Consider the following 57,671-nt stretch of genomic DNA (forward strand, 5'->3'; position numbering starts at 1 on the left):
ATATGTTTATGAACTTTTTCTTAATTCTTAAGATGTTTATTTCCTAAGCGGGTGCAAATATAAAACAAGTTTTTAAACCTTGCAAACTTTTTTTTAAAAAAAATTAAAATTTATTTTTTCACCGTTTTGCTTAATCAATATTTTATCTAGAACTTTCTCGAAATCTTATCACTGATTGCTCAGTTGTTATTGTTTCGGGGTGCAAATATAAGACCCTTTTTCATCCCCACAACCCTTTTTTGAAACTTTTTTTACTTTTTTTTTACTCTTGCTTTTTAACACCTTGTTTTCAGCGTTTTACAACTTAACTTTTTTTATCTTTTTTTCAAATCTGTTTTTTCAACCTATATAATACACTTAATGCTCCTTTTAAATCTTATACTTTTATGTAGAGTATATATATATTGTTACGCACTATATGTTATATAACTCAAATTAACACTCCTCTTATATTATACTTTTAATTTATAATTAGGAATTACTCTTGTTAATATTAAGGAAGACTCTAAAATATCTTGCTTATATTTATTCGATATGAAATAATACCACATAATAAACTAATGATATTGTTACATACATTTATATTGCTTCTCTATTATTATACTATTATATTTGTATCCTAATTTAAATAATTCATGATAAATATTACTTTACCTGATGGTAGTGTTAAAGCCTTTAATATAGGATCTACCCCAATGGATGTTGCTAAAAGCATTAGTGAAGGTTTAGCTAGAAACGTAATTTCAGCAAACTTTAATGGTACAACTATAGAAACTTCTACAGAATTAGCCACCGATGGTTCTCTTGTGCTTTACACCTGGAATGATGATGAGGGTAAAAAAGCATTCTGGCATAGTTCTGCGCATGTACTTGCTCAAGCTTTAGAAGAATTATATCCTGGATGCAAGTTAACTATAGGTCCTGCTATAGATAATGGATTTTATTATGATGTCGATTTTGGAGAGAACGTGGTTAGTGATAAAGATTTTAAAAGTATAGAAAATAAAATGCTTGAAATTGCTAAAGGTAAACATAATTTTAATATGCGTACTGTTAGTAAATCTGATGCACTATCTTTATATAAAGACAATATATATAAGACAGAATTAATAAAAAATTTAGAGGATGGCGAAATAACATTTTGTGATCACTCTACTTTTACAGATTTATGTCGAGGAGGACACATTCCTAATACTGGTATTATAAAAGCTGTCAAAATATTGTCTGTTGCAGGAGCTTATTGGCGTGGTGATGAAAACAACCCTCAATTAACACGTGTATATGGTATTTCATTTCCTAAACAAAAGGATTTAAAAGAATATTTGGAACTTTTAGAAGAAGCTAAAAAGCGTGACCATAGAAAACTTGGTAAAGAATTAGGATTATTTGCTTTTTCACAAAAGGTAGGACAAGGTTTACCTTTATGGCTCCCTAAAGGTGCTGCTTTAAGAGAACGATTAGAAAACTTCTTAAAAGCTGCTCAAAAAAAAGCTGGCTATGAGATGGTTGTCACACCTCATATTGGCCAAAAAGAACTTTATGTTACTTCTGGTCATTACGCCAAATACGGTGAAGATAGTTTTCAACCAATAACAACACCTAAAGAAGATGAGGAATTCTTATTAAAACCAATGAATTGCCCTCATCACTGCGAAATATACAACAACACACAATGGTCCTATAAAGATTTACCAAAACGTTATGCCGAGTTTGGCACTGTATATAGATATGAACAAAGCGGAGAATTACATGGATTAACACGTGTAAGAGGCTTTACTCAAGATGATGCGCATATTTTCTGTACGCCAGACCAATTGGATCAAGAGTTTAAAAATGTAATAGACTTAGTGTTATATGTATTTGGATCTTTAGGATTTGAAAACTTTACAGCGCAAGTATCTTTACGTGATCCAGAAAAACCAGAAAAATACATAGGAAGTGACGAAAATTGGGAGAAAGCAGAAAAAGCAATCCTAAATGCAACAAAAGAGAAAAATTTAAATTATATTATAGAAACAGGTGAAGCTGCCTTTTACGGACCTAAACTAGATTTTATGGTAAAAGACGCTTTAGGCAGACAATGGCAATTAGGGACTATACAAGTAGACTATAATTTACCAGAACGATTTGACCTTACATATAAAGGAAGTGATAACGAATCGCACAGACCTGTAATGATTCACCGTGCACCATTTGGAAGTCTAGAAAGATTTATAGCAATATTACTAGAACATACAGGAGGAAATTTCCCACTTTGGTTAATGCCAACACAAGTTTCTGTGTTAACTCTTAGTGAAAAATATGAAAATTACGGTCAAAATGTTTTAACTTTGCTAGAAAATCACGAAATTCGCGCCCTTATAGATAATAGAAGCGAGACTATTGGTAAAAAGATTAGAGAGGCAGAAATGAATAAAACGCCTTATATGATTATCATAGGAGAGCAAGAAGAAAAAGAAAATAAAATTTCTGTAAGACAACACGGAGGTGAAGATTTAGGCACGATTAGTGTAGATGAATTTGCAGAAATTATTAAAAAAGAAATTAATAAAACAAAAAAACAATTTTAAATTTAAGTTTAACTAAAAACGAAAAGCCATAGCAATACGTAGAAAAAGATCAAGAGGACCAGCAAGAGTTATTAAAGAAGACCAACACAGAATTAACTCTAAAATTAGAGCAGAAAAAGTACGTGTAGTCGGAGATAATGTAGAAGTAGGTATTTACCCAATTAAAAAAGCTTTAGCAATAGCCGAAGAGCAAGAACTTGATTTGGTAGAAATCTCACCTAAAGCAGATCCACCAGTTTGTAAAGTAATGGATTATAAGAAATTTCTTTACGAACAGAAAAAACGTGAAAAAGCTTTAAAAGCTAAAGCATCTAAAGTTGTTATTAAAGAAATAAGATTTGGTCCTCAAACAGACGATCATGATTATGAATTTAAGAAAAAACACGCAGAAAAGTTTTTAAAAGACGGAGCAAAACTAAAAGCATTTGTATTCTTTAAAGGACGTTCTATAGTGTTTAAAGAGCAAGGACAAATATTATTATTACGTTTAGCTCAAGATTTAGAAGAATTTGGGAAAGTAGAACAAATGCCTAAACTTGAAGGAAAACGTATGACAATGTTTATTGCTCCAAAAAAATAATTAAACTCTTAATAAGAGTCAAAATAATATAAGCGAAATAATAAAAACTAGGAAACAAAATGCCTAAAATGAAAACAAAATCTAGTGCTAAGAAGCGTTTTAAGCTTACTGGTACTGGTAAAATTAAAAGAAAGCACGCGTTTAAAAGTCACATCTTAACAAAGAAGTCTAAAAAACGTAAGTTAGCTTTAACTCACGATGCATTAGTACATGATGCAGATGAGAACAATGTTAAAATCATGTTACGTTTAAAGTAACAAGACTTTAACCGGTTAAAATTATTTATAAACCCTGGAGTTAGGCTCAATCAAAGTGTTAAACAATTAACCGCCTACTACAAAAAAAACAATTAAATTATGCCTAGATCAGTAAATTCTGTAGCTAAAAGAGCCAGAAGAAAAAAGGTGCTTAAACAAGCAAAAGGTTACTTTGGACGTCGTAAAAACGTTTGGACAGTAGCAAAAAATGCGGTTGACAAAGCTATGCAATATGCATACAGAGACCGTAGAAACAAAAAAAGAACATTCCGTGCATTATGGATTACGCGTATTAATGCAGGTGCAAGATTACACGGTATGTCTTATTCTCAGTTTATGGGTAAATTAAAAGCTAATAATATCGAATTAAACCGTAAGGTTTTAGCAGATTTAGCTATGAACAACCCAGAAGCTTTTGAAGCAATTGTGAATAAAGTAAAATAAGGCTTTTTGCCAATTGTATAACAATACTTCGCTTATATAAATTAAATCCGATTCTTTTTTGAATCGGATTTTTTTATTCACCTAACTTTAAAAATTGAATTTATGAAATTATCTCAAGTCAAACTTGTAGTCTCTGATATGGATGGTACATTACTAAATAATCAAGGAGAAGTAAGTCAAAACTTTTTTAACTTATTTGAAGCTTTAAAAAAAGAAAACATACACTTTGTTGCTGCAAGTGGTAGACAGTATTTTAGTATTACAGATAAGCTTAATGATATAACAAACGACATTACCATTATTGCAGAAAATGGAGCTATAACCAAACAACAAGGTAAAGATTTGCTTTTAATCAAAATTCCTAAAGAAGAAATAAAAGATTTAATTTTACTACTAAGATCTTTTGATGATATTGAAATTGTTCTTTGCGGAAAAAAGTCTGCTTATATCGAAACAAAAAATGAAAGTTTTATAAACTTCTTCAAGGAGTTTTACACCAAATACAAACAAATAGAAGATTTAACCGCTATTGATAATGATGACTTTTTAAAAATAGCCGTTTACTGTAAACATGGATCTGAAGAACAATTATACCCGCATGTAAAACATCTAGAAACAAATTATAAAGTAAAAGTTTCTGGTCAAGTTTGGCTAGATATTTCTCATCAAAATGCTAATAAAGGTTTTGCTTTATCACAACTTCAAAATAATCTAGGTATAACTACAGAAGAAACAATGGTTTTTGGAGATTATAATAATGATTTAGAAATGATAGAACGTTCCTACTTTAGCTATGCTATGGAAAACGCACATCCAAATGTAAAAAAAGCAGCTAGATTTATAACAAAAAGCAATAATGAAGCTGGTGTAGAGATGGTATTAGCGTCATTATTAGAAAAGATTAAACTTTCAAAACAAGGTTAACAGCGTATATTTTAACTAGTTCCTCTTTTCCTTTTAAAGGAATTTCACCTATTGATTTTATATCGTACTTCTGAAGGTTATACATGGTTTTGTATAAACTTTCAGAAATTAATAATGATTGTTCATACTTATTACACTCGCCTTGTATTCTTGCTGTAGTATTAATAACATCTCCATGATAAGCAATTTCCTTTTTAACAGTACCAACTTCTGTTACTATTAATTTACCACCGTGTAAACCTGCTTTAAATGTTGGTATTATTCCAAATTGTTTTAAATACCATTTCTCCTTTTTTTTAAGTACTTCTTTATATTTATAAAACAGTTTTATACAATTATTATGATTTATACCTCTTTTGTAAGTCCAACTTAACACAGCTTCATCCCCAACATATTGGTAGATTTCTGCATCGTACCGTCCAATAACTCGGTTTAAATCATAAAAACAGCTTTGTATTAATTTACTGTATTTATAATGTCCTAATTGTTCTGCTAACTTGGTCGAATCTTTTAAATCTAAAAACATAAAAACGCGTCGTTCTTCTCTTGGCTTTCTATATTTTCCTATTAAAAAATTAAAAAAGACACCTTGACCAAATTTTTCATTGGCTATTTTAATAAATGTAAAAACTTGAGAACAGATAATAAAATACCCAACCAACAACCAAAACACTTGGTTTTGTTGCCACCAACCTAAATCGTTAGATAAATTTAAATCTAGTTCTACTTCTGCTCTAGCATATATAATTGATAAGAACAAAATCATACCAACCAAATACACTAAAAATTTTAAGAAAATTATAATTGAAAGCGATAGGTTTTTAGCTACAAATTTATCAAAAACAAACTCTACAATAGCATACAAAAGACCTATTAGACCTCCTAAGTACAACCCAAACTTTAAGAGTTTTGCAAAAGAAAAATCAGTTATTGCAATACCTTCTTCTGCTCCTATTGCAAAATATCTTATAGTGATAAATAAACAAAATGCTCCAGACCAGAATAAAGTGGTAGAAAATAGTAGTTTTATAAACTGAACAAAATAATATCTCAATTGTTTTTTATTTAGAAATCTCGTCTATTGCAGCCTTAAATTCTGCCCAATTTATTTGCTTGTCTCCATCTTTATCGTAACCTTCAATAAGCTTACTTGCAACAATACCTCTTATAAAACCACTAATTTCAGCTTGTTTTAAAAGTTCTTTAATTTCTGAAATAGATAATGTTTTATTGCCATCTTTATCAAAAAAAGCAAATGCTTCTTCTGGAGTTTTAAAATGGTTAGTGATTAGTATTTCTATTTTTTTTAAAATGGTTTCCTTGGTTGACATATTACTTTCCTTTTTAATAAAGATACAAAATGAAAGTTTGCAAGATTGTAAAGAAACGTTAATTACCAAATACTGTTACTACAACTGTTCTACTACCTCCGTAATCACGATGTTCACACAAATAAATACCTTGCCAAATCCCTAAATTGAGTTTTCCGTTTGTTATAGGAATAGTTACAGAAGCTCCAAATAATGACGCTTTAATATGTGCTGGCATATCATCTGAACCTTCATAAGTGTGTTTGTAATAAGGTTCATTTTCTGGAACAAAGGTATTAATGTAACTTTCAAAATCTACTCTAACCGTTGGATCTGCATTTTCATTTATGGTCAAACTTGCAGAAGTATGTTTAATAAATACCTGTAGTTGACCAATATTTATACTTTGAATTTCAGTTGAAATTTGATCTAAAATTTCTGAAGTAATTAAATGAAATCCTCTGCTTTCTGGAGCTAAACTTATTTCTTTTTGAAAAAATTTCATCTAAATATTAAGTTTTCTGCTTTTTCTTTTTTGCTGCAGGAAATAACACATTGTTTAAAATTAATCTGTAGCCAGGAGATGTAGGATGCAAATCTAATTCGGTTTTTGGATCACCAACTTTATGTGTATAATCTTCTGGGTCATGACCTCCATAAAAGGTAAAAAAACCTTTACCTTTTATACCGTGAATATATTTTGCTTCTCCATTGGTCTTATTCTCGCCCATAACTAATACATTAGATTTTATTTCTTCTCTGTCAAAAGAAGTAGTTTGTCCCATAAAACCTTTAACCAACGCAGTGTGATTTTGACATAACATGGTTGGAATTGGATCCCATTTTGCTGAAAAATCCATTAAAGAAAAGTAGTCTGTTTCTTTGGGTATTTTACGCTTTGTAGTCATATCTATACTAGAAAATTCGTAAACCAATGGGCTACGCTCTAAAGTAAAATCTTTAAAAGCAAAGGTTTTATTGAAATCAATTTTTGCTTGATAATTTGCATCGCTTGCATCGCCGTCAAACATTGGTTCGCAAATATCTACGCCGTCTGCAGATAATGCAATATCAAAACTATCTGTTGCGCTACACATAGCAAACATAAATCCGCCACCAACTACGTAATCTCTTATTTTTAAAGCTACATCTCGTTTTTCTTCAGAAACTTTTTTGTAACCTAATTTTGTAGCTAAGGCTTCTGCTGATTTTTTTTCTTCAATATACCAAGCAGCTTGCCTATATCTAGCATAAAATTTACCATATTGACCTGTAAAATCTTCATGATGAAGATGTAACCAGTCATAAAGTAATAATTCGTCTTTTAAAACTTCTTCGTCGTAAACAGTTTCGTAAGGTATTTCCGCATAAGTTAATACCATTGTTACAGCATCGTCCCAAGGTAATTTTCCTTTAGGTGTATAAACAGCAATTTTAGGAGCTTTTTCTAAAACTACTGCTTCCATATTTTTACTTGGACTGCTTATTTCTTTTAAAATACTTTCGGCTTTAACATCAGAAATGACTTCAAAACTTACGCCTCTTATTTGACATTCGCGTTGAATTCTTTCTGAATCTGGTAATAAAAAAGAACCACCACGATAATTAAGTAACCACTTAACTTTTAGTTGTTGGCTTAAAGTCCAATACGTAATCCCGTAAGCTTTTAAGTGATTTTTTTGCGTATCTGCATCCATAGGAATTAGAACATATGACGCAAAACTTTGAAATGTGATTGATAAAAAAAGTATTAAAAAAAGTGTTTTCTTCATAGATGAAAGATAAACAAAAAAAGTGCTTTTTTTAATTTTTTAATATCATTTTAAGTAAGGTTTAAGAACCTGAAAGTAAATCTGAAATTATTTTTGTTCGAGGAAACTGTTCTAAAATTATTTTAATAAAAACAGTAATAGGAATTGCCATGATTAAACCTGGTACGCCCCATATAAATCCCCAAAACATAAGCATTACTAAAACTGCAATAATATTTATAGAAAATGATTTTCCCATAAAAATTGGTTCTAAAATAGCGCCAAATAATATTTGAACAGATGTAATACAAATGATAAAGAAGAGTAAAACACTAGATATTTCTAATTCTACAAAAGCAAATATAGATAATAAAATTACGGTAATAAAAGAGCCTACCATTTGTACAAAATTGATAATAAATGCAAATAAGCCCCAAAATATAGGAAAACTAACATCAAAAAAGTAACATGCTAAACCAGTACCAATACCAGTAAGAAAACTAACTAAAAACTTAACTTTTATAAATTTTATTAAGTCTTTTTCAATCTTTCTAAATGTTTTTATAGAGGTGTGCTTTTGTTTTAAAAGTGTTCTATTAATTAATCGCTCTACATTAATAGATTCTGCTAACCACAATACAACAAAAAATGTTGTAGTAAGTAAAGCTGTTAAAAATTTAGAAATAAAGCTAACTGTTGGAGATAAGTTATTTAAAATAACATCTTTATTTATATACTTATTTATAGTTTTTACTCCTTCTACTTGTTGAATTCCAAAAAAAGATTCGAGGCTACCAACTAAACTATTTATTTTTAATTGGGCTTTATCAAAAAAGTGAGAATCTGAAGTTAATATTTCTTTACTTGATAATTTAATTAACTCTATACCTATCCAAACTCCTGCAACTATAAGTAATAAAACTAATACTATACTTAAATATTTAGGGACTTTGCGTCTTCTTAAATTTCTTAATATAGGTAAGAATAATAATGCGATAAACATTGAAAACACTAATGGAATAAAGATAAATGACAAAATCTTTAAAAGATAGAATAGTATTGGAATTACAATTATTAAAAGCAAATAATTGGTAGTTTTTATTTTATCCATCGTTGGTCGTTATTGCTAAAAATGTATTAATTAAAATGGCACATCATTATCTTCATCTGGTGCTCCAAAAGCATCATTAGCAGATGGGAAATTAGATTGTGGGAAAGGATCATCATTCGTTTCATTCATTTTACTATGATATTCTTGTCCAAAAGGTGTATCAAAGTCGTCTAAATTGTCAAACTTACCAAGATGACCAATAAATTTAAGCCTTATGTTTTCTAGTCCACCATTACGGTGTTTTGCAACAATAAATTCTGCTTGACCTTCTGTTGGTGATCGTTCTTCATCATCCCATTCGTCAATCTTATAATATTCTGGACGATAAATAAAACTTACAATATCTGCATCTTGCTCGATTGCTCCAGATTCACGTAAATCTGATAATAATGGACGTTTACTTCCTCCACGTGTTTCTACCGCACGGGATAACTGTGATAAAGCAATTACTGGTACACTTAACTCTTTAGCTAAAGCTTTTAAGTTACGTGAAATGGTTGAAATTTCTTGCTCACGGTTACCACCTGTACCAGACGCTGTCATTAACTGCAAATAATCAATAATAATCATTTTTATTCCATGTTGCGACGCTAGACGTCTAGCTTTTGCACGTAGGTCAAAAATTGAAAGCGAAGGTGTATCGTCAATAAAAAGTGGTGCTTTTTCTAAAGATTTTACTTTTACGTTAAGTTGTTCCCACTCGTGTTTTTCTAGTTTTCCTGTTCTTAATTTTTCTGAAGATAATCCTGTTTCACTAGAAATTAGACGAGTAATTAACTGTACAGATGCCATCTCTAATGAGAAAAACGCCACCGGTATGTTAGAGTTTACGGCAATATTACGTGCCATAGTTAGCGTTAATGCAGTTTTACCCATACCTGGTCTTGCTGCTACGATAATTAAATCACTTTCTTGCCAACCAGAAGTTAACTTATCTAGTTTATCGAAACCAGAAGGAATACCACTCATTCCTTCTTTTTTAGAGATTTCTTCAATTTTCTTTTTTGCTTGTATTACAAGATCTTGAGCAGTTTCACTAGATTTTTTAATGTTACCTTGTGTAACTTCGTATAATTTAGATTCTGCACTATCTAAGAGATCAAAAACATCTTTAGTTTCGTCATAGGCATCTTCAATAATTTCACTTGAAATTTTAATCAAGCTTCGCTGAATATATTTTTGCAAAATAATACGTGCATGAAACTCGATATGCGCAGAAGAAGATACTTTTTGCGTTAAAGATATTAAGTAAAAGTCACCACCAACCATATCTAACTTACCGTTAGTCTTTAATTGTGTTGAAACTGTTAATAAGTCTATAGGTTGGCTTTCTTGAAACAGCATAAAGATAGCTTCAAAAATGTGTTGATGTGCTTCTTTATAGAATGCTTCTGCGCTTAAAATATCAATAACTTCATCTACACCTTTTTTATCAATCATCATAGCACCTAAAACCACTTCTTCTAAGTCAATAGCTTGTGGTGGCACCTTACCTCTTTCTAGATTTATCAAGGTGCTTTTATCTACTTGGTAACCTTTTAATTGATTTGGTTGTTTCATTTATTGATATAAAATAATAGATTAAAATATAACGATTTACAGTTAATTTTTTGAGTGTAAATCTCAAGAAATTTCATTTTTTTTCGAGTTAACGAAAGTAAATAAATTGTTAAGAAAACCTTAATTAGAAATTGAGCTAATCTCAACAGGTCATTAACAATACGGTTGTTAATAACTCATTTTTTTTGTTAATAAGCATAAAAAAAATCTGAAACTCAAGTTTCAGATTTTTTGAGCAAATGATTTTATAAGGGTTAACCTTTAAATACACCCATTTCAGAATATTTTTCAATTCTTTTATTTACTAAATCTTTTGGTGATAAGTTTTTAAACTCTTCATAAGCATCTTCAATTGCTTTGCTTACTGTTTTAAAAGTTGTCTCTCTATCTGTATGAGCACCACCTAATGGTTCTTTAATAATATCGTCAACTATCTTAACTTTTTTCATGTCTTTTGCTGTTAACTTTAAAGCTTCAGCTGCTTGCTCTTTAAATTCCCAGCTTCTCCATAAGATTGAAGAACAAGATTCTGGAGATATTACAGAATACCATGTATTTTCTAGCATCATAATCTTATCTCCTACACCAATACCCAATGCACCACCAGAAGCACCTTCACCAATAACGATTGTTATAATTGGTACTTTTAATCTAGTCATTTCTAAAATATTTCTTGCAATAGCTTCTCCTTGTCCACGCTCTTCTGCTTCTAATCCTGGATATGCACCTGGTGTATCTAAAAGTGTTACTACTGGTATTCCAAATTTTTCTGCAGATTTCATTAAGCGTAATGCTTTACGATAACCTTCTGGATTAGCCATACCAAAGTTACGGTATTGTCTTGTTTTGGTATTATATCCTTTTTGCTGACCAATAAACAAATATGTTTGGTCTCCTATTTTACCTAATCCACCAATCATAGCCTTATCATCTTTAAAACTTCTATCTCCATGAAGTTCTAAAAAACTATCGCCACAAATAGCATTTATATAGTCTAATGTATAAGGTCTATTTGGATGACGTGATAGTTGCACACGCTGCCAAGGTGTAAGGTTTTTATAAATTTCTTTTTTTGTTGCTAGTAGCTTTTTTTCTATTTGTTTACATGTTTGAGTCACATCTACATCACTCTCTTCTCCAATGACTTGACACTTGTCTAATTGCTCTTCTAGCTCTTTAATTGGTAATTCAAATTCTAAATATTCCATAGGGAATGTGTCTTTTAGTTTATTTGTTAGCGCACAAAATTACATTTTTTTAGTTGAAATAAAGCCAATATTTTTAAAAATTGGCTTCTTTTGTACGTTAAAATATAGAGTTATAATGGTTTATGTTTTCTTTTTCTCTTTAAATATTTTAGGTTTTTTATAATTCCATTAAATAATACAACTGAAAGGATTACAAAAGCACCTATGTAAAACGAAGATGACATAATTTCGGTCTCAGGAAATAAAATTAATGCTAAAATTATCCCGTAAATTGGCTCTAAATTATAGGTTAAAACTACTGTGTAAGGACTAATATAACGCATCACATAAACAGAAGCTATAAACGCATAAGCAGTACAGATAGAAGCCAATAAAAGTAAATATCCGATATCTGAAGCGTTTATACTAAAAAATGAAGCGGTAAAACCTTCTCCAAACAAAGCTATATATATTGTAATAAAAATAACACCGCTTAAAAACTCGTAAAAAGATATTTTGGTTGCTGAGTGCTGTTCTAAAAACTTTCCATTTAAAACTGCAAATAAGGAAGATAAGAATGCTGAGACAATTCCTAAAATCATTCCTTTTAAGTGTTGAATTTCACTTTGAACAATTAAATACACACCTAAAATAACAATAAGACCAAAAAATATCTCGTAAGGAATAATCTTTCTTTTATAAAAAATAGGCTCTAAAAATGAGGCAAAAAAAGCTCCTGTTGAAAACATAGCTAATGCAATTGAAATGTTAGCTACTTTTATTGCTCCATAAAAAGTAATCCAGTGTAATGCAATTATAACTCCTGCTAAACAAAGCTTAATTAATTCTTTTTTGGTTATTTGTAGATTTACCTTAAATAATTTTACATATGCTATCATTAGAATTGTTGCAAACAACATTCTATACCAAACTAAACTTACAGCATTAATAGAAATTAGCTTACCTAATATTGCTGTAAAACCTGCTATAAAAACCAAGAAATGCAGGTGAAGATAGTTTTTTAATTTATCGTTTAGCATTTTGTAACAAGAAGAAAGCTAGAATACCGAATATAATATTTGGTAACCAAACTGCTAGTAATGGACTAAAGTCTGATTGAGATGCTAGTGTACCAAAAATTTTGTCAAAAAAGACAAATACCATTGCTATTGTTATACCTATTGCTAGGTTTACTCCCATTCCGCCACGACGTTTTCTTGATGACACCGCAACTGCAATTATAGTTAAGATAAATACTGATACAGGTAAGCTCCATTTTTGATATTTTGCTAAACGATATCTACCTAAAAATTTAGAACCTCGTTTTTCTTCACGTTCTATAAATCTTAAAAGTTGAGGATATGCTAAAGTTTCAGCAATAAAATCTTCTGGAGTTAAATCTTCTAAATCAAAAGGAAAAATAGTGTCTTTTCTTCTTTCTAGAATAATCTTATCATTTGTTTCTCCTATAATACGTTTTTCGTAATTTCTTAGAAGGTAAATAGAATCATCTTCTACATATCTAATGCTAGCTGCTGTTAACTTGTAAGTCATTTTATTATCTTCAAAATGTTCTAGAGTAAAATTTACTCCCATATTTTTTGAAGCATCAAAACTACTTACATAAATAATGTCGTTTTCGTTTATTTGCTTTAAAACATTTCTGTTGTTATTATTTTTTTTACCAGAAAGGTATTTATATTTAAAGTCATAAAAACCTTTACTTGCATTTGGAGCTAAATACATTCCCATTAGTATAGAAAACAACGCTACAATAACTCCACCTATTAAATATGGTCTTAAAAAACGAGTAAAAGAAACTCCTGAACTTAAAAAAGCAACAATTTCTGTATTGTTGGCTAATTTTGAAGTAAACCATATAACAGATAAAAATAAAAATAAAGGAAATAAAAGGTTAGCAAAATAGATTGTAAAATATAATAGATACATCATGACTTCTCCAAAAGGAGCTTCGTTTTCTATTATTTTCCCTATTTTTTCTGCTAAGTGAACTGTTATCCCAATAGGAACAAACAGAATTAACATCATTACAAATGTTAATAGATAGCGTTTTAATATGTACCAATCTAATATTTTCATGTATTACAAACGCTTGTCCATTTGTTTTACCATTTTATCTTTCCAGGTTCTAAAGTCGCCTGCTATAATGTGCTTTCTAGCTTCTCTAACTAACCATAGATAAAACCCTAGGTTATGTATAGTTGCTATTTGCTTCCCTAATAACTCATTTACATTAAAAAGGTGTCTTAAATAGGCTTTACTATATTCTGTATCTACAAAAGTAATACCCATTTCGTCTATTGGAGAAAAGTCGTCACGCCATTTTAAATTTTTGATGTTAATTGTGCCGTGAGCTGTAAACAGCATACCATTTCTTGCGTTTCTTGTTGGCATAACACAATCAAACATATCTACACCTAATGCAATATTTTCTAATATATTAATTGGTGTACCAACACCCATAAGGTAACGTGGTTTATCTTCTGGAAGGATGTCTGTTACTACTTCTGTCATAGCGTACATTTCTTCTGCAGGTTCTCCAACAGAAAGTCCTCCTATTGCATTCCCTTCTGCTCCTACACCAGCAATATACTCTGCAGATTGCTTACGTAAATCTTTATAGGTACTACCTTGAACAATTGGAAAAAATGCTTGAGAGTAGTCGTATTTAAAAGGTGTTTTCTTTAAATGTGTTAAACAACGCTCTAACCAACGATGGGTCATATGCATAGATCGTTTTGCGTAGTTATAATCACATGGATATGGTGTACACTCGTCAAACGCCATAATAATATCTGCACCAATGGTACGTTGTATTTCCATTACATTTTCTGGAGTAAATGTGTGGTAACTACCATCAATATGACTTTTAAATTTTACACCTTCTTCTTTTATCTTTCTATTAGCTGATAAAGAATATACTTGATATCCTCCAGAATCGGTTAAGATATTTCTGTCCCAATTCATAAATTTATGCAAACCACCAGCTTTTTCTAAAATATCGGTTTGTGGTTTTAAGTATAAGTGGTAAGTATTACCTAAAATGATATCAGGATTAATTTCTTCTTTTAATTCTCTTTGGTGTACTCCTTTTACAGAAGCAACTGTACCAACAGGCATAAATATAGGTGTTTTTATAACACCATGATCTGTTTTTATTACTCCTGCTCTAGCTTTACTTTGAGTATCTTTAGCTTTTAAATCGAAAGTCATATATGTGTAAAATCTTCAGCTAGCAAATATAACCAAGAATTAGACAATGGGTCTTAAATAGATTATAAAATTTAAACTGAATATTTAGTTTTTTATTTTAAAATCTAAATATTGTTAGCAAAATATGAAAATAAGTTAATAACTGCGTTTTTTCTATTTTGATAAGGTGATTTAATATCATAATTTTGACCCCATAAACAACACGATTAACAAAATTAAAATGGCAAGTACACAACAATTAAATGATTTAACAACACAAGTACGCAGAGATATTTTGCGTATGGTACACAAAGTTAATTCTGGTCATCCTGGAGGATCTTTAGGTTGCGCAGAATTTTTTGTAGCGCTTTATAATGAAATTATGGAGCGTAAAGAAGGCTTTGACATGGATGGTAAAAATGAAGATTTATTTTTCTTATCCAATGGACACATTTCACCTGTATATTACAGTGTACTAGCTAGAGCTGGATATTTTCCTGTTGATGAGCTTAACACGTTTAGGCTAATAGACTCTAGACTACAAGGTCATCCAACAACTCACGAAGGTTTACCTGGTATTAGAATTGCTTCAGGATCACTAGGTCAAGGTATGTCTGTAGCTATTGGCGCTGCAGAAGCTAAAAAATTAAATAAGGATAATCATTTAATTTATAGTCTTCATGGTGATGGCGAATTACAAGAAGGACAAAACTGGGAAGCTATTATGTATGCTGCTGCTAATAAAGTAGATAATTTAATTGCTACCGTAGACTTAAACGGTCAGCAAATAGATGGATCTACAGATCAAGTTTTAAACTTAGGTAGCGTAAGAGCAAAATTTGAAGCTTTTGGTTGGACTGTTGTAGAGATTGAAAACGGAAACAACATAGAAGCTATATTAGAAGGAATGACTAAAGCTAAAACCTTAACTGGTCAAGAAAAACCAGTTTGTGTTTTACTTAAAACCGTAATGGGTAATGGTGTAGACTTTATGATGCATACACATGCTTGGCATGGTAAAGCACCTAATGACGAACAATTAGAAATAGGATTAAACCAAAACCCAGAAACACTAGGAGACTACTAAACAGCACAAAACAATGACAAAAACATACACAAATACAGGAAGTAAAGATACACGCTCTGGTTTTGGAGCTGGATTAACAGAATTAGGAAAATCTAACGAAAATGTAGTTGCACTATGTGCAGATCTTACAGGATCATTAAAAATGGATGATTTTAAAGCAAACCATCCAGAACGTTTTTTTCAAGTAGGTATCGCAGAAGCAAATATGATTGGTATGGCTGCTGGTTTAACTATTGGCGGTAAAATACCTTTTACTGGTACATTTGCTAACTTCTCTACAGGTCGTGTTTACGATCAAATTAGACAAAGTGTTGCATACTCAGGTAAAAATGTAAAAATATGTGCATCTCACGCAGGTATAACTTTAGGTGAAGATGGCGCAACACACCAAATATTAGAAGACATAGGTTTAATGAAAATGTTACCAGGAATGGTAGTCATTAATCCATGTGATTATAATCAAACTAAAGCAGCTACAATAGCTATTGCAGAATACGAAGGTCCTGTTTATTTACGTTTTGGTAGACCTAAAGTAGCAAACTTTACTCCAGAAGACCAGAAGTTTGAAATAGGAAAAGCGCTACACTTACAATCTGGTACAGACGTAACTATCGTTGCTACAGGACACTTAGTTTGGGAAGCGTTAGAAGCTGCAAAAACTTTAAACGAAAAAGGAATTTCTGCAGAAGTTATAAATATTCATACCATTAAACCTTTAGATGATAAAGCTATTTTAGATTCTGTAACAAAAACCGGATGTATAGTAACTGCAGAAGAACATAATTATTTAGGAGGTTTAGGTGAAAGTGTTGCACGTATTTTAGCACAACACAAACCAACTCCGCAAGAGTTTATTGCTACAAATGACACTTTTGGAGAATCTGGTACACCTGCTCAGTTAATGGACAAGTATGGATTAAATGCAGAAGCAATTGTTAAAGCTTCTGAAAAAGTAATTAAAAGAAAATAATTAAGTTAATACTTTAATTAATTTAAAGGCTTAAAACAATTGTTTTAAGCCTTTTTTAATTTAAGCTTAAAAATAATTTGGCACAATTTTCGTTTAAAAAAGTATTCACATCAAAAAACAACTATTATGAAAATTCTAAACAATGAAAACAGAACAGAAAGATTTAAACTTATACTTTTTTCTTTAGTATTATTATCTTCAATATCAATTTACGCACAAACAAATAGCGGATTTGGCTTTAAAGGTGGCTTAAATTATAATGGTAACGGTGATTACTTTGAATCTGTTTCTAATAATTATCAAAACCCAGATAGAACTATTGGTTACCATGTTGGTGTTTTTGGTAAAATAGGTAAACAACTTTACTTTAGACCAGAACTTGTTTACACATCGACTAAAAGTGATTATAATGCAGGTGAATTTGATTTAAAGAAGCTAGATATGCCATTATTAGTTGGTGTAAAAGTATTAGGACCTATTCACGTTTTTGGTGGTCCAAGCCTACAATATATCTTAGATTCTGATTTTGAAAATGCTACAGTTAGCAATATTGAAGATGATTTTTCTGTAGGGTTAAACTTTGGCGTAGGCTTAAGTTTTAATAATATTGGTGTAGATTTAAGATACGAACGTGGTTTTAATGATAACGAAGCTACTATAATTAATAATAACATAACCCTTAATAATCCTAACAGATTAGACACAAGACCAGAACAACTTATTTTAAGTTTATCTATTATGTTATAATAAAACATGTTATAAACAAAAAAAGCCACTTACTAAAAGTGGCTTTTTTTTTATTTTATATAGACATTACATTGATGGATCCAAATAATCTGGTGTACCATCATTATTACTATCTGTTAATATCGTTGTGTGTAGTCTATAATTACCTGTCGCTGAAACAAACTCTATTTTAACAAAAACTTCATTTTCGGCAGCATTATTATCATAAAAAGCTTGCGCTTCAGCTTTTGTTGTAAAAGGCGCCATACTATTATCTTCCTCGTATTGCATTGGCTCCACTTCATCTGCTGTTAAAATTTCATCTCCATCATCATCTATATCTATAAAGTTAGCTATACCATCTCCATCAGTATCATCATTGTAACCATCACCGTCTTGATCTAAATCTTCTATATAAGAAGGAATATTATCTTGATCAAAATCTGTATGATTTCTTTCAATAATATTTAATTTAAATAATATTGGAGAGTATGCGTCTATTCCTGTTACAAAATTTGAAAAATATGCTAATCCAGAAGGTATAAACACAACTCCTTTACCTTGACCTGTTATATTTACAGTTCCGTCATTATTTTCTGAATAATTAGATGCTGTTTTAAATTCAATTACACCTTCTCTAAATCCAGTTACAACACCATTTACAATTGTACCACTAGCATTATATCCTGTTGTTAAATTAAGGTTTGTAGGGTTAACATTAAAATCAAAAGACTCTCCATCTAAAGTTTCTCCTCTGTAAGTAACAACTGCTCTATCTAAAGGATTTATAGTATTACCTAAACCTTCTCTTAATGACAATATGTACAACTTGTAATCAATACCGTTTTGTTCTACGATTTTATAAGTTAATTCTGGTCTATCAATTAATGCATCTGCATTAGGATTTGAGTCATCTATAAGAGTAAACTCTACTTCAAAATCGTCATTTGATGGATTATACGGATCAGAAAAATCAAATTCTTCGTAGTTATAGGTATAGTTTGATAAAAACTCTTCTATTTCTAAAATATTTTCATTGTAAACTTCTGTTTCATCTCTCTCTTCAATTACGGTAGTATTATCATCATCATCATTACACGCAAAATTAAATATTGCTAATAGTAAAACAGCTAAAGTGATTTTTCTTAATTTCATTATTGTTATTTTTGAGCTTGCAAGATACATTTTAATAGTATTTTGCACAATAACGTTAACGTCTATTTTAGATTTTTTGTATGAGAGTTGATAAATATTTATGGTGTGTAAGGTATTATAAAACAAGAAACCAAGCTTCTATTGCTTGTAAAAAAGGTCATGTTAGGGTAAATGGTGATATTGTTAAACCAAGTAAAGAAGTTTATGCAACAGATAAAATAGAGCTAAGAAAAAATCAGGTAAATTATCAAGTTACCGTTCTTGATATCCCTAAAAACCGTGTTGGAGCTAAAATTGTTGATATTTACAGATTAGATACTACACCTAAATCTGCTTTTGAAACTCAAGAATTACTTAAATTAGCAAAAGATTATTACAGAAAAAAAGGAAGTGGTCGTCCAACCAAAAAAGACAGGAGAGATTTGGACGATTTGGATTATAAAAACCAACAATAAATGACAACTTTAAATAATACTATATTAACAGCTTCAGAAATTGATCAAAAATTAACCCGCATTGCTTATCAAATTTATGAAGCAAATGTTGACGAAAGCGAAATAATCTTAGCCGGAATAGAGGCTAATGGCTATATTCTTGCTAAAAAACTAAAAACAAAACTTACTAAAATATCTCCTATTAATCCTGTTTTATGTAAGGTTACTATTGATAAGAAAAAACCATTGAATCCAATTAAAACTTCTATCAAAGCAGAAGATTACACTAATAAATCTATTGTATTAATAGATGATGTTTTAAATTCTGGATCTACATTAATTTACGGTGTAAAACATTTTCTGGATGTACCTTTAAAACAATTTAAAACTGCTGTTTTAGTAAATAGAAATCATAAAAAATTTCCTGTAAAAGCAGATTTTAAAGGCATTTCTCTCTCTACTTCTTTAAATGAGCATGTACAAGTAGATCTAAAAGATAACGATTGGAAAGCTTACTTAGAATAGTTTAAGAATTATTTTTTCTGCTATATCTTCTATTCTTTCTGAAGCATTAATCCTAACATCTGCCATATTATAAAAATAAGAACGCTCAAAAAGATGTTTAGCTATAAACTCTTTTATTTCTTCTTCATTATTAAGATGACTAATTAAGGGGCGCGTATTATCTTTTAATAATCGCTGCGTTAAAACATTTAAATTTACGTTTAAATATATGGTTTTAGTATTAGTGTTACTTTTTAACCATTCCATGGTATCATAAAAACATGGTGTTCCTCCTCCTAAAGAAAGCACATAATTTTCTTTATTATTAACTATTTCTTTTAAAGCTGTGTTTTCTAATTTTCTAAAATAAATCTCTCCTTTTTGACTAAATATTTCTTTTACAGATAAGTTTTCTTTTTTTTCAATGTAATTATCCAAGTCAATAAAGCTATAATTCAACACTTTAGCTAAATAATTACCTATTGTAGACTTCCCTGAAGCCATATATCCTATTAAAATTAAATTCATCTTAAGCCTTATTTACTGATTATAAACGTCTTATCGTAAAGTGCAGCAAAAAAACAAAAAAAAATGCAATTTAGGGTTGGAATATTAATAAAAGCTCTTATATTTGCACCCGCAAACAACAAACAATGACCGGGTAGCTCAGTTGGTAGAGCATCTCCCTTTTAAGGAGAGGGTCCTGGGTTCGAGCCCCAGCCCGGTCACAAAAAAAAGTTAAGCTTAAAAGCTTAACTTTTTTTTTATCTTTATTTTAAAATTTAGCGCACGTGGCGGAATTGGTAGACGCGCTAGCTTGAGGGGCTAGTGATTGTTATTAATCGTGGAAGTTCGAGTCTTCTCGTGCGCACTACTACTCCTTAAAATCTTTTATTTTGTCTTCATTAGTTTTTAATTGTTAATTATTTCAAAAAAATAAATTGTTTTTTATCAGTTTTACGTTTTGTTTAATTATTTTTACAAAACAATGAACAGTATTAAAACAAACTTTAGTATTAAGGATCTCGAAAATCTTTCGGGAATAAAAGCGCATACCATAAGAATTTGGGAAAAACGCTACAACCTTTTTAAACCTAACAGAACTGATACCAATATTAGATATTACAGTACCGCTAGTCTTCAAAAAATATTAAATATTAGTTTTTTAAATAAAAACGGATACAAAATATCTAAAATAGCAAGTCTTGATGAAAACGAAATTTCTTCACTTGTAAAAGAAATAGCAGAAAGTAAAGATCCTAACAATCATTCTATAAATTTATTAAAATTGGCAATGATTAACTTTGATCAAAGCCTTTTTAATAAAACCTTTTACAAACTGGAGGAAGAAATGTCATTTAAAACCATTTTTTTTGATGTTTTTATTCCTCTTTTAGATCATATAGGATTATTATGGCAAACAGATACAATAACACCTGCTCACGAACATTTTGTAGTTGAAATTATTAAAAAGAAGATTTTAGTCGAAACAGAAAAAGCTTACAAGATTAATACACCAGACTTAAGTCAAAAACCATATGCTTTATTCTTACCAGATAATGAAATGCACGAGCTTGGTTTATTATTTACAAATTTAGAACTAACTTTAAAAGGTAAACATGTTATCTATTTAGGACAATCTGTACCTATTAAGAGTTTAGAGTTTTTACTAACAAAACATAAAGACATAACTTTTATTTCAAATTTTACAGTAAGCCCAGAAAACGAAAACATAGAAGATTATTTAAATAATTTCTCAAGCACTTTATTAAAAAATAATAAATGCAAACTTTTAGTATCAGGAAGACTATTAGGTACAAAGTCTAACATTTCTAACTCAAACATTAAAACTTTTGAGTCTACAAAAGACTTAATTGATCATATTAATAATGAAAAATAAAATAGCAATAATAGGTTCTGGGTTTTCTGCTTTATCTGCTGCATGTTATCTTGCTAAGGATGGATTTAATGTTTCAGTTTTTGAAAAAAATGATACTGTAGGAGGACGTTGTAGACAGTTTAAAAAAGATGGATTTACTTTTGATATGGGACCAAGCTGGTATTGGATGCCTGATATATTTGATAAGTTTTTTAATGATTTTGATAAAAAAACTTCAGATTTTTATCAGCTAGACAAGCTTTCTCCTGCGTATAAAATTTTCTTTAATGATGAAGTTATCACCATAGGAGATACAATGGAGAAAATTTGCGAAGAATTTGAACGCATAGAAAAAGGAAGTTCAATTCCTCTTAAAAAATTTATAAATAAAGCTGCAGATAATTATAACATTGCCATAAACAAAATTGTATTAAAACCAGGTGTTTCACCCTTAGAATTGGTTACTAAAGATACTGTTACTAGACTAGATCAATTTTTTAAAACAATAAGCAGTGATGTTAGACGCCAGTTTAAAAACCCTAAACTAATATCTACTTTAGAGTTTCCTGTTTTGTTTTTGGGTGCAAAACCAAGCAATACACCTTCTTTTTATAGTTTTATGAATTACGCCGATTTTGGCTTAGGTACTTGGCATCCTAAAGGCGGAATGTATCAAATAATTCTTGCAATGAGACAACTTGCAGAAGAATTAGGTGTTTCAATAAATGTAAACTCTAATGTTACTAATATTAATGTTGAAAATAATACATCAACATCAATTACTGTTAACGGTAAAACTTTAAAGTTTGATGTTGTTTTAAGCGGTGCAGATTATCATCACTCAGAAACGTTGTTAGATAGAAAATATAGACAGTATTCAGAAAAATATTGGAACAATAAAACCTTTGCTCCTTCTTCTCTCCTATTTTACGTAGGTTTTGATAAGAAATTGAAAAATGTAAACCATCATAACTTATTTTTTGATACCAACTTTGAAACGCATGCAGAAGATATTTACGATAATCCAAAATGGCCTAAAGAACCTCTATTTTATGCCAATTTCCCATCTGTAACAGATAACAGCATGGCGCCTAATGGTAAAGAAAATGGTTTTTTCTTAATACCAATTGCTCCTAACTTAGAAGATACACCTCAATTAAGAGAACAATATTTTGATATAATCATGTCTCGTTTTGAAAAATTAACTCAACAAGATGTTAAAAATAGTATTATCTTTAAAGAAAGCTTTTGTGTTAAAGATTTTATTGAAGCATATAATTCCTACAAAGGAAACGCATACGGAATGGCTAATACGCTAACGCAAACCGCTTTTTTAAGACCAAATTTAAAGAGTAAAAAAGTTAACAACCTCTACTTTACAGGACAATTAACTGTTCCTGGTCCAGGTGTGCCGCCAGCACTTATATCTGGAAAATTAGTAGCAGAATTAATCCAAAAACACCACCAAAAACTATGAAAGCAATATTTGATTCTGTGTCGTACAATTGTAGTAAAGTTGTTACTACATCTTACAGCACTTCGTTTTCTTTAGCTACAAAAATGCTTGCAAAGTCTATCAGACAGGATATTTATAATATTTATGGTTTTGTGAGGTTTGCAGATGAGATTGTAGACACTTTTCATGATTATGATAAAGAAACTTTATTTAACAATTTTGAAAATGATTTAGAATTAGCTCTAAAAAACAAAATTAGCCTAAATCCAATATTAAATGCGTTTCAACATACATATCACAAGTATAACATCGAAAAACATATGGTTGATGCTTTTATGAAAAGTATGCGACTAGATTTATCTAAAACTAAATACACTACAGACCAAGAGTATAAAGATTATATTTATGGTTCTGCAGACGTAGTTGGACTAATGTGTTTAAAAGTCTTTGTTAAAGGAGATAATGATCAATACGAAAAACTTAAAGACACAGCAATGTCATTAGGTTCTGCTTTTCAAAAGGTGAATTTTTTACGAGACTTAAAAGCTGATCACGAATTACTTGATAGAACTTATTTCCCAAATACAGATTTAAATAATCTAACTGAAGAAGATAAACTATTCATCATTAATGATATTGAAAACGATTTTAAAAAAGGCTTAGAAGGTATAAAACAATTACCTATGGAGGCTAAATTTGGAGTATTTATGGCTTATAGATACTATCACCAGTTACTGGCAAAGCTTAAAAAAACACCAGCATTAGAAATTAAAAATACTAGAATAAGAGTACCAAACTACAAAAAGGCAGAACTTTTAACTAGAAGCTACGTAAAGTATCAGTTAAATTTATTATAATTAGACATGAAAACATTGTATTGGATATTAATATTTTTAGGCACATTTTCTATCATGGAATTTATGGCATGGTTTACACATAAATACATCATGCACGGATTTTTATGGTCACTACATAAAGACCATCATCTAAAAGATCACGATAGCTGGTTTGAGCGTAATGATGCCTTTTTTATCTTTTATGCAATTGTAAGTATGACTTGCTTTTACTTATGGAGTTACGAAGATATATGGTATACATTACCAATAGGCTTAGGCATTATGGCTTATGGTGCAGCTTACTTCTTAGTACACGATATTTTTATCCATCAACGCTTTAAAATGTTTAGAAATGCTAATAATTGGTACGCACGTGGTGTTAGACGTGCACACAAAATACATCACAAGCATATAGGCAAAGAAGATGGAGAAAACTTTGGCATGTTAGTCGTACCATTTAAGTACTTCAAAAAATAGACTAAATGTCTCAAAAACATTATGATTATATCATAGTTGGCAATGGTTTAGCTGGACTTCAATTAGCCTTAGCTTTTGCCAAGGATTCATATTTTAATAATAAATCCATTGCTTTAATAGACGCTTCTACTAAAACTGAAAATGATAAAACTTGGAGTTTTTGGGAACAAAACAATAGCACTTTTAGTCATTTAACTTACCAATCCTGGCAACATGCAACTATCTACGCAGAAGACCAAAAAATAAGCTTAAATCTAAAACCTTATACTTATAAATCTATACGTGCAATAGACTTTTATACGGAAGCTAAAGCACAACTCAATCAGCAAGACAATATTACATTTTTGGTGGAAACCGTGACTTCGGTTAAAGAAAAAGAAATAGTTGAAGTCACAACCAAAACAAACAACTATACGACAAATCATGTTTTTGATAGTCGGATTCCAGACGCGTTTTTTAAAGATGAAAAAGCCACAACTTTAATACAACATTTTAAAGGCTGGATTATAGAAGCTGAAAACGATGTTTTTAATGAAAACAGCTTAACAATGATGGATTATCGATTAAAAGATAATAATCAAACAACCTTTATGTATGTGTTACCGCATACAAAAAATAAAGCGTTAGTAGAATTTACATATTTTACGGAAAACACTGTTAAAAGTGACCATTACGACAACTATTTAAAGCAATATATTTCAGAATATTTAAACATTAATAATTATAATATTGTCGAAACTGAAGTTGGTCAAATACCAATGACAACTTTTAATTTTCAATTGTTTAACTCTTCCAAAATCACTAAAATTGGTACAGCTGGCGGTTGGGTAAAACCTTCTACGGGATATTCTTTTAAACTCACAGAAAAAAGAGTTGCAAAAATTATTGAGAATATAAAAACCAATCAACCAACCACAAACGGATTTTTTAAAAACAAGTATAAATTTTACGACAAAGTATTTTTACAAGTTTTAAAAGATAATAATGAAAAAGGCGAATGGGTTTTTAATCAATTTTACAGTAAAAATAGCACACCAACCATGTTTAAATTTTTAGATGAAGAGTCTTCACTTTTTGAAGACATTAAAATTATGTGGTCGTTATTTAGTTTCAGTTTTATTAAAGCTTTTTTTAAAACGCTTTAATCGTTTAAAAGCTTATCTAAAGTTGCTCTAACTTTATCTCCGTTCCAATTAGCAACTCCTGTTTTATCAATAACAATCTTACCGTTTTTATCAATTAAAAAAGTGCGTGGTATACTTGATACTTCAAAATCTGGATGATTTGACATTGGATAATACACCTCTAAACTATAACCATTTTTGGTCAAAAATGCTTTCACTTTTTCACTATCATCATTGGTGACAAATAAAAATTCAACTTTATCATTATAATCGTTATAAAGTTGATCTAAGTCAGACATTTCTGCAATACATGGCGGACACCAAGTTGCCCAAAAATTAATAAATACTACTTTATTTTTAGCTGAAGAAAAGTCGTAAATATTACCGTTAACATCTTGTAAAGTCCATTGGTAGGTTTGCAACTGGATTCGTTCATCTTCAGCTTCTATACTAGGAGAAAATACAGACAAGCCTTTTTGTAGTTGAATTTGTATAAACTGTCTTGATTGCGGAATTATTATTAACACAATAAATAACCCAAACAGAATATTATTTAAAGTAAATTTTGGTTTAATAGATTTCATTATAAAATATATGAAACAAAAAACTCCTGAATATTCAGGAGTTTTTATTATTTAATTAAATAAACTATGCGTTTTGAGCTGCAATCAAATTTAAAGCAGAACCTGCTTTATACCATTCTATTTGAGCTTCGTTATACGTATGATTTACTTTAATAGTGTCTTTACTTCCGTCTGAATGTACGACTTCAATATGAAGTGGTTTATTAGGTGCAAATTCATTTAAATCTAAGAAGTTAAATGTATCATCTTCTTGTATTAAATCGTAATCGGCTTCATTATCAAACGTTAAACCTAACATACCTTGCTTTTTAAGGTTTGTTTCATGAATACGTGCAAAAGATTTTACAATCACAGCAGCTACACCTAAGTGCCTTGGCTCCATCGCAGCATGCTCACGTGAAGAACCTTCACCGTAATTATGATCACCAACTACAACCGTCCAAACACCTTCTTTTTTGTATTCGCGTTGTGTATCTGGTACGCCGCCATATTCACCAGTTAATTGGTTTTTAACAAAGTTTGTTTTCTTATTATAAGCATTCACAGCTCCAATTAAACAGTTGTTAGAAATATTATCTAAATGACCTCTAAAACGTAACCAAGGTCCAGCCATACTAATATGGTCTGTGGTACATTTTCCAAAAGCTTTAATTAATAATTTAGCGCCTGTTATTGAATCACCGATTGGTGTAAATGGTGTTAATAGTTGTAATCTTTCAGAATCTTCTGCAACTTTAACCACAACGCTACTACCATCTTCTCTTGGTTCTAAATAACCGTTTTCTTTAACTTCAAAACCTTTTGGTGGTAATTCCCAACCAGTTGGTTCGTCTAACATCACTTCTTCTCCATCTTCATTAATTAATTTATCTGTCATTGGATTAAAATCCAAACGACCAGCAATTGCAATAGCTGCTGTTAATTCTGGAGACGCCACAAAAGCATGTGTATTTGGGTTACCATCTGCACGCTTAGCAAAGTTTCTATTAAACGAATGAACTATACTGTTTTTTGGTGCATTTTTAGGATCGCTATATCTTGCCCATTGACCAATACAAGGTCCACAAGCGTTAGTAAATATTGTAGCATCTAATTTTTCAAAGATTTCTAAAATGCCATCTCTTTCTGTTGTATATCTGACTTGCTCAGAACCAGGATTGATACCAAATTCTGCTTTAGTTTTCAGCTTTTTATCTAATGCTTGTTGCGCAATAGATGACGCTCTTGATAAATCTTCGTAAGACGAATTTGTACAAGAACCAATTAATCCCCATTCTACTTGTAAAGGCCAATCGTTATCTGTTGCTTTTTTAGTCATTTCTTTACCAGCCGGAGTTGATAAATCTGGTGTAAATGGTCCGTTTAATAATGGATTTAATTCAGATAAATTAATTTCAATCACTTGATCAAAATATTGTTCTGGATTAGCATATACTTCAGGATCTGCTGTTAAGTATTCACGCACTTTATTTGCTGCATCTGCTACATCAGATCTATCTGTTGCACGTAAATAACGCTCCATAGAATCGTCATATCCAAAAGTAGAAGTTGTAGCTCCTATTTCTGCTCCCATATTACAAATGGTTCCTTTTCCTGTACAAGACATAGATGTTGCTCCAGGACCAAAATACTCTACAATTGCACCAGTACCACCTTTTACAGTTAATATTTCGGCAACTTTTAAAATAACGTCTTTTGGCGCTGTCCAACCTGACAATTTACCTGTTAACTTTACACCTATTAACTTAGGAAATTTAAGTTCCCAAGCCATTCCTGCCATTACATCTACAGCATCTGCACCACCAACACCAATAGCTACCATACCTAATCCACCAGCGTTAACGGTATGAGAATCTGTACCAATCATCATTCCTCCAGGAAACGCATAATTCTCTAATACCACTTGGTGAATAATACCTGCTCCTGGTTTCCAGAAGCCAATACCATATTTATTAGAAACTGATTCTAAAAATTCAAAAACCTCTTTACTTACATCGTTTGCATGCTTTAAATCTTTTTCTGCACCATCTTTAGCCTGAATTAAGTGATCACAATGCACCGTAGTTGGTACAGCTACTTTATCTTTACCGGCTTGCATAAATTGCAATAATGCCATTTGTGCTGTTGCGTCTTGACAAGCAATTCTATCTGGTGCAAAATCTACATAATCTTTACCTCTTGTGAAAGCTGTTTTTGGAGTTCCGTCCCAAAGGTGATTGTATAAAATCTTTTCAGAAAGTGTTAAAGGTTTTCCTACAACGTCACGAGCAGCATCTACTCGTTCTGCCATTTGGCTATATACCTTTTTAATCATGTCAATATCAAATGCCATAAGTTTTGTTTTTTTTGTTTGTCTTAAATTTATTAAAAAAAATGATATGATTTGAGTCCAAATACTATCATTTTTATAGATTTTTAATTTAATAAAATTCTTTCATTTTTATCATAAGAAAAGGTTAATAATACCAATTACCACTTAATTTCATTATTAAATTGAAAAGCAAAAAAAAGCTCGAATTGAAAATTCGAGCTTTTGAATATAAGTTATTATGACTATTACGCCATTACTAATTGCTTTTGAGATGGTTTGAATTTAGTTAATACAATACCATCTACTGCAGCTTCGTATTCTTCCATAGTTGGTGTACGACCAAGAATAGTTGATAATACTACAACTGGTGTTGATGATAATAATGATTCCCCTTTTTTACCATCGGCATCTTTTACAACACGACCTTGGAATAAACGTGTAGATGTTGCCATTACTGTATCTCCAGGTTCAGCTTTTTCTTGATTACCCATACAAAGGTTACAACCAGGACGCTCTAAATACAACATGTTTTCGTATTTAGTACGTGCAGCTGCTTTTGGTGCGTCATCGTTAAACTCGAATCCTGAGTACTTTTGTAACACTTCCCAATCACCTTCAGCTTTAAGCTCGTCTACAATATTGTATGTTGGTGGCGCTACAACTAATGGCGCTTTAAATTCTAATTTACCGTGTTGAGCTTCGATATTTTTTAGCATTTGCGCTAAAATTTTCATATCACCTTTATGTACCATACATGATCCAACGAAACCTAAATCTACTTTTTTAGTTCCGCCATAGTAAGATAATGGTCTAATGGTATCGTGTGTATAACGTCTTGAAGGATCTTCGTTGTTTACATCTGGATCTGCAATCATTGGTTCTGCGATTTCATCTAAATCGATAACCACTTCTGCATAATATTTAGCATCTGCATCTGGCTTTAATGCTGGTTTAGAACCAGATTTAAGCTCTTCTATTCTGTTGTTTGCTTTATCTACTAAACCTTGTAGCATTTGCTTTTCGTTATCCATACCTTTTTTAATCATGATTTGGATACGATCTCTAGCAATTTCTAAAGATTCGATTAACGTTTCTTCTTCCGAAATACAGATAGATGCTTTCGCTTTCATTTCTGCAGTCCAATCTGTAAATGTAAAGGCTTGATCTGATGTTAACGTACCAATGTGTACTTCGATAACACGACCTTGGAATACGTTTTCGCCATCAAATTGCTTTAACATTTGCTGTTGCGTTGCATGTACCACATCACGGAAATCCATGAAGCTTCTCATGCTACCTTTAAACGTTACTTTTACAGACTCAGGAATTGGCATTGTAGCTTCACCAGTTGCTAAAGCTAATGCTACAGTACCAGAATCGGCACCAAAAGCAACACCTTTAGACATACGTGTGTGCGAATCTCCACCAATAATGATATCCCAATCGTCTACCGTAATATCGTTTAATACTTTATGAATTACATCTGTCATTGCGTGATAATGACCTTTTGGATCACGACCAGTAATTAAACCGAAATCGTTCATAAACTTCATTAAACGCGGAATGTTAGCTTTTGATTTGTCATCCCAAACAGAAGCTGTATGACAACCAGATTGGTAACCAGCATCTACAATTGGTGAAATTACCGTAGCTGCCATCATCTCTAATTCTTGAGACGTCATTAAACCTGTAGTATCTTGAGAACCTACAATGTTTACTTCTACACGAACGTTAGAACCAGCGTGCAATGTTTTTCCTGGTGTCGTACCAACAGCGTTTTTATTAAAGATTTTTTCTACTGCTGTTAACCCTTGGTTTTCTACAGTAATTTCTTTAGATGCTGCGTACACCTGAGGTATTTCAATACCTAAAGCTTTACAAGCAAAGGTTTGTAATTTTTTACCAAAAACGACAGCGTAAGATCCACCAGCTTTGATAAACTCCATTTTTTGTGGTGTTAATGCTGTTGAAATATCTTTAAGCTCTTGATCTCCGTTATATAATTTTTTCTCTTTTGTATTAATTGTTAAAACCGTACCTGTTTTTACAGAATACACCTCTTTTAAAATTGGCTCACCATCTGCATCTACAACTGTGTTACCGTTTTCATCTTTTTGTTTTACCCAGTTTTTAAGGTCGATTCCAATTCCTCCTGTTACACCAACTGTAGTTAAAAAGATTGGTGCAATACCATTAGTACCTGCAATTACAGGTGCAATATTAATAAATGGTACATAAGGTGATGATGGAATACCTGTCCATAATGCCACGTTATTTACACCAGACATACGAGAAGATCCTACACCCATTGTTCCTTTTTCTGCAATAAGCATAATACGTTTATCTGGATGTTGCTCTTTTAAAGCTAACACTTCTTGTTGCATGTCTTTGTTATGTTCAAAGATAGATTGACCATGTAACTCACGATCTGATCTTGAGTGCGCATCTGCACCTGGTGATAATAAATCTGTTGAAATATCACCTACACCAGCAACATAAGTTACAACTTGAATTTCTTCTTGAACTTCTGGAAGTTTTGTGAAAAATTCTGCTTGTGCATAGCTCTCGATTATTTCTTTTGCAATCGCGCTACCAGCTTTCATTGCTTCTTCTAAACGCTCGGTATCTGCTTCGTATAGAAACACTTGTGTTTTTAATACTTTAGCTGCAGCTTCAGCAATTGCTTTATCTTCACCTAAAGCTAAATCCAAAAGTACTTCTACAGATGGTCCACCTTTCATGTGAGATAATTGCTCGAAAGCAAATTCTGAAGTAATTTCTTCTACTTTAGTTTCACCTAAAATAATTTCTTTTAAAAAGTCTGCTTTTACACGTGCAGCACTTGTAGTACCTGGTAAAACGTTATATATAAAAAAGTTTAAAGAATCTTTTCTATGCTCGTTATTTTCATCTTTTATTTGCGCTATAATTTCGCTTAATAATTCTGCGCCATCAATAGGCTTTGGATGTAATCCTTGAAGTTTACGAGCTTCAATTTCTTTAAGGTAGTCGTTGTAAGTATTCATATAAATATATTCAGTGTTAGTTATACTGAAAATTGCAATTATAGAATAGGCAATTTAAAGTTTTGCAAAAGTAAGAAATCTTAAAGAAGATAGAAAATGTATAACAAAAAGAGAGAAATACTAAATTATTTTCAATATATAATCAAAATTTAATGCAATTTTTATAATAACAATAATTTGAACAGCTTTAAAATAATAAATTAACAATATTATGCTTAATAAGGAAGTTGTTATTTATTTAGATTGTCTCTAAATTCTATGATAGGACGCTCAAAATAAGCATATAAAATATAAGACAATACAAAAGAGGCAATCCAAAAAATTATTAGCATAATTAATTTGAAAAGGATTGAACTATGCTCTAGACTTACAAAATGTTTTAGAGTTAATAACACTATAGAATAATTAACTAAATACAATGAATATGACCATAAACTTATTTTGGTCACAAAATTTACTTGTTTGGTTTTCCAAGTTGAAAACACAGGAAAAAACAACAAAATACTTATTGAAACTAATGGTAAATACCAAACATTGAAAAAGAAAGAAAACTGATTAGGTTGCAACTGATTTTTATAAATTAAATAATGGAGTCCTAAAAATAATACACTACCAAATCCAAAACTAAACCATTTGGTTTTGGACCAAAACTGAGCATAGTAATAACTAATAAATGCACCTAAAAACCCAAAGTAAATACTATCTATTCTAGTAAAAACTACTTTACGAAGCGAATGACTCCAATTAAAATCATGAGGAATATTTGTATAACTATAGTGAAATATTAGCTTATTTACAATGAAGTACACTATTACCAAAGTTGTCATTAATAAAAACATCCATTTATTAAGCCTTTTGAAGATTAAAGCAAAAAGCATTAATATTATTGGTCCTAATAGATAAGCAAATTCCTCAATAGTTAAACTCCAAGATTCTGTGAAAAAATCAGGCATTTCTTCAAAGACATTTTGAAGAAAAAAGAAATATTTATACAACTGGTTTGGGATTTCATTTTTATAAAAAAAAGCTAACCCAATATTTATTAGTAAAATTAGGTAGTAATTAGGTAATGTACGCAACCAACGTCTTAACCAAAACTGTAAGAAATGTTTAGGTTTAGTATGTTTGTTTTCTATATGTTTTATAAGAATTGTACCTATTAAAAACCCGCTTAAGACAAAGAAAATATCAACACCAATTGTGCCAAAAAACTGGATAAATTTTAGTCCTGTAGCTTCAGAATTTGGAAACAATAAAATTGTAGAGTGTGAACAAAGTATAAGTAAAATAGCGACTGCTCTTACAACATCTAAACCAAAAACACGGTTTTTATATGTTGTAATCGCTTTCAAAATATGATAAGGAGTTTTTAGTACTTATTGCGGTAAATCTTAATTAGTACAATAATAGCATAAAAAAGTGCAGCAAACTCAACAAAAGTTCCGATGGTTAAAATTATATTTCCGTATGGCCAATGTTGAATTTTAAGCAAAGCTCCAACTATAGTTAATCCAAAACCAAGTAAAAGAAGTAATAATGGGATTAGAAATTTTTTCAAATTCATTTTAAAATAAATCTTTAATTATTTCTTCTATAGTAATACCTTCTGCTTCTGCTTTGTAATTTTTAATCATTCTATGACGTAAAATACTAGTCGCAACAGCTTGTACATTTTCTATATCTGGTGAAAACTTACCATTTACAGCAGCGTGTGTTTTTGCTGCTAAAATTAAATTTTGTGATGCTCTTGGTCCTGCGCCCCAATCTACGTATTGCTTTACTAAGTCTGAAGCCGCATTGCTATTTGGTCTTGTTTTACCAACCATTTTTACAGCATATTCTATAACATTGTCTGCAACAGGTATACGTCTAATTAATTGCTGAAAATCTGTAATTTCTTGTGCTGTAAATAGTGCATTTACTGTTGGTTTAGCATCTGTTGTTGTTGCTTTTACCACTTGCACTTCTTCTTCAAAAGTTGGATATTCTAAATTAATAGCAAACATAAAACGGTCTAATTGTGCTTCTGGTAATGGATAGGTTCCTTCTTGCTCAATTGGGTTTTGTGTTGCTAACACAAAGTATGGTAAGTTTAATTTGTAATGATGCCCAGAAACTGTTACTGCTCTTTCTTGCATCGCTTCTAAAAGTGCTGCTTGTGTTTTTGGTGGCGTACGGTTAATCTCGTCTGCTAAAATAATATTAGAAAATATTGGTCCTTTAATAAATTTAAACTGTCTATTTTCATCTAAAATTTCGCTACCTAAAATATCACTTGGCATCAAATCTGGCGTAAACTGAATGCGTTTAAAATCTAATCCTAATGCTTGAGAAATAGTATTAACCATTAATGTTTTTGCTAATCCTGGCACTCCTATTAATAAGGCATGACCACCAGAAAATATAGAAATTAATATTTGGTTAACTACATCGTCTTGACCAACGATTACTTTGGCTACTTCTTGTTTTAAGCTATTATATTTTGAGACTAGATTTTTAACTGCAGTTACGTCTGACATGTATGTTTTATTTTTTTAACCAATTACTTTTAAAATCGCAGTTTCTGTTAGAACCACTAATTTTAATGTATGTTTCGTTTATTTTTTCTTCTAGCCAATCTTCGATTGCTTTAATACGCTTTTCATCTAAGGCTAGTTCTTTAATTTTTAAATAATCACGTGCATAATCTGCTACATGCTCATCTATTCTATCTGTTACCGTAACTAATTTAAACTTAATAGCTCCTGTACGATCTTGGTCTGTAATAACAGGACTAATTTCGTTATTTTCTAATTCTTGGATTTGCCCATATAATTCTGGGTCCATTTTTGTTAGCTCAAAATTGTAATCCTGTGTTTGTGGATTTATTAATTGTCCTCCTTGAAATTTAGTTTCTTTTTCGTCACTAAATTCTTTTGCTGCTTCTGCAAAAGTCATATCTCCGCTAACAATAAGCTCTCTTACTTTTTCTAACTCTTTCTTAGCTTCTTCTATTTCTTTTTCAGACACTTTAGGCATTAATAAAATATGACGTACATCGTATTCTTGACCTCTAATTTTTTCTAGATAAATAATATGGTAGCCATAATCTGTTTTAAATGGCTCTGAAATTTGTCCTTCTTGTAATGAAAAAGCAACTTCTCTAAACTCTTTTACCATACGTGGTTTACTTCTGTCTAAAGTATATAGTCCACCTGTTTTTTTAGATCCACCGTCTTCTGTATATAGAACAGCTCTACTGGTAAAACTTTTTCCTTCTTCTTCTACTTGTTGTTTAAATTCGTTTAATCGATCTATAACACGTTGTACTTCTTCATCAGATACTTTAGGCTCTATAACTATTTGTGCTACTTTAAGTTCTGTTCCAAAAGTTGGACGTTCTTCTTTTGGGATTTTATTAAAAAACTGACGCACTTCTTCTGGCGTTACTTCAACTTCATCAATAATTTTCTTTTTCATTTCAGTAGCTAGCATGTTGCTTTTATTGATTTCGAACATTTCTTCTCTAAAGCTAACTTCGTCATCTTTTCTGTAAAACTCTAAAAGCTCTTCCATGCTTCCGTTAGTTTGTTGTAAAAACTGATTGATTTGTTGGTCTACTCTAGATCTAATTTCGGCATCATTAACCTCAATACTATCTTGTATAGCATGATGTGCATACAATTTATCTTCTAAAAGTTTACCAAATAATTGACAACGATCAAAATTTGCCATAGATGCACCTTGATCTTTTAATTGTAACATGGTTTTATCAATATCGCTATCTAAAACTATGTAATCTCCTACTACTGCAGCTACACCATCGATTTTTGTTGCACCAGAATCTGTAACAGTATCTTTGCTTACTACTGGTTTTGTTTCGTCTATAATTTCTTGTGCTACACTGGTACTAGCTACTGCAAATAAAAACGTTAATACATATAACGCTTTATGTTTAATTGTAAATTTCAAATTGTTTGTTGTTAATGGCATCTTTCTTAATATCCTTTTCTAATTGCTTTATTAATTCCAGCTTGCGTTTATTGATAACAATCTGGTTAATAGTTGGCTTTACGTATTCTAACGGTGCTGTACTGTTGCGCAACAACACGTCATTTATTTGCATCAAATATAGTCCTAATGAATCTTTGAGTTGTATAAAATTAGATTTTTTTAACAATTCGTCTTTATTTTCAATAGTTACTACTGGAATTTTATTGATGGCTTGATCTAATCTAATCCAAACAGAGTCGTTTAAAGTGAAGGATTTAAACTGAATTGCTATCGAGTCTAACTCTTTCTTATCCTTAGTATTAAATCGTTTAAACTTTTTCTTTATATCTTCTAAATCTAAACGATTTGGTTCTACGTTTATGTATCTAAATTTGATTAAATTTTCGTTTAATTTAAAGGCTTCTTTATTGCTTTCGTAATACGTAGATGCAGCTTCTAATGACACTACGGTATCTAAGTTTTTAGCAACCAAAGCTTCTAAATATGCTTTACTATATAAATCGTTTTTGTATTGTTGAACTAAACGATCAAACTTTTCTAATTTTTTATCACTTAAATTAACTTCTGCTCCTTGCACCAACAGTTGTTGGGTTGCCCATTGATTAATAAAATTATTTGCAAAAATTGTACTGTCTTCTACCGAAAGATTTTCGGGTAATGCTTTTTTTAAATCTTCATTAAAAAGATAAACATCATTAACTCTAGCTATAGCTTCTTCTTCCTCTGTAGACCTAAAATAGTCGCAAGATTGAAAGAGGCATAAAATTATTGCTATGTATATATATTGCTTCAAATATGTATTAATTTAAATCCTGTTTTACTTGTTTTAAAACGTCTTTATTAAGCTTGACTTTGTATTTATTAGAAAGCTCTTCTAACCATTTTTTTTCTTTATACTCTTGAAAATCGCTAATCACATTTCCTTTTGCTTCTTCAAAAGTTTTTTGTGTTTTGGGTAATACCGTATTGACTTTAACAACACTGTAAGCGTCGTTGTGCTTAAAGACTTTAGATGTGCCTTTTTGCATATTAAAGTCTTTTGGCAATGCTTGATGAGAAGTTGTAACTGTATCTTTTATAAAGCTTACACTAATATTTTTTTCTGAATTTATTTTTTGTTTTATAACATCTATGCTAGTATTATTTTCTAGCATTTTTGCTACTTTTTTTATGTCTTTTTTGTTAACGGAAGATGCTATTATAACATCGGCTCTAGTATCAAAAAAGTATTTATCTTGATGTTGTTTGTAATAATTTGCTAACCCAATACTATCTTCTCTAGCAGCATTCCAAACTTTAGACTCCATTAAATCAAATAATAAAAGTCCGTCACGATATTCGTTTAAAATATGTGCGTATTCTTCGTTTTCAAACTCTAAATTTTCTTCTTGATATTGTATTAGTTTTGATTCTAAAAACATTTTGTAGTTGCTTGCTACCAATTTATCAAATGGTTGTCTAGCTTGTCTACGACGTTGTGTATTATATAAAAAATCTGCAAATTCTTTATAGGTAACTTCTTTATCTTTTATATTAAATAACACCTTTTTGCCTTCAAAATTTTCTGGTGTGTTCCAAGATCTTTGGTAGTAATTTTCATTTAAAATTGAAGTAAAGTAATGCAAAGCTTCTGGATTGTCTTTTACATTATATTTTTCTTTTAAATTGTTTATTCTGGAGTTGTTTATAACAACAGATCTAGAATCCTTTTTTACTTTAGCTTTTAGCTCGTTTTCCATCTCCTCAAAAGTAGCTAATCCTTTTTTGTCTATTAACTTAACAATATGGTAGCCGAATTCTGTTTTAAAAGGTTCTGTAATTTCTCCTTTTCTTTCTAAACCAAAAGCTTTTTCTTCAAAAATCTCTGAGCTTAATTGTCCTGCAGAAAAAGTATTTAATCTACCTCCTTTTTTGCTAGAGCTTTTATCTTCTGAAAACTGTTTTGCTAACGCCTCAAAGTCTTCTCCTTGCTTAATTCGTTTATAAATATCATTAATACGCTCTTCTTGAGACTCAGAATCTTGACCATCCTTATTTGTAAGCATGATATGGGCAACTGTTACTTCTCCTCTATTTTCTCTTTTATCGTTAACATAGACAATATGATAACCAAATTGTGTTTGAAAAGGTTGTGACCATTCGCCTACATTGGTATTATAAGCTGCTGTTTCAAATTCATATACCATTCTAAATGCAGTAAAATAACCTAACTCTTCTGCAAAAAGCGTACGACCGTTATGTATGTCTTTTTTTACAGCTTCAAAGCCTTCTTCTAACACTCTATTTCTTAGCTTAATAATTTCGTCTTTAGCTTGTTTAAGCTGTTCTTCTGGAGCGTTTTTGTCTATTTTAACTAATATATGACGCGCATCAATCTCTTGGGTTAATCTATCGTAAGCTTCTTTTATAAGCTTTTCTGTAACCTCGTTATTACTTAAGAAATTAGATGAAAGCTGTCTTTTATAACTTTCAAATTCTCTTAAATAAGCTTGTTTTTTATCTAAACCTAAAGCTTTAGCCTCGATTACTTTTAATTTATATTTTATGAAAAGATCAAGGTAATTATCTATATCTTTTTGAGACTCATCCTTAACCAATTCTAAATTCTTTTTATAAACTCTTACAAATTCTGAAGCATAAACAGGTGTTTCGTTTACTGTAAATAGAACTTGTTTTTCTTGCGCATTGACTTTACAAAATGCTAAAAAAACTATGACTGTTAAAGCAATTAAATGTCTTGATTTCATATGAATTGAGACTTGTTTTTTGAAGTACATGCAAAAATAGCAATATTACCTAATTACACAAGTTTAAAAAAGGTAACGCTAGTAGCTAGTTTTTTAGTATTAATTAAGAGTGAATAAACTATTCAAATTAACTATTTATCAACACGAAAACGTTTGAGTTAAAGGTATTCTTATTTTTTAATCATTATAACAATATATTTATAAAAATTTAACATTTATAACATGAAACATATTTACTTTTTTTCTCTTTTGTTTTCTATTAGTTGTATAACTAAAGCACAAGAAACTCTGACGTTTTCTAGTTACAACGGAAACACCACTACACTAACTGCAACAACAACAACAGTTAATGATGAAATAACTATTGTTTTTGAAGATCAAGATATCATCAATAACTTTTATTCTGATGGACAAACTTTCATCCACATGTATGGAGGTTTAGATACCGATAGTGGTAGTTTTCAAGGTGCTCCAGGATTTAGTGATCTTGCATCACAACCGCAATTAACATTAGTTCCTACAGATACAGATGTTAATGCAGGACCTAATACCTACAGCATTACTATTAATCTCGCTCAGCTATATACTGGTGTCCCTAACGGCACTATGGTTTATGGATTTAACTTACTTTTTCAAAACCAATTTGGTGGCGGTGGCAATAACCAAACAGTAGATTTTTATATAAATCTAGTTGATGCAGAAAAAGACAGCACACTAAGCACAACAGACAACAATATTAATAATGCTAATATAAAAGTTATATCTAACGAGTTATTGATTAATAATTACAATGGAGATTTAAACATCAAAGTTTACGACATTTTAGGGAAAATTGTTGACAATAACGCAAACATACAGGTTAACAATTCATACAAACACGCATTAGATCTACCAAAAAACAATATCTATATAGTAGTTTTAGAAACAAAAGATATGACCAAAACCATTAAAGTATTATTGTAGTTAATCCTACAATACTGGTATTTTGCATAATAAAAGTGATTGAAATTTTTTCAATCGCTTTTTTTTTATACTTTAATTTAGAAATTGAAATTTGATGCTAAGTTATACTTCTGAAATACTAATTAATAAACCTATTACTACTTGCTTTACAGAAATTGTTAACCTTGATAGTATGAAGTACTGGCAAGAAGGCTTAATTAGTTTTGCGCATATCTCCGGTACACCAAGAAAAATAGGTTCTACTATTCAACTTAATTATCAATTTGGTAAACGAAAAATGGAACTTACAGAAAGTGTTACCCACAGAAAAGATAATCATTCTATTCATTTTAATTTTGATACTAAAATGATGCATAACGTGCAGCAAAATTTCTTTGAAATTATAGATGATGATACTACAAAGTGGATTAGTCATAATCAATTTTTACCAAGAAATTTCACTTCAAGAATAATGCTTGTTTTAATGCCCAAAGCATTTAAAAAACAAAGTAAAAAGTACTTAGTTAACTTTAAAAACTACGTAGAAAACGGCACCTCAATAATTATAAAATAATGAGACAATTAAAACTAATTTGGGATTTTAGAGGTCCTGATGCTTTAAAAATTGCAGAACACCATGTAATACATCTAAAAGAATATATAACTCTTCAAAACACCAATCTAAACATCACTGGTTATCAAGAATTATCACCCATGCATAGTATTGCTTTTATGGTTGTTGATGAAATTGAAATGAAACCAATACGTGATGCTTTAAAACCACATCGTGGACAGATTTATAATCCGTAATATCTCTTTTATTGAATCACAATACAATCCAGCTAATTAAAATATACAGTTTAAGTCTGTTAAGTATTTTTGGTTATTATTTATTGGATACAACAACTGTAATCCCTACGATTTTAGAGAAAACCAAAAACTCCAAATACCAAGGATTTCTTACCTTTTTCTTTTCAGGAATTATTAAATATGGTTTATTAGCTATTGGAATTTTATCAATTGTAATTGTTAGTTTTTTAGTGATTAGAAAACAGTTTCTAACAAAACACAAATAAAAAAGCACAACAATTATGTTGTGCTTTTTAACTATCTATTAATAATTAAAATTATCTTGAATAATTTGGTGCTTCTTTAGTGATTGTAACATCATGTGGATGACTTTCATTAATTCCTGAAGATGTTATTTTTACAAATTGTGCAGACTCTTTTAAAGTTGCAATATCTTTTGCGCCGCAATATCCCATACCAGCACGTAAACCACCAATAAATTGATGTATACTTTCGTAAAGTTCTCCTTTGTAAGGTACACGACCAACAATTCCTTCTGGGACTAATTTTTTTATATCGTCTTCTACATCTTGAAAATAACGGTCTTTACTACCTTGTTTCATCGCTTCTACAGAACCCATACCACGATAAGACTTAAACTTACGTCCTTCGTAAATAATAGTTTCTCCTGGACTTTCTTTTGTTCCGGCTAATAAAGATCCTAACATTACAGTATCTGCACCAGCTGCAAGAGCTTTAGGTATATCTCCTGTATATCTTATTCCACCATCTGCTATAACAGGAACACCTGTTCCTTTTATTGCTGCAGCAACTTCTAAAACAGCGCTAAACTGAGGAAAACCAACACCTGCAACAACACGTGTTGTACAAATAGATCCTGGTCCAATTCCTACTTTTACAGCGTCTGCACCAGCTTCTACTAAATATTTTGCAGCTTCTGCTGTTGCTATATTACCAACAATTGCTTCTAATTGAGGGAATTTTTTCTTTATTTCTTTTAAAACATTTACTACACCTTTTGTGTGTCCATGTGCTGTATCTATAACAATTGCATCTACACCTGCATTAACTAACGCTTCTGCTCTATCTACTGCATCACCTGTTACTCCAATTGCTGCAGCAACACGTAATCTTCCGTAGTTATCTTTATTAGCTATAGGTTTTTGAGTAACTTTGGTGATATCTCTAAACGTAATTAATCCTTCAAGTTTATCACCTTCTACAATTAAAAGCTTTTCAATTTTATTTTGCTGAAGTATTTTTTCTGCGTCTTTTAAAGACGTACCAACTGGTGCTGTTACTAGATTTTCGCTAGTCATTACTTCTACAATTGGTCTAGAATTTTGATGCTCGAAACGTAAATCTCTATTAGTCACAATACCTTTTAATTTTCCTGTGGCATCAACAATAGGAATACCTCCAATACTATGCTCTTTCATAGCTTGTTTAGCATCTGCAACAATTGCTGTAGTAGGCAAGGTTACTGGATCTATAATCATACCGCTTTCGGCACGTTTTACTTTACGCACTTTAGTCGCTTGCTCTTCTATGGTCATGTTTTTATGCAACACACCAATACCACCTTCTCTAGCCATAGCTATTGCCATACGACTTTCGGTAACTGTATCCATAGCTGCAGAAACTATAGGTACATTAATAGTTATATTTCTTGTAAATTTTGATTGAATATTGACTTCGCGTGGAAGAACTTCAGAGAACGCTGGAACTAGTAGGACATCATCGTAAGTTAATCCTTCGCCTACTATTTTATTGTTATGTGCTGTCATGTTGCAATTAGAATTAATTGCGCGTAAAGATACGACTTATATATGAAACTATCTCGAAATTTTTTCTCTTATAAAATCTTTCCGAAAATTATCTTTATTTATTCTAAATAAGTTTTGAAAAACTAAAAATGAATATTATTTTTGCACGCTGAAAACAAATTATTTTTAATCAGTCTAAATAAATGAGAACTAAATTTTTATTCTTCATCTTATTAATTACTAGTAGTGTAATAGCTCAAAACACAAAAGATTCTATTACCAACAATACAGATTCTATTCAAAAATTAGAAGAAGTTTTAATTAAAACAAATGTAATATTTGGTAACAAATACATGGCAAAAAACCGCACAGGTTCTGCATATTACATTTCGCCAACAGAATTAAAAAAACTAGGTTACACAGATATTAACCGTGTTTTAAAAACTGTTCCTGGTGTAACCATTGTAGAAGAAGATGGTTTTGGTCTACGTCCTAACATTAGTTTAAGAGGTACTTCTCCAGAACGTAGTGCAAAAATTAGCTTAATGGAAGATGGTGTATTGATTGCTCCTGCACCATACAGTGCTTCTGCTGCTTATTACTTTCCTTCTGTTGCACGAATGGAAGCTGTAGAAATTTTAAAAGGTAGTAGCCAAGTGCAATATGGTCCTTTTACTTCTGGTGGTGCTATAAATATGGTGTCTACACAAATTCCTGATCATTTTTCTGGTAGAATTAAAGCCTCTTACGGAAGCTTTAACAGCGGACAAGTTTATGCGTCTGTTGGAGACAGCAACAAAAATTTTGGATATAATGTTGAATATTTAAACTTTAATTCTGATGGATTTAAAAATCTATTAAACAATGCAAATACTGGGTTTGACAAGAATGACGTTGTTGCTAAATTTAGATTGAACACAGATAAAGAAGCAAAAATTCAACAAAGTTTTGAAACTAAATTTCAGTTTGCAGATGAAGTGTCTAATGAGACCTACCTAGGATTAACAGACACAGATTTTAAGAATAATCCTTTTGATAGATACGCAAGTTCTCAAGAAGATAAAATGACTAATGAGCATATTCAATTATTATTAACTCATAACATTGAGTTTTCTAAAAATTTCGCCATTACAACCAATGGTTACTTTAATAGATTTGAAAGAAACTGGTATAAATTAAACGATATTACAGCTAATGGTGATAATGTAAGTATTGCTAACATTGTATCTAATCCAGATTTATATCCTACCCATTTTAGTTACATGACAGGTTTAGAAAACTCACCAGCAGATGCTTTAACGGTTAAAGCAAATAATCGTAAGTACATTTCTAAAGGTGTTCAAACTAAATTAGATTATCATTTTTATGGTGAAAACACATTTCATGATATTGAACTAGGGTTAAGATATCACTATGATGAAGAAGATCGTTTTCAATGGAAAGACTACTACAGCATTGAAAATAATTCTATGCAATTAACGACTAAAGGTATACCTGGTACAGATGCTAACAGGATTAGTAGTGCAAATGCTTTTGCTTCATACATTATGTATAAGTTTAAATATAAAAACTTAACATTAACTCCTGGTTTACGTTACGAAAACATTGTGCTTAAACGTGAAAACTATGGCACAAGTGATATAAGCAGAACAGGTAGTATTTTATCTGTAAGAGAAAACAAAGTAGATATTTTTATACCTGGTATTGGTTTTAATTACAAATTCAATAACAACTACTCTGTTTTTGGTGGTGTACATAAAGGATTTTCGCCTCCAGGAAATGAAGATGGTCAAAAACCAGAAGAAAGTATTAACTATGAATTAGGTTCTAGATTTAACTTTAAAGGCATTCAAGGTGAAGTTGTGGCCTTTTACAACGACTACAGCAACCTTTTAGGTAGTGATCTTGCTGCTAGTGGCGGAACAGGTAGTTTAGATATGTTTAACGCAGGAGAATCTACCGTAAAAGGACTAGAAGTTCTTTTAAATTATGATGCACTTCAAAATAACACCAACTTTTCTTTACCTATTACTTTAGGTTATACATATACTGATACTGAGTTTTTAAACAATTTTGGTAGTGATGATGGTATTTGGGGAACTGTTTCTGAAGGAGATGAAATACCATATATTGCAAAGCATCAATTAAATGCAAGTATTGGTTTAGAACACAAAAAATATTCAATTAACTTAAACGGAAGATATAATGGTGCTTTTAGAACAGTATCTGGTACTGGATCTATTCCTGATAATCAAAAAGTAGAATCGGCTATCGTTTTAGATTTAGCTGGTCGTTACCATATCACTTCAAAATTAAGTGCAACAGCTAACATTATTAACCTACTAGATAATGAATACGCAGTATCAAGAGTACCTGCAGGATTAAGACCTGGTCATCCTTTTGGTATCTATGCTGGATTAGAATTTCAGTTTTAAAAAGTAAAAAATTAGTTAAAAAAAAAAAAGAGCTTGTAAAATATACAAGCTCTTTTTTTAATGATAAAAATTGAAAATTTTACTCGCCTCATTATATGCGCTTTCAAAAGACATCGCATTTAAGTCATGCGCTTTTTTTGTAGTTAGATAAGAAAAGACTTTTTCTGTTGGCATATTTCCGGTTAATTCATCTTTAGCCATAGGACAACCGCCAAAACCTTGTATAGCACCATCAAAACGTCTACAACCTGCATTGTAAGCAGCATCTACTTTTTCAAACCAAGTGCTTGGTGTAGTGTGTAAATGTGCACCAAATTCGATATTTTGATATTTCGGAATTAAATTTGAAAACAAATAATCTATATTTTCTGGATTAGATGTACCAACTGTATCACTCAAGGATAAAATTTCTACACCCATTTTACTCAGTTTTTCTGTCCAATCGCCTACTATTTCAACATTCCAAGGATCACCGTAAGGATTACCAAATCCCATGGAAATATAAACAACCACCTTTTTATTAGCTTGATTTGCTGTGTTTAAAATGTCGTTTAACAAGTCTACAGATTGTGCTATTGTTTTATGTGTATTACGCATTTGAAAGTTTTCTGAAATAGAAAACGGATAACCCAAATAATCAATTTCTGGATGTTGACAAGCATCTTGTGCACCACGTAAATTTGCTACAATTGCCAATAATTTACTTTTGGTTTTGCTTAAATCTAATTGCGCTAACACTTCGGCTGTATCTACCATTTGCGGTATAGCTTTAGGCGACACAAAACTTCCAAAATCTATTGTATCAAAACCTACACGTAATAAAGATTGTATGTACTGTACTTTTTTTTCGGTAGGAATAAATTGCTTGATGCCTTGCATGGCATCTCGCGGACATTCGATTACTTTTACTAGGTCGTTTTTCATGGTCTTTCAAAGATAAAAAAGAAATAGATTTTTGGCTTTATTTCTTCTGAAAAAAGATGAATACAGCAATTCCTACAAACACAACTATTTGCAACCATTTTAGTACTAATCCGGTGTTTTTATTCTGTTTTAAATACTCCGAAATAAATCCTGAAAGCACTGCGATTGTAGAAAATATAATTAAAGATGTGAGCATAAACAGTAATCCCAACACATAAAATTGCGTTACTGTTGATAAGGTTTCTGAAAATAAAAACCCAGGAAAAAATGCCAAAAAGAAAATAGACACTTTTGGGTTTAATACATTCATTATTACACCTTGTTTAAATAGTTGCCACAAACTTTTTTTTGGTGTGTTTTCAGTAGTTAAAGCAACTTCAGCATCACTTTGATATACTTTATAAGCCAAATACAATAAGTAAACAGCGCCTAAAATTTTAAGGATTAGAAAAAGTGTATCGTTATTTTTAATAATAGCAGACACACCAAAAGCAACCAATGTTGTGTGTACTAAACAACCAGAAATTAAACCTGCAACGGTTGCTAAACCATAATTACGACCATTAGTTATGCTTTGCATTAACACATAAATATTATCTGGTCCAGGCGATATGGCTAAAGCAGAGGTCGCTACAACAAACCCAAATAAGGTTTCAACAGTCATTTAATTTTGGGTTAAAATAGCTTGATTAATCTGCTTGATTAATCGTGGTCCTTCATAAATAAAACCAGTATAAATCTGAACTAAATCTGCTCCAGCTTCTAGTTTTTCTAATGCATCTTCAGCACTGTGTATTCCACCAACACCAATAATCGGGAAAGCTTTATTACTTTTTTCTGCTAGGTACTTAATCACTTTTGTAGATTTATCTTTTATAGGTTGACCGCTTAAACCTCCATTTCCGATAGCTTCCAGACGTTCTTTTGGTGTTTTTAATCCTGTACGATCTACAGATGTATTGGTAGCAATAACTCCATCTAGTTTTGTTTCTTTGATGATTTCTATAATTTCATCTAACTGAATGGTATTTAAATCTGGAGCAATCTTAAGTAAAATTGGTTTTTTAGGTCTCGACTGCGCTCGACCTGACAATTCTTCGTTAGCTTTTTGCACTTCGCTAATCAGTTCTAACAAATAATCTTTATCGGTTAATTTAGCGTGACTTCCAACGTTTGGACAACTTACATTAAGCACAAAATAATCAACATACGGATGTAAACCTTTAAAACACTCAAGATAATCTCTAGTGTAATCTTCTGGTGCTGTATCGGTGTTTTTTCCAATATTTCCACCAATAATTAACTTTCCTTTATTTTGTTTTAATTTTGTAATTGCAGCTTCTAAACCTTCGTTATTAAAACCCATACGGTTTATAATTCCTTGGTCGTCTTTTAATCTAAACAAACGTTTTTTTGGATTTCCAGCTTGTCCTTTTGGTGTAACTGTTCCTATTTCTATAAATCCAAAACCAAAATTGGCTAATTCATTATACAGCACTGCATTTTTATCAAAACCTGCTGCTAATCCTACTGGATTTTTAAAGGTTAATCCAAAAAGGTTGCGTTGTAGTTGCTTATCTTCTACAACATATAAACGTCTAAACACCGAAGTCATTCCTGGTATTTTAGAGGTTATTTTAACAAGCTTAAATGTAAAATGATGAATTTTTTCAGGATCGAAACTAAAAAAAAGCGGTCTTAGAAGGGATTTGTACATCGTGTAATGTTTGCACAAAAGTAGTGTGAAAAAATGTGATTTACAATTTATGTCGAAGCTCTTAACTGTTTTTAATAAAATTCGTCAGTTTGAGTGAATTTTTATGATTAAAATGAATAAAAATTTGTATCGAAAACAAGAATTTTTAATGTATTATTAGTTCTAGATAAAATTTTTTCGCTCAACTTCGACTACGCTCAGTTGCCACTCAAAAATCACTCGAACTGAAGTTTATTTAATTTTACCAATAAATGTACTATTGAAAATCTTGAATAATTGTACTTTTATACTTTCAAATAAAATAAACACTCCAAAATATGATTTCAAAAGAAGACATCATCAAAAGATTTGTTAGCTACGTAACTGTAGATACTGAATCTGATCCAAATAGCGACACAACACCAAGTACCAAAAAACAATGGGATCTTGCCAATGCATTAGTGCAAGAATTACAAAATATAGGCATGAAAGATGTAACTATTGATCAAAACGCTTATATCATGGCGACATTACCAAGTAATGTGGATCATGACGTACCAACTATTGGATTTATCTCGCATTTTGATACGTCGCCAGATTTTACTGGCGCTAATGTTAATCCGCAAATTGTAGATAATTATGATGGAAAGGACATTGTTCTAAATGAAGCTGAAAACATTGTTTTATCTCCGGATTATTTTGAAGATTTATTACTTTACAAAGGTCAAACCTTAATCACTACCGATGGTACAACGCTTTTAGGTGCTGATGATAAAGCTGGTATTTGTGAAATTATTTCAGCAATGGAATACCTGATTAAAAATCCTCAAATCAAACACGGAACCATTAAAGTTGGATTTACTCCAGATGAAGAAATTGGTCGTGGCGCACATAAATTTGATGTCGAAAAGTTTGGTGCGGATTGGGCTTATACCATGGATGGAAGTCAAATTGGTGAGTTAGAATACGAAAATTTTAACGCTGCTGGCGCTGTAGTTAAAGTGAAAGGAAAAATTGTACATCCTGGTTATGCTAAAGGAAAAATGGTTAACTCTATGTATATTGCTACAGAGTTTATCAACTCCTTACCAAGACTAGAAACTCCAGAACATACTGAAGGTTATCAAGGATTTTTTCATTTATATTCTGTAAAAGGTGAAGTTGAAGAAACCGTACTAGAGTATATTATTCGTGATCACGACAAAGAGCATTTTGAAGCTAGAAAAGAAGTGATGCAAAACTTAACCGACGAGCTTAACCAACAATACGAGCGTGAAGTAGTAACGATTGAAATTAAGGATCAATACTTCAATATGAAAGAAAAGGTAGAACCTGTAATGCATATTGTTGATATTGCTGAAGAAGCCATGAAACAATTAGATATTAAACCGTTAATAAAAGCAATTCGTGGTGGTACAGATGGATCACAGTTAAGTTATATGGGCTTACCTTGTCCTAATATTTTTGCTGGCGGACATAATTTTCATGGACGTTATGAGTATGTCCCTGTAGAAAGTATGATAAAAGCAACAGAAGTGATTTGCAAAATTGCTGAGTTGACCGCTGAAAAATATAAGTAATTCAGTTTTCAATAAACAATTACCAACTAACAAAAAACCTCACAAGACTAATCCTGTGAGGTTTTTATTTTATTTTGAGTTTGTAAGCTAAAGTTTACTTAGCATTTACTAATTCTACATCAAAAATTAAGGTTGCATCTGGTGGAATAACACCGCCAGCACCACGAGAACCGTAAGCTAAATCACTTGGTATTACAAAACGTGCTTTATCACCAACGTTTAATAATAAAATACCTTCGTCCCAACCTGGTATAACTTGTCCCATACCTACTAAAAACTCGATAGGCTCGTTACGTTTGTAAGAACTATCAAATACAGTTCCGTCTGCTAATTGTCCTTTATAATGTACAGAAACTTGATTACCTTTTTCGGCTTTTTTACCACTTCCTTTTTGTATGATTTGGTAACGTAAACCACTTTTAGTTTCATCAAAACCTGCTGCTAATTTATCTAACTCAGCACGTTTTGCTTCACGTTCTTCAGCAATACGTTTTTCTCTAGCACCTTCAAATACTCTAAAAGCTTCAATAGCGTTAAAGTTTTTTGCTGCATCACCTTCTCTTACAATTTCTAAAGACTCAATAACATCGCCTTGTTGGATCGCATCTACAACATCTTGCCCTTCTACAACTTTTCCAAATACGGTATGCTTACCGTCTAACCAATCTGTTGCAACGTGAGTGATAAAAAATTGACTACCATTTGTTCCTGGTCCTGCATTTGCCATACTTAAAACTCCTGGTCCATCGTGTTTTAAATCTGGGTGAATTTCGTCATCAAATTTATAACCTGGATTTCCTGTACCTGTACCTTGAGGACAACCACCTTGAATCATAAAATCACTAATCACTCTGTGAAATTTTAATCCATCGTAATAAGGTGTTCCTTGTGGTTTTGCAGAGTTTTCCATATTACCTTCTGCTAAAGCTACAAAGTTACCTACTGTCCCTGGTGTTTTTTCAAATTCTAAATTAACAAGAATTGCTCCTTTTGAAGTATTAAATTTTGCGTATAAACCGTCTTGCATTGTCATATTTTTTTAATGAATTGCAAAGATACGTAATGATTTAAAATTTACTAATTAGCATTTAAAATTTTTAATGATTAGTTATTTTCTAAAACAAAAAAGTCATTGTAAATACAATGACTTTTTTTATTTTTTTTTTGAAATTAATTAGCGACTTCACTAATAAATTTTATTCGGTATAAACGCAATTCTTCGTCGTCGTAATCGCCATCAAATTCGTCTAAAGCTACATCTATCTTATCGGTTTCAGTTTCCATAAAATAGTCGTGTAGTTCTTCTTGCTGGTCTTCATCTAAAATTTCATCTATCCAATAATCGATATTTAGTTTGGTCCCTGAATAGACAATAGCTTCCATTTCTTTAATAAATGCTGGCATTTCCATGCCTTTTGCAGACGCTATATCTGTTAATGGTAATTTTCTATCTACATTTTGAATAATGTATAATTTTATTCCAGAATTACTTCCTGTAGATTTTACAATCATATCATCTGGTCTTATGATATCATTATCTTCTACATATTTGGAGATAAGTTTTACAAAATCTTTACCGTATTTTTTTGCTTTACCTTCGCCAACACCATGCACGTTAGATAATTCTTCTATAGAAATCGGGTATTTAAGCGCCATATCTTCTAAAGAAGGATCTTGAAAAATAACAAATGGTGGTACACCTAATTTTTTAGCGTTTGTTTTACGCAGGTCTTTAAGCATTTTCATTAATTGCTCATCTACTACTGCTCCACTTCCTTTAGATGCTGTTATAACATTATCTGTGTTATCATCACTAAAATCATGGTCCTTTGTCATCATAAAAGATGTTGGGTTACTTAAAAAGTTTTTTCCTTCATCTGTAAGTTTTATGACACCATAGGTTTCGATATCTTTTTTTAGTAATCCAGCAACTAGCATTTGTCGTGTTAATGCCATCCAGTAACTTTTTTCTTTGTCTTTACCTACACCAAAGAAAGGTTGTGTATCTGTTTTATGAGAATTAATTAAGGCATTAGATTTACCGACTATAACATTTACAAGTTCTTTAGACTTGTACTTTGCATTTGTTTTACTTACAACATCTAATATAATAGCGACATTGTCTTTTGCTTCTTCTTTTTCTTTTGGATGACGCATATTATCATCCATATCGCCTCCTTCTCCTGTTTCGTTATCAAATTCTTCTCCAAAATAATGAAGAATGAATTTTCTTCTAGACATAGATGTTTCTGCAAAAGCAACTACTTCTTGTAACAATGCATGACCAATTTCTTGCTCCGCTACTGGTTTACCAGACATAAATTTTTCTAATTTTTCTATGTCTTTATAAGAATAATAAGCCAAGCAATGTCCTTCACCGCCATCTCTTCCTGCACGACCTGTTTCTTGATAATAGCTTTCTATACTTTTTGGTATATCATGATGAATTACAAAACGCACGTCTGGTTTATCTATTCCCATACCAAATGCTATTGTTGCTACCACTACATCAATATCTTCCATTAAAAACATATCCTGGTGAGATGCTCTTTTTTTAGCATCTAAACCTGCATGATAGGGTACAGCCTTTATACCATTAACTTGTAGTACTTGTGCCAATTCTTCAACACGTTTTCTACTTAAACAGTAAACAATACCAGATTTACCTTCATGTTGTTTGATAAATCTAATGATGTCTGAATCTACATTTTTGGTTTTTGGACGTATTTCGTAATATAAATTAGGTCTATTAAAAGATGCTTTAAAAGTATTAGCATCTGTCATCCCTAAGTTTTTAAGAATATCTTCTTGCACCTTAGGTGTTGCTGTTGCTGTTAGACCTATAATAGGTATATTATCGCCTATACGTTTTATAATGTTTCTTAGGTTACGGTATTCTGGCCTAAAGTCGTGTCCCCATTCGCTAATACAATGGGCTTCATCAACTGCCATAAAAGATATTTTTACAGATCGTAAAAACTCTACATACTCATCCTTTGTTAAAGATTCTGGAGCTACATAAAGCAATTTAGTTACACCGTTGGTAATATCTGCTTTTACTTGTTTTACTTCCGTTTTATTTAATGAAGAATTTAAAACGTGTGCAATACCATTTTCATTAGAGACACCTCTTATGGCGTCTACTTGATTTTTCATTAAAGCTATTAAAGGAGAAACTACTATTGCCGTACCTTCTTGCATTAATGCTGGTAGTTGGTAACATAAACTTTTACCGCCACCAGTAGGCATAATAACAAAGGTATTGTTTTGATCTAATATACTTTTTATTACTTGCTCTTGTAAGCCTTTAAACTCACCAAAGCCAAAATATTTTTTTAATGCTGCATGCAAATCACTTTTCACTATACGAACGATTTGAAATTTTATTAATTAGTTACATTTAACACATAAAACAGCAAAATAATTTAAGAGTTTAAATATTTCACTAATGAAATAATCCCTAAATTTGCTGCTTTAAAATTAAAGATACTAAAATCTTTATAAACCAAAAAAATAAAATACTTTGAAAAATAATGCCTCCATATTAAAGAGTGCTAAAGAGACCATAGAATTAGAAGGACAAGCCATACTAAATTTAAAATCTTTATTAGACGATGATTTTGTTAACGCTACCCAATTAATCTACAACTCTAAAGGTCGTGTTATTATAACAGGCATAGGTAAAAGTGCTATTATAGCTACTAAAATTGTTGCTACATTAAACTCTACTGGCACACCAGCTGTGTTTATGCACGCTGCAGATGCTATACATGGTGACTTAGGTTTAATTTTAGAAGATGATGTTGTGATCTGCATTTCTAAAAGCGGAAATACTCCTGAAATTAAAGTTTTAGTTCCACTTATTAAAAACGCTAAAAATAAAATGATTGCCTTAACTGGTAACAAAGATTCTTTTTTAGGACAACATGCAGATTACGTGTTAAATTCTTACGTACAAAAAGAAGCATGTCCTAATAATTTAGCACCAACAACAAGTACTACAGCTCAATTAGTTTTAGGTGATGCGTTGGCTGTTACGTTATTAGAATTACGCGGATTTACTAGCAGAGATTTTGCAAAATACCATCCTGGTGGCGCTTTAGGTAAAAAACTATACTTGCGCGTACTTGATATTTCTTCTGTAAACGAAAAACCTCAAGTTACGTTAAATACAAGCATTAGAGATGTTATTGTTGAAATTTCTGAAAAACGTCTTGGTGTTACAGCTGTTGTAGAAGACAAAAAAATTGTGGGCATCATAACAGATGGAGATTTAAGACGTATGCTTAGTAAAGTAGACGATTTTTCTTCGCTTACAGCAAAAGATATTATGAGCAGCAACCCAAAACGTATAGCAGAAGATGCTATGGCTATAGATGCTATGGAAGTACTTGAGGAGAACGGAATCTCTCAATTACTGGTTGAAAAAGAAGGTCATTATGCTGGTGTTGTACATTTACACGATTTAATAAAAGAAGGTATTATATAATGGCAAAAAAGGATGTAAACGAGATGTCTTTTTTAGATCATCTTGAAGATTTAAGATGGCATCTTATACGTATTGTTGGTGCCGTTATACTTTGTGGCACAGTCGCTTTTATCTTTAAGGGATTTATTTTTGACAATATCATTTTTGCGCCTAAAAAAATGGAATTCCCTACCTACCAATGGTTATGCGCTCTTGCAAACTTGGTTAGTGTAGAAGACTCTACTTTTTGCGGAGAATCTTTCCCGTTTATCATCCAAAACAGGACGATGGCTGGTCAGTTTTCTGCACACATATGGACGTCTATTTATGCAGGCTTTATTATTGCTTTTCCTTATGTTATATATCAACTATGGAAGTTTATTAGTCCTGGACTTAATGATAATGAACGTAATACTTCAAGAGGATTTATTGTAGTTTCATCTTTGTTATTCTTTTTAGGTGTTTTATTTGGGTATTATGTAATAACACCTCTATCTATAAACTTTTTAGGAACATATACGGTAAGTGCAGAAGTATCTAACGAGATTGACATTTCATCTTATATAAGTTTAGTAAGAGCATCTGTAATTGCATCAGGAATTATTTTTGAACTACCTATTTTAATTTACTTTTTAACCAAATTAGGTTTAGTAACTCCAGAAATTTTACGCAAATACCGAAAGTTTGCGCTGGTTATTGTTTTAATTATTTCAGCAGTAATCACTCCGCCAGATATAGCTAGTCAAATAATAGTAGCTATTCCGGTAATAATTTTATACGAAATTAGCATTCATATTTCAAGAATTGTATTAAAAAGAGAAAGAAAAAAAACCAAATCACATGTCAGATCTAGTTAAAGAATTTAATGATTACAGAGCCAAGATGAACGATAAAATTCTTGGTGATAACAACAAAATAATAAAACGTATTTTTAACTTAGACACCAATGCTTTTGCTGCAGGTGCACTAGACGTAAAAACTAAAGAGCTACTTGGTTTAGTTGCCTCTACAGTATTACGTTGTGACGATTGCGTAAAATACCATTTAGAGTCTTGTTATAAAGAAGGTGTAACAAAAGAAGAAGTAATGGAAACCTTAAGTATTGGTACACTAATTGGCGGTACAATAGTAATTCCTCACTTACGTCGTGCTTACGAGTATTGGGAAGAACTTGAAAACCAAAAGGGTTAAACTTTATATAAAATAAAAGTGACACTTTAATAGTTATATTGAAATGACTATTTTTAGCAAAATTAAATCAACAGATGAAGCTTAGAGCCGAACATTTAATGAAGTCCTACAACGGACGAAAAGTAGTAAAAGACGTATCTCTTGAAGTAAATCAAGGTGAAATTGTTGGGCTTTTAGGACCTAATGGTGCAGGTAAAACAACGTCTTTTTACATGATTGTTGGTTTAATTAAACCTAATGGCGGAAATATTTTTTTAGACAATACTAATATTACCAATTACCCAATGTACAAACGTGCTCAAAATGGTATTGGTTACTTAGCCCAAGAAGCTTCTGTATTTAGAAAATTAAGTATTGAAGAAAATATTTTAAGCGTATTACAGCTAACTAAACTTAGTAAAAAAGAACAATTAATGCGTATGGAAGCGTTAATTGAAGAGTTTAGTTTAGGTCACATACGTAAAAATCGTGGAGACTTATTATCTGGTGGAGAGCGACGTCGTACAGAAATTGCACGTGCATTAGCTACAAACCCAAGTTTTATTTTATTAGATGAGCCTTTTGCTGGTGTAGATCCTGTTGCTGTAGAAGACATACAACGTATTGTAGCACAGTTAACTAAAAAGAATATTGGTATCTTAATTACAGACCATAACGTACAAGAAACGTTAGCTATTACAGATCGCACATACCTAATGTTTGAAGGTAGTATACTTAAAGCTGGTGAACCAGAAGAATTAGCTAATGATGAAATGGTACGTAAAGTATACCTAGGTCAAAACTTCGAGTTACGTAAAAAGAAAATACGCGAGTAGGTTTTTTCAGTTGGCAGTTTTCAGTTGGCAGTACGCAGTAATCAGTCAGCAATATGCAGTAAAAATTAGCTTTAGCTTTTCTCGTTAATCCGAAAAAGTCATTACTAAATTAGTTTCTAATCAAACCTTACTATTTTAAGATAAGAATATAATGATGTAATTAAAATAATACTTATTAAAATAAAAGGTATTTCATTACTAACATTCAAACTATAAAAAAACAGATAAACTGAAGCACAAACGTATGTCAAAACTAATAAGTCATATTTAAATAGTTTTTTCCTGTTTATTTCTTCAAATTTTTCAATTATTTCTTCAAGCCTTCCCTTTTTGTAATAATAAAAGTGTGGTAGTACAAAAGTTATTATAAAAATAAAAAAAAATAAAATTTTAGTTTTTAATATCTCTTCATTTAAGAATGCTAAAATCGTCAAAAGATTAAAATATAATAAAACAGTAATAGCACTTATTGTAGATTTTTTTGGCCACCAATTATTTGTAATTGATATGCTTTTATATATACTAAAGAAAATATAATTGAAAATTATCATCTAATCAGATAATTAATTTTCTTCTTTTTTATTCTCAACACTTGCTTTCTCTACTAACAATTTCTTTTGATAGCGTCCTTGTACAATATCTACAATAACTAAAACAGCGATAACAAAGTAGAATGTAGTATTACTCATTGGTGTAATTTCATTACCAAAAAATTTGATATGTGCTAGATGTCCTCCTTCTGTCACTAGCATTATACCAACTATAAAAAGGATAAATAAACCTAAAACTTCATACATTCTATTTTTAGATAAAAATGTTGAAATTCTATCTGCTAACAATAGCATTAATAAACCGCTACATACAATAGCAATTGCCATAATTATAAAAGCTGTTGTAGAGCTTTCAATATCACTAGTTAAGCCTATTGCTGCCAAAATAGAATCAAAAGAAAACACCAAATTCATAATAACAATACTAACAACTACTGCGTTAGCACTTTTAAAACCTTTGGTTTCTTTTTCTAAGGTTTCATGTATATCTGGTGTACCAATCATATGCCAAATTTCTTTAATAGCAGTATAAATTATAAATCCGCCACCTGCAAGAACAATTAAACTGTGACCGTTAAATGCAAAATCTACTACATTTTCTACACTTCCTGTTAAGAAAGAAAATGGCTCTTTAAAAAAACCAATAATAGATACTAACACAAATAACAGCACTATTCTTAAAGCTATAGCGATTAAAATACCTACTTTTCTAACGCGCTTTTGAGAGTCTTTTGGTGCTTTTTTAGATTCTAAAGAGATGTAAAGTAAATTGTCAAAACCTAAAACTGCTTGTAACATTATAAGCATTAGAAGGGTAAAAATGTTTTCTAACATAATAGTTATTAATTGATTGTATTAAATAATGATAATAAAATGTAAAGTAAGATAACTAAAGGGATTGCTGCAAATTGTAAAACTATTAGTAATACAACACTAAGTATTAAAAAAATGTAACGCACAGCATTGGTTTTAAAACCGTAACTTTTAAATTTTAAGGCAAACAGTTTAATTGGCGAATTCAATAAATAAGTACTTAACAAAGTTAAAACCACCAAAAACCAAGGGTTTAAAATAGTCGCATTTATCAAATCGTTGTTCTGAAATTCTAAAATTAAAGGTAAAGACAATACCAACAAAGCATTAGCTGGTGTTGGTAAGCCTTTAAAATAGGTTTGTTGATCTTCGTCTATATTAAAACGTGCCAATCTGTAGGCTGAAGACAACGTAATTAGTAACCCTAAAAAAGGCAAAAAGCTAACATTAACGCCAGACCAATATAAACTATCAGACCAATCATCAGTTATAGTTATTCCATTTGTATTAGTTGCTAATTCTAACAATTTATACATAATTAAACCTGGCACTAAACCACTAGTAACCATATCTGCTAAACTATCTAATTGTATTCCTAACTCACTTTGTACGTTTAATTTTCTTGCTAAAAGCCCATCAAAAAAATCAAAAAATATACCTAAAAAAACAAAAATTGCTGCTAATGTAAAGTGATTATTTACAACAAAAACCACAGCTATACTTCCACATAAAAGATTAAGAAGTGTGACAAAATTAGGAATAAAGGCTTTAATATTCATGCATTAGTTTTTTGTAAAAATAGTAAAGAATTTTGGTCTAAAACAACTTACAAACAATATACTATTAAAATTGAAGTTTAATATGTAGAAAAAATATAGCATCTTTGTAAAAAAAATTGAAATTGAGATTACTTTTAGCTTCTCTTATATTATTGGTGTTCATCCCATTAAACGCACAAACCACCCGTAAATATTCTAACGAATTTATGAATATAGGTGTAGATGCTGCTGCTTTGGGACAAAGTAACGCTGTAGTAGCAAGATCTAACGATGTAAATGCAGGTTACTGGAATCCTGCTGGATTAATCAATTTAGAAGACAACCAATTAGCTTTAATGCACTCTAGTTACTTTGCTAACATTGCAAATTATGACTATGCCGGTTTTGCTATGCCTTTAGATGATAATAGTGCTTTCGGAGTGTCTTTAATTAGATTTGCTGTAGACGATATTTTAGATACTACTCAGTTAATTGACGAACAAGGTAATGTAAATTACGATCGTATAAGCCTCTTCTCTACTGCAGATTATGGATTAACAATATCTTATTCAAGAAACTTACCTATTCAAGGTTTAAGCTATGGCGTAAATGCTAAAATTATACGCCGTATTATTGGCGATTTTGCTTCAAGTTGGGGCGTAGGTCTTGATGCTGCTATTCAATTTGAAACAGATAACAATTGGAA

The 57,671-nt window shown here is 31.0% G+C and carries 54 protein-coding genes and 2 tRNA genes (1 of these 56 running past the window's edge); 27 read left to right on the plus strand and 29 right to left on the minus strand.

Annotated elements, in window-relative coordinates:
* Positions 1-635: 635 nt before the first annotated feature.
* From thrS to H574_RS0107425, 5 genes are all read left to right on the plus strand, one after another.
* Complete coding sequence (gene thrS / locus H574_RS0107405; protein ID WP_027879970.1) at positions 636-2,570, plus strand: threonine--tRNA ligase; 1,935 nt, start codon at positions 636-638, stop codon at positions 2,568-2,570.
* A 70-nt stretch (positions 2,571-2,640) separates the two neighbouring features.
* Positions 2,641-3,150 carry a translation initiation factor IF-3 gene (gene infC / locus H574_RS0107410; protein WP_262497780.1) on the plus strand — a complete coding sequence of 170 codons (510 nt, stop codon included), beginning with the start codon at positions 2,641-2,643 and terminating at the stop codon, positions 3,148-3,150.
* Positions 3,151-3,209: 59 nt separating this feature from the next.
* Positions 3,210-3,407, plus strand: a complete 198-nt coding sequence (gene rpmI / locus H574_RS0107415) for a 50S ribosomal protein L35 (protein WP_027879972.1) — start codon at positions 3,210-3,212, stop codon at positions 3,405-3,407.
* Positions 3,408-3,506: 99 nt separating this feature from the next.
* On the plus strand, positions 3,507-3,851 hold the full coding sequence (gene rplT, locus H574_RS0107420) for a 50S ribosomal protein L20 (RefSeq protein ID WP_027879973.1): 345 nt from the start codon (positions 3,507-3,509) through the stop codon (positions 3,849-3,851).
* A gap of 102 nt (positions 3,852-3,953) precedes the next feature.
* Complete coding sequence (locus H574_RS0107425; RefSeq protein WP_036227326.1) at positions 3,954-4,775, plus strand: Cof-type HAD-IIB family hydrolase; 822 nt, start codon at positions 3,954-3,956, stop codon at positions 4,773-4,775.
* Here the strand turns inward: H574_RS0107425 and H574_RS0107430 are convergent.
* The 10 genes from H574_RS0107430 to tgt form a co-directional block, all read right to left on the minus strand.
* Positions 4,753-5,829 carry an adenylate/guanylate cyclase domain-containing protein gene (locus H574_RS0107430; RefSeq protein WP_051169848.1) on the minus strand — a complete coding sequence of 359 codons (1,077 nt, stop codon included), beginning with the start codon at positions 5,827-5,829 and terminating at the stop codon, positions 4,753-4,755. The two genes, H574_RS0107425 and H574_RS0107430, sit on opposite strands and share 23 nt — an antisense overlap.
* 7 nt (positions 5,830-5,836) lie before the next feature.
* A complete protein-coding gene (locus H574_RS0107435; protein ID WP_027879976.1) occupies positions 5,837-6,106 on the minus strand; it encodes an EF-hand domain-containing protein in 270 nt (89 codons plus the stop codon).
* A 58-nt stretch (positions 6,107-6,164) separates the two neighbouring features.
* Positions 6,165-6,590, minus strand: coding sequence for a secondary thiamine-phosphate synthase enzyme YjbQ (locus H574_RS0107440; RefSeq protein ID WP_027879977.1), 426 nt, complete (start codon positions 6,588-6,590; stop codon positions 6,165-6,167).
* A gap of 7 nt (positions 6,591-6,597) precedes the next feature.
* Positions 6,598-7,857 carry a hypothetical protein gene (locus H574_RS0107445; protein WP_027879978.1) on the minus strand — a complete coding sequence of 420 codons (1,260 nt, stop codon included), beginning with the start codon at positions 7,855-7,857 and terminating at the stop codon, positions 6,598-6,600.
* Positions 7,858-7,918: 61 nt separating this feature from the next.
* Complete coding sequence (locus tag H574_RS0107450; protein WP_027879979.1) at positions 7,919-8,947, minus strand: AI-2E family transporter; 1,029 nt, start codon at positions 8,945-8,947, stop codon at positions 7,919-7,921.
* 30 nt (positions 8,948-8,977) lie between these two features.
* Positions 8,978-10,507 (minus strand): replicative DNA helicase, encoded by a 1,530-nt coding sequence (gene dnaB / locus H574_RS0107455; protein WP_027879980.1) that lies wholly within the window; start codon positions 10,505-10,507, stop codon positions 8,978-8,980.
* A 254-nt stretch (positions 10,508-10,761) separates the two neighbouring features.
* Complete coding sequence (locus H574_RS0107460) at positions 10,762-11,715, minus strand: acetyl-CoA carboxylase carboxyltransferase subunit alpha (protein WP_027879981.1); 954 nt, start codon at positions 11,713-11,715, stop codon at positions 10,762-10,764.
* 110 nt (positions 11,716-11,825) lie between these two features.
* Positions 11,826-12,734, minus strand: coding sequence for a DMT family transporter (locus H574_RS0107465; RefSeq protein WP_027879982.1), 909 nt, complete (start codon positions 12,732-12,734; stop codon positions 11,826-11,828).
* The gene (locus H574_RS0107470) at positions 12,721-13,794 is read right to left on the minus strand and encodes an LptF/LptG family permease (protein ID WP_027879983.1); all 1,074 of its coding nucleotides are present in this window, start codon (positions 13,792-13,794) and stop codon (positions 12,721-12,723) included. The genes H574_RS0107465 and H574_RS0107470 overlap by 14 nt, the downstream gene beginning before the upstream one ends.
* Before the next feature lie 3 nt (positions 13,795-13,797).
* Positions 13,798-14,928, minus strand: a complete 1,131-nt coding sequence (gene tgt / locus H574_RS0107475) for a tRNA guanosine(34) transglycosylase Tgt (RefSeq protein WP_027879984.1) — start codon at positions 14,926-14,928, stop codon at positions 13,798-13,800.
* Between the two features lie 214 nt (positions 14,929-15,142).
* On the opposite strand from tgt, the gene H574_RS0107480 reads away from it, so the two are divergent.
* The 3 genes from H574_RS0107480 to H574_RS0107490 all read left to right on the plus strand — a co-directional run bounded on the left by H574_RS0107480 (position 15,143) and on the right by H574_RS0107490 (position 17,711).
* Complete coding sequence (locus tag H574_RS0107480) at positions 15,143-15,994, plus strand: transketolase (protein ID WP_255593147.1); 852 nt, start codon at positions 15,143-15,145, stop codon at positions 15,992-15,994.
* Positions 15,995-16,007: 13 nt separating this feature from the next.
* On the plus strand, positions 16,008-16,964 hold the full coding sequence (locus tag H574_RS0107485) for a transketolase family protein (RefSeq protein WP_027879986.1): 957 nt from the start codon (positions 16,008-16,010) through the stop codon (positions 16,962-16,964).
* Positions 16,965-17,090: 126 nt separating this feature from the next.
* Positions 17,091-17,711: an outer membrane beta-barrel protein gene (locus tag H574_RS0107490; protein ID WP_051169849.1), complete on the plus strand. Its 621-nt coding sequence runs from the start codon at positions 17,091-17,093 to the stop codon at positions 17,709-17,711.
* A gap of 66 nt (positions 17,712-17,777) precedes the next feature.
* Here the strand turns inward: H574_RS0107490 and H574_RS14035 are convergent, their stop codons facing one another.
* On the minus strand, positions 17,778-18,845 hold the full coding sequence (locus H574_RS14035) for an FKBP-type peptidyl-prolyl cis-trans isomerase (protein WP_051169850.1): 1,068 nt from the start codon (positions 18,843-18,845) through the stop codon (positions 17,778-17,780).
* Positions 18,846-18,925: 80 nt separating this feature from the next.
* Here H574_RS14035 and H574_RS0107500 point away from each other — a divergent pair, with 80 nt between their 5' ends.
* The gene (locus H574_RS0107500; RefSeq protein ID WP_027879988.1) at positions 18,926-19,300 is read left to right on the plus strand and encodes an RNA-binding S4 domain-containing protein; all 375 of its coding nucleotides are present in this window, start codon (positions 18,926-18,928) and stop codon (positions 19,298-19,300) included.
* Complete coding sequence (locus H574_RS0107505; RefSeq protein ID WP_027879989.1) at positions 19,301-19,804, plus strand: phosphoribosyltransferase family protein; 504 nt, start codon at positions 19,301-19,303, stop codon at positions 19,802-19,804. It begins immediately after the preceding gene.
* Here the strand turns inward: H574_RS0107505 and H574_RS0107510 are convergent.
* Positions 19,796-20,311, minus strand: a complete 516-nt coding sequence (locus tag H574_RS0107510) for a shikimate kinase (RefSeq protein ID WP_027879990.1) — start codon at positions 20,309-20,311, stop codon at positions 19,796-19,798. The two genes, H574_RS0107505 and H574_RS0107510, sit on opposite strands and share 9 nt — an antisense overlap.
* A 127-nt stretch (positions 20,312-20,438) precedes the next feature.
* Here H574_RS0107510 and H574_RS0107515 point away from each other — a divergent pair.
* The 7 genes from H574_RS0107515 to H574_RS0107545 all read left to right on the plus strand — a co-directional run bounded on the left by H574_RS0107515 (position 20,439) and on the right by H574_RS0107545 (position 25,576).
* Positions 20,439-20,511 (plus strand) — tRNA-Lys (locus tag H574_RS0107515).
* A gap of 57 nt (positions 20,512-20,568) precedes the next feature.
* Positions 20,569-20,654, plus strand: a tRNA-Leu gene (locus tag H574_RS0107520).
* Between the two features lie 117 nt (positions 20,655-20,771).
* Positions 20,772-21,683 carry a MerR family transcriptional regulator gene (locus H574_RS0107525; RefSeq protein WP_027879991.1) on the plus strand — a complete coding sequence of 304 codons (912 nt, stop codon included), beginning with the start codon at positions 20,772-20,774 and terminating at the stop codon, positions 21,681-21,683.
* Positions 21,673-23,139: a phytoene desaturase family protein gene (locus H574_RS0107530; protein WP_027879992.1), complete on the plus strand. Its 1,467-nt coding sequence runs from the start codon at positions 21,673-21,675 to the stop codon at positions 23,137-23,139. Before H574_RS0107525 ends, H574_RS0107530 begins: the two co-directional genes overlap by 11 nt.
* A complete protein-coding gene (locus H574_RS0107535) occupies positions 23,136-23,975 on the plus strand; it encodes a phytoene/squalene synthase family protein (RefSeq protein ID WP_027879993.1) in 840 nt (279 codons plus the stop codon). Before H574_RS0107530 ends, H574_RS0107535 begins: the two co-directional genes overlap by 4 nt.
* Positions 23,976-23,981: 6 nt before the next feature.
* Positions 23,982-24,431, plus strand: a complete 450-nt coding sequence (locus tag H574_RS0107540) for a sterol desaturase family protein (protein WP_027879994.1) — start codon at positions 23,982-23,984, stop codon at positions 24,429-24,431.
* Between the two features lie 5 nt (positions 24,432-24,436).
* Positions 24,437-25,576, plus strand: a complete 1,140-nt coding sequence (locus tag H574_RS0107545; protein WP_027879995.1) for a lycopene cyclase family protein — start codon at positions 24,437-24,439, stop codon at positions 25,574-25,576.
* On the opposite strand, the gene H574_RS0107550 is transcribed toward H574_RS0107545, so the two are convergent.
* The 9 genes from H574_RS0107550 to H574_RS0107590 form a co-directional block, all read right to left on the minus strand.
* Entirely contained in the window at positions 25,573-26,139 is a 567-nt protein-coding gene (locus tag H574_RS0107550; RefSeq protein ID WP_027879996.1) for a TlpA family protein disulfide reductase, read from the minus strand. The two genes, H574_RS0107545 and H574_RS0107550, sit on opposite strands and share 4 nt — an antisense overlap.
* Positions 26,140-26,203: 64 nt before the next feature.
* Positions 26,204-28,471: an aconitate hydratase gene (locus tag H574_RS0107555; protein ID WP_027879997.1), complete on the minus strand. Its 2,268-nt coding sequence runs from the start codon at positions 28,469-28,471 to the stop codon at positions 26,204-26,206.
* Positions 28,472-28,695: 224 nt separating this feature from the next.
* A complete protein-coding gene (locus H574_RS0107560) occupies positions 28,696-31,476 on the minus strand; it encodes a bifunctional aconitate hydratase 2/2-methylisocitrate dehydratase (protein ID WP_027879998.1) in 2,781 nt (926 codons plus the stop codon).
* 230 nt (positions 31,477-31,706) lie between these two features.
* Positions 31,707-32,828, minus strand: coding sequence for an acyltransferase family protein (locus H574_RS0107565; protein ID WP_027879999.1), 1,122 nt, complete (start codon positions 32,826-32,828; stop codon positions 31,707-31,709).
* A gap of 17 nt (positions 32,829-32,845) precedes the next feature.
* Complete coding sequence (locus H574_RS14040) at positions 32,846-33,034, minus strand: GldL-related protein (RefSeq protein WP_240471263.1); 189 nt, start codon at positions 33,032-33,034, stop codon at positions 32,846-32,848.
* Positions 33,035-33,041: 7 nt separating this feature from the next.
* Positions 33,042-33,995, minus strand: a complete 954-nt coding sequence (locus H574_RS0107575) for an AAA family ATPase (RefSeq protein WP_027880000.1) — start codon at positions 33,993-33,995, stop codon at positions 33,042-33,044.
* Between the two features lie 7 nt (positions 33,996-34,002).
* The gene (locus H574_RS0107580; protein ID WP_027880001.1) at positions 34,003-35,448 is read right to left on the minus strand and encodes a peptidylprolyl isomerase; all 1,446 of its coding nucleotides are present in this window, start codon (positions 35,446-35,448) and stop codon (positions 34,003-34,005) included.
* Positions 35,411-36,262: a hypothetical protein gene (locus H574_RS0107585; protein WP_051169851.1), complete on the minus strand. Its 852-nt coding sequence runs from the start codon at positions 36,260-36,262 to the stop codon at positions 35,411-35,413. The genes H574_RS0107580 and H574_RS0107585 overlap by 38 nt, the downstream gene beginning before the upstream one ends.
* 7 nt (positions 36,263-36,269) lie before the next feature.
* The gene (locus tag H574_RS0107590) at positions 36,270-38,216 is read right to left on the minus strand and encodes a peptidylprolyl isomerase (protein WP_027880003.1); all 1,947 of its coding nucleotides are present in this window, start codon (positions 38,214-38,216) and stop codon (positions 36,270-36,272) included.
* Between the two features lie 222 nt (positions 38,217-38,438).
* On the opposite strand from H574_RS0107590, the gene H574_RS0107595 reads away from it, so the two are divergent.
* From H574_RS0107595 to H574_RS0107605, 3 genes are all read left to right on the plus strand, one after another.
* Entirely contained in the window at positions 38,439-39,179 is a 741-nt protein-coding gene (locus tag H574_RS0107595; protein WP_027880004.1) for a T9SS type A sorting domain-containing protein, read from the plus strand.
* 172 nt (positions 39,180-39,351) lie between these two features.
* Positions 39,352-39,732 carry an SRPBCC family protein gene (locus H574_RS0107600; RefSeq protein ID WP_155912614.1) on the plus strand — a complete coding sequence of 127 codons (381 nt, stop codon included), beginning with the start codon at positions 39,352-39,354 and terminating at the stop codon, positions 39,730-39,732.
* Positions 39,732-39,968, plus strand: a complete 237-nt coding sequence (locus H574_RS0107605) for a hypothetical protein (RefSeq protein ID WP_036227340.1) — start codon at positions 39,732-39,734, stop codon at positions 39,966-39,968. The genes H574_RS0107600 and H574_RS0107605 overlap by 1 nt, the downstream gene beginning before the upstream one ends.
* Positions 39,969-40,285: 317 nt before the next feature.
* Here the strand turns inward: H574_RS0107605 and guaB are convergent, their stop codons facing one another.
* Positions 40,286-41,755 (minus strand): IMP dehydrogenase, encoded by a 1,470-nt coding sequence (gene guaB, locus H574_RS0107610; RefSeq protein WP_027880007.1) that lies wholly within the window; start codon positions 41,753-41,755, stop codon positions 40,286-40,288.
* Between the two features lie 182 nt (positions 41,756-41,937).
* On the opposite strand from guaB, the gene H574_RS0107615 reads away from it, so the two are divergent.
* Entirely contained in the window at positions 41,938-44,169 is a 2,232-nt protein-coding gene (locus H574_RS0107615) for a TonB-dependent receptor family protein (protein ID WP_027880008.1), read from the plus strand.
* A gap of 57 nt (positions 44,170-44,226) precedes the next feature.
* On the opposite strand, the gene H574_RS0107620 is transcribed toward H574_RS0107615, so the two are convergent.
* The 3 genes from H574_RS0107620 to H574_RS0107630 are packed head-to-tail and all read right to left on the minus strand — an operon-like array spanning position 44,227 to position 46,810.
* Positions 44,227-45,093, minus strand: a complete 867-nt coding sequence (locus H574_RS0107620) for a hydroxymethylglutaryl-CoA lyase (protein ID WP_027880009.1) — start codon at positions 45,091-45,093, stop codon at positions 44,227-44,229.
* A gap of 37 nt (positions 45,094-45,130) precedes the next feature.
* Positions 45,131-45,757: a LysE family translocator gene (locus H574_RS0107625; protein WP_027880010.1), complete on the minus strand. Its 627-nt coding sequence runs from the start codon at positions 45,755-45,757 to the stop codon at positions 45,131-45,133.
* Positions 45,758-46,810, minus strand: a complete 1,053-nt coding sequence (locus tag H574_RS0107630) for a quinone-dependent dihydroorotate dehydrogenase (protein WP_027880011.1) — start codon at positions 46,808-46,810, stop codon at positions 45,758-45,760.
* A 317-nt stretch (positions 46,811-47,127) separates the two neighbouring features.
* Between H574_RS0107630 and pepT the strand changes: the two genes are divergently transcribed.
* Positions 47,128-48,369 carry a peptidase T gene (gene pepT, locus H574_RS0107635; RefSeq protein WP_027880012.1) on the plus strand — a complete coding sequence of 414 codons (1,242 nt, stop codon included), beginning with the start codon at positions 47,128-47,130 and terminating at the stop codon, positions 48,367-48,369.
* 94 nt (positions 48,370-48,463) lie between these two features.
* On the opposite strand, the gene H574_RS0107640 is transcribed toward pepT, so the two are convergent.
* Entirely contained in the window at positions 48,464-49,396 is a 933-nt protein-coding gene (locus H574_RS0107640) for a peptidylprolyl isomerase (RefSeq protein WP_027880013.1), read from the minus strand.
* Positions 49,397-49,539: 143 nt separating this feature from the next.
* Entirely contained in the window at positions 49,540-51,732 is a 2,193-nt protein-coding gene (gene recQ, locus H574_RS0107645; RefSeq protein ID WP_027880014.1) for a DNA helicase RecQ, read from the minus strand.
* A 160-nt stretch (positions 51,733-51,892) separates the two neighbouring features.
* Between recQ and H574_RS0107650 the strand changes: the two genes are divergently transcribed.
* The 4 genes from H574_RS0107650 to lptB all read left to right on the plus strand — a co-directional run bounded on the left by H574_RS0107650 (position 51,893) and on the right by lptB (position 54,843).
* On the plus strand, positions 51,893-52,858 hold the full coding sequence (locus tag H574_RS0107650; protein WP_027880015.1) for a KpsF/GutQ family sugar-phosphate isomerase: 966 nt from the start codon (positions 51,893-51,895) through the stop codon (positions 52,856-52,858).
* A complete protein-coding gene (tatC, locus tag H574_RS0107655) occupies positions 52,858-53,694 on the plus strand; it encodes a twin-arginine translocase subunit TatC (RefSeq protein ID WP_027880016.1) in 837 nt (278 codons plus the stop codon). The genes H574_RS0107650 and tatC overlap by 1 nt, the downstream gene beginning before the upstream one ends.
* Positions 53,678-54,028, plus strand: coding sequence for a carboxymuconolactone decarboxylase family protein (locus H574_RS0107660; protein ID WP_027880017.1), 351 nt, complete (start codon positions 53,678-53,680; stop codon positions 54,026-54,028). Before tatC ends, H574_RS0107660 begins: the two co-directional genes overlap by 17 nt.
* Positions 54,029-54,102: 74 nt before the next feature.
* On the plus strand, positions 54,103-54,843 hold the full coding sequence (lptB, locus tag H574_RS0107665; RefSeq protein ID WP_027880018.1) for an LPS export ABC transporter ATP-binding protein: 741 nt from the start codon (positions 54,103-54,105) through the stop codon (positions 54,841-54,843).
* A gap of 563 nt (positions 54,844-55,406) precedes the next feature.
* Here the strand turns inward: lptB and H574_RS0107675 are convergent.
* Both H574_RS0107675 and H574_RS0107680 read right to left on the minus strand, forming a co-directional pair.
* Complete coding sequence (locus tag H574_RS0107675) at positions 55,407-56,228, minus strand: TerC family protein (RefSeq protein ID WP_027880020.1); 822 nt, start codon at positions 56,226-56,228, stop codon at positions 55,407-55,409.
* A gap of 8 nt (positions 56,229-56,236) precedes the next feature.
* Positions 56,237-56,986 (minus strand): CDP-alcohol phosphatidyltransferase family protein, encoded by a 750-nt coding sequence (locus H574_RS0107680; protein ID WP_036227347.1) that lies wholly within the window; start codon positions 56,984-56,986, stop codon positions 56,237-56,239.
* Positions 56,987-57,108: 122 nt separating this feature from the next.
* Here H574_RS0107680 and H574_RS0107685 point away from each other — a divergent pair, with 122 nt between their 5' ends.
* Positions 57,109-57,671 carry the 5' portion of a putative type IX sorting system protein PorV2 gene (locus H574_RS0107685; protein WP_081653192.1) on the plus strand. The gene runs 508 nt beyond the window's last position, so the window shows 563 of its 1,071 coding nt (coding positions 1-563); its start codon is at positions 57,109-57,111; the stop codon falls past the right edge of the window.

The organism is Mesoflavibacter zeaxanthinifaciens DSM 18436 (assembly GCF_000422365.1).
Classification (GTDB): domain Bacteria; phylum Bacteroidota; class Bacteroidia; order Flavobacteriales; family Flavobacteriaceae; genus Mesoflavibacter; species Mesoflavibacter zeaxanthinifaciens.

Coding starts and splice junctions, on each gene's coding strand:
- thrS (WP_027879970.1), top strand. CDS start 636: ATGATAAATATTACTTTACCTGATGGTAGTGTTAAAGCCTTTAATATA.
- rpmI (WP_027879972.1), top strand. CDS start 3,210: ATGCCTAAAATGAAAACAAAATCTAGTGCTAAGAAGCGTTTTAAGCTT.
- rplT (WP_027879973.1), top strand. CDS start 3,507: ATGCCTAGATCAGTAAATTCTGTAGCTAAAAGAGCCAGAAGAAAAAAG.
- H574_RS0107425 (WP_036227326.1), top strand. CDS start 3,954: ATGAAATTATCTCAAGTCAAACTTGTAGTCTCTGATATGGATGGTACA.
- H574_RS0107435 (WP_027879976.1), bottom strand. CDS start 6,106: ATGTCAACCAAGGAAACCATTTTAAAAAAAATAGAAATACTAATCACT.
- H574_RS0107440 (WP_027879977.1), bottom strand. CDS start 6,590: ATGAAATTTTTTCAAAAAGAAATAAGTTTAGCTCCAGAAAGCAGAGGA.
- H574_RS0107445 (WP_027879978.1), bottom strand. CDS start 7,857: ATGAAGAAAACACTTTTTTTAATACTTTTTTTATCAATCACATTTCAA.
- H574_RS0107450 (WP_027879979.1), bottom strand. CDS start 8,947: ATGGATAAAATAAAAACTACCAATTATTTGCTTTTAATAATTGTAATT.
- dnaB (WP_027879980.1), bottom strand. CDS start 10,507: ATGAAACAACCAAATCAATTAAAAGGTTACCAAGTAGATAAAAGCACC.
- H574_RS0107460 (WP_027879981.1), bottom strand. CDS start 11,715: ATGGAATATTTAGAATTTGAATTACCAATTAAAGAGCTAGAAGAGCAA.
- H574_RS0107465 (WP_027879982.1), bottom strand. CDS start 12,734: ATGCTAAACGATAAATTAAAAAACTATCTTCACCTGCATTTCTTGGTT.
- H574_RS0107470 (WP_027879983.1), bottom strand. CDS start 13,794: ATGAAAATATTAGATTGGTACATATTAAAACGCTATCTATTAACATTT.
- tgt (WP_027879984.1), bottom strand. CDS start 14,928: ATGACTTTCGATTTAAAAGCTAAAGATACTCAAAGTAAAGCTAGAGCA.
- H574_RS0107485 (WP_027879986.1), top strand. CDS start 16,008: ATGACAAAAACATACACAAATACAGGAAGTAAAGATACACGCTCTGGT.
- H574_RS0107490 (WP_051169849.1), top strand. CDS start 17,091: ATGAAAATTCTAAACAATGAAAACAGAACAGAAAGATTTAAACTTATA.
- H574_RS14035 (WP_051169850.1), bottom strand. CDS start 18,845: ATGAAATTAAGAAAAATCACTTTAGCTGTTTTACTATTAGCAATATTT.
- H574_RS0107500 (WP_027879988.1), top strand. CDS start 18,926: ATGAGAGTTGATAAATATTTATGGTGTGTAAGGTATTATAAAACAAGA.
- H574_RS0107505 (WP_027879989.1), top strand. CDS start 19,301: ATGACAACTTTAAATAATACTATATTAACAGCTTCAGAAATTGATCAA.
- H574_RS0107510 (WP_027879990.1), bottom strand. CDS start 20,311: ATGAATTTAATTTTAATAGGATATATGGCTTCAGGGAAGTCTACAATA.
- H574_RS0107525 (WP_027879991.1), top strand. CDS start 20,772: ATGAACAGTATTAAAACAAACTTTAGTATTAAGGATCTCGAAAATCTT.
- H574_RS0107530 (WP_027879992.1), top strand. CDS start 21,673: ATGAAAAATAAAATAGCAATAATAGGTTCTGGGTTTTCTGCTTTATCT.
- H574_RS0107535 (WP_027879993.1), top strand. CDS start 23,136: ATGAAAGCAATATTTGATTCTGTGTCGTACAATTGTAGTAAAGTTGTT.
- H574_RS0107540 (WP_027879994.1), top strand. CDS start 23,982: ATGAAAACATTGTATTGGATATTAATATTTTTAGGCACATTTTCTATC.
- H574_RS0107545 (WP_027879995.1), top strand. CDS start 24,437: ATGTCTCAAAAACATTATGATTATATCATAGTTGGCAATGGTTTAGCT.
- H574_RS0107550 (WP_027879996.1), bottom strand. CDS start 26,139: ATGAAATCTATTAAACCAAAATTTACTTTAAATAATATTCTGTTTGGG.
- H574_RS0107555 (WP_027879997.1), bottom strand. CDS start 28,471: ATGGCATTTGATATTGACATGATTAAAAAGGTATATAGCCAAATGGCA.
- H574_RS0107560 (WP_027879998.1), bottom strand. CDS start 31,476: ATGAATACTTACAACGACTACCTTAAAGAAATTGAAGCTCGTAAACTT.
- H574_RS0107575 (WP_027880000.1), bottom strand. CDS start 33,995: ATGTCAGACGTAACTGCAGTTAAAAATCTAGTCTCAAAATATAATAGC.
- H574_RS0107580 (WP_027880001.1), bottom strand. CDS start 35,448: ATGCCATTAACAACAAACAATTTGAAATTTACAATTAAACATAAAGCG.
- H574_RS0107590 (WP_027880003.1), bottom strand. CDS start 38,216: ATGAAATCAAGACATTTAATTGCTTTAACAGTCATAGTTTTTTTAGCA.
- H574_RS0107595 (WP_027880004.1), top strand. CDS start 38,439: ATGAAACATATTTACTTTTTTTCTCTTTTGTTTTCTATTAGTTGTATA.
- H574_RS0107600 (WP_155912614.1), top strand. CDS start 39,352: ATGAAGTACTGGCAAGAAGGCTTAATTAGTTTTGCGCATATCTCCGGT.
- H574_RS0107605 (WP_036227340.1), top strand. CDS start 39,732: ATGAGACAATTAAAACTAATTTGGGATTTTAGAGGTCCTGATGCTTTA.
- guaB (WP_027880007.1), bottom strand. CDS start 41,755: ATGACAGCACATAACAATAAAATAGTAGGCGAAGGATTAACTTACGAT.
- H574_RS0107615 (WP_027880008.1), top strand. CDS start 41,938: ATGAGAACTAAATTTTTATTCTTCATCTTATTAATTACTAGTAGTGTA.
- H574_RS0107620 (WP_027880009.1), bottom strand. CDS start 45,093: ATGAAAAACGACCTAGTAAAAGTAATCGAATGTCCGCGAGATGCCATG.
- H574_RS0107625 (WP_027880010.1), bottom strand. CDS start 45,757: ATGACTGTTGAAACCTTATTTGGGTTTGTTGTAGCGACCTCTGCTTTA.
- H574_RS0107630 (WP_027880011.1), bottom strand. CDS start 46,810: ATGTACAAATCCCTTCTAAGACCGCTTTTTTTTAGTTTCGATCCTGAA.
- pepT (WP_027880012.1), top strand. CDS start 47,128: ATGATTTCAAAAGAAGACATCATCAAAAGATTTGTTAGCTACGTAACT.
- H574_RS0107640 (WP_027880013.1), bottom strand. CDS start 49,396: ATGCAAGACGGTTTATACGCAAAATTTAATACTTCAAAAGGAGCAATT.
- tatC (WP_027880016.1), top strand. CDS start 52,858: ATGGCAAAAAAGGATGTAAACGAGATGTCTTTTTTAGATCATCTTGAA.
- H574_RS0107660 (WP_027880017.1), top strand. CDS start 53,678: ATGTCAGATCTAGTTAAAGAATTTAATGATTACAGAGCCAAGATGAAC.
- lptB (WP_027880018.1), top strand. CDS start 54,103: ATGAAGCTTAGAGCCGAACATTTAATGAAGTCCTACAACGGACGAAAA.
- H574_RS0107675 (WP_027880020.1), bottom strand. CDS start 56,228: ATGTTAGAAAACATTTTTACCCTTCTAATGCTTATAATGTTACAAGCA.
- H574_RS0107680 (WP_036227347.1), bottom strand. CDS start 56,986: ATGAATATTAAAGCCTTTATTCCTAATTTTGTCACACTTCTTAATCTT.